The sequence below is a fragment of the Methylobrevis albus genome, assembly GCF_015904235.1.
Lineage (GTDB): Bacteria > Pseudomonadota > Alphaproteobacteria > Rhizobiales > Pleomorphomonadaceae > Methylobrevis_A > Methylobrevis_A albus.
In genome coordinates this window covers 1-57,671 of record NZ_JADZLT010000037.1, presented here as the reverse complement: position 1 = coordinate 57,671, position 57,671 = coordinate 1, and the positions used below count along the sequence as shown (strand labels likewise).

Annotated in this window: 44 protein-coding genes (1 of these 44 running past the window's edge); 19 read left to right on the top strand and 25 right to left on the bottom strand. The window is 71.3% G+C overall.

Annotated elements, in window-relative coordinates:
• The 4 genes from I5731_RS01450 to I5731_RS01435 all read right to left on the bottom strand — a co-directional run.
• Nucleotides 1-1,391, bottom strand: partial view of a tripartite tricarboxylate transporter permease gene (locus I5731_RS01450; RefSeq protein WP_197309579.1) — the 5' portion only. 109 nt of this gene lie to the left of the window's left edge; 1,391 of the gene's 1,500 nt are visible here — the first part of the coding sequence; it begins with the start codon at nucleotides 1,389-1,391; its stop codon lies beyond the left edge, outside the window.
• A gap of 1 nt (nucleotide 1,392) precedes the next feature.
• A complete protein-coding gene (locus I5731_RS01445) occupies nucleotides 1,393-1,908 on the bottom strand; it encodes a tripartite tricarboxylate transporter TctB family protein (RefSeq protein ID WP_197309578.1) in 516 nt (171 codons plus the stop codon).
• 125 nt (nucleotides 1,909-2,033) lie between these two features.
• Complete coding sequence (locus I5731_RS01440) at nucleotides 2,034-3,026, bottom strand: Bug family tripartite tricarboxylate transporter substrate binding protein (RefSeq protein ID WP_197309577.1); 993 nt, start codon at nucleotides 3,024-3,026, stop codon at nucleotides 2,034-2,036.
• A 116-nt stretch (nucleotides 3,027-3,142) separates the two neighbouring features.
• Nucleotides 3,143-4,069 (bottom strand): LysR family transcriptional regulator, encoded by a 927-nt coding sequence (locus tag I5731_RS01435; RefSeq protein ID WP_197309576.1) that lies wholly within the window; start codon nucleotides 4,067-4,069, stop codon nucleotides 3,143-3,145.
• Nucleotides 4,070-4,163: 94 nt separating this feature from the next.
• On the opposite strand from I5731_RS01435, the gene I5731_RS01430 reads away from it, so the two are divergent.
• From I5731_RS01430 to I5731_RS01420, 3 genes are read left to right on the top strand one after another with little or no spacing between them, the layout of a single operon-like run.
• The gene (locus I5731_RS01430) at nucleotides 4,164-4,949 is read left to right on the top strand and encodes an IclR family transcriptional regulator (RefSeq protein WP_197309575.1); all 786 of its coding nucleotides are present in this window, start codon (nucleotides 4,164-4,166) and stop codon (nucleotides 4,947-4,949) included.
• Nucleotides 4,946-6,643 carry an FAD-dependent oxidoreductase gene (locus I5731_RS01425; protein WP_197309574.1) on the top strand — a complete coding sequence of 566 codons (1,698 nt, stop codon included), beginning with the start codon at nucleotides 4,946-4,948 and terminating at the stop codon, nucleotides 6,641-6,643. Before I5731_RS01430 ends, I5731_RS01425 begins: the two co-directional genes overlap by 4 nt.
• Nucleotides 6,640-7,470, top strand: a complete 831-nt coding sequence (locus I5731_RS01420; protein ID WP_197309573.1) for a sugar phosphate isomerase/epimerase family protein — start codon at nucleotides 6,640-6,642, stop codon at nucleotides 7,468-7,470. Before I5731_RS01425 ends, I5731_RS01420 begins: the two co-directional genes overlap by 4 nt.
• Nucleotides 7,471-7,688: 218 nt before the next feature.
• Here I5731_RS01420 and I5731_RS01415 read toward each other — a convergent pair whose 3' ends face one another.
• The 5 genes from I5731_RS01415 to I5731_RS01395 form a co-directional block, all read right to left on the bottom strand.
• Nucleotides 7,689-8,063 (bottom strand): response regulator, encoded by a 375-nt coding sequence (locus tag I5731_RS01415; protein ID WP_197309572.1) that lies wholly within the window; start codon nucleotides 8,061-8,063, stop codon nucleotides 7,689-7,691.
• Between the two features lie 72 nt (nucleotides 8,064-8,135).
• Nucleotides 8,136-9,203 (bottom strand): sensor histidine kinase, encoded by a 1,068-nt coding sequence (locus tag I5731_RS01410; protein WP_197309571.1) that lies wholly within the window; start codon nucleotides 9,201-9,203, stop codon nucleotides 8,136-8,138.
• Between the two features lie 152 nt (nucleotides 9,204-9,355).
• Nucleotides 9,356-11,989, bottom strand: a complete 2,634-nt coding sequence (locus tag I5731_RS01405; protein ID WP_197309570.1) for an AAA family ATPase — start codon at nucleotides 11,987-11,989, stop codon at nucleotides 9,356-9,358.
• A complete protein-coding gene (locus tag I5731_RS01400; RefSeq protein WP_197309569.1) occupies nucleotides 11,986-13,110 on the bottom strand; it encodes a metallophosphoesterase family protein in 1,125 nt (374 codons plus the stop codon). The genes I5731_RS01405 and I5731_RS01400 overlap by 4 nt, the downstream gene beginning before the upstream one ends.
• Nucleotides 13,111-13,115: 5 nt before the next feature.
• Nucleotides 13,116-19,100 carry a DUF3320 domain-containing protein gene (locus I5731_RS01395; protein WP_197309568.1) on the bottom strand — a complete coding sequence of 1,995 codons (5,985 nt, stop codon included), beginning with the start codon at nucleotides 19,098-19,100 and terminating at the stop codon, nucleotides 13,116-13,118.
• Nucleotides 19,101-19,483: 383 nt separating this feature from the next.
• Between I5731_RS01395 and I5731_RS01390 the strand changes: the two genes are divergently transcribed.
• From I5731_RS01390 to I5731_RS01340, 12 genes are all read left to right on the top strand, one after another.
• A complete protein-coding gene (locus I5731_RS01390) occupies nucleotides 19,484-21,445 on the top strand; it encodes a TonB-dependent receptor plug domain-containing protein (RefSeq protein ID WP_197309567.1) in 1,962 nt (653 codons plus the stop codon).
• A 142-nt stretch (nucleotides 21,446-21,587) separates the two neighbouring features.
• On the top strand, nucleotides 21,588-21,875 hold the full coding sequence (locus I5731_RS01385; protein WP_197309566.1) for a DUF2218 domain-containing protein: 288 nt from the start codon (nucleotides 21,588-21,590) through the stop codon (nucleotides 21,873-21,875).
• 112 nt (nucleotides 21,876-21,987) lie between these two features.
• Entirely contained in the window at nucleotides 21,988-23,811 is a 1,824-nt protein-coding gene (locus tag I5731_RS01380) for an IucA/IucC family protein (RefSeq protein WP_328837908.1), read from the top strand.
• The gene (locus I5731_RS19650) at nucleotides 23,798-25,543 is read left to right on the top strand and encodes an IucA/IucC family protein (RefSeq protein WP_328837906.1); all 1,746 of its coding nucleotides are present in this window, start codon (nucleotides 23,798-23,800) and stop codon (nucleotides 25,541-25,543) included. Before I5731_RS01380 ends, I5731_RS19650 begins: the two co-directional genes overlap by 14 nt.
• Nucleotides 25,540-26,814, top strand: a complete 1,275-nt coding sequence (locus I5731_RS19645) for an AMP-binding protein (RefSeq protein ID WP_235981471.1) — start codon at nucleotides 25,540-25,542, stop codon at nucleotides 26,812-26,814. Before I5731_RS19650 ends, I5731_RS19645 begins: the two co-directional genes overlap by 4 nt.
• Nucleotides 26,811-28,118 carry a DUF6005 family protein gene (locus I5731_RS01370; protein ID WP_197309564.1) on the top strand — a complete coding sequence of 436 codons (1,308 nt, stop codon included), beginning with the start codon at nucleotides 26,811-26,813 and terminating at the stop codon, nucleotides 28,116-28,118. Before I5731_RS19645 ends, I5731_RS01370 begins: the two co-directional genes overlap by 4 nt.
• A complete protein-coding gene (locus I5731_RS01365) occupies nucleotides 28,115-28,951 on the top strand; it encodes a sugar phosphate isomerase/epimerase family protein (RefSeq protein ID WP_197309563.1) in 837 nt (278 codons plus the stop codon). Before I5731_RS01370 ends, I5731_RS01365 begins: the two co-directional genes overlap by 4 nt.
• A 260-nt stretch (nucleotides 28,952-29,211) precedes the next feature.
• A complete protein-coding gene (locus tag I5731_RS01360) occupies nucleotides 29,212-30,135 on the top strand; it encodes a siderophore ABC transporter substrate-binding protein (RefSeq protein WP_197309562.1) in 924 nt (307 codons plus the stop codon).
• The gene (locus I5731_RS01355) at nucleotides 30,132-31,073 is read left to right on the top strand and encodes an iron chelate uptake ABC transporter family permease subunit (protein ID WP_197309561.1); all 942 of its coding nucleotides are present in this window, start codon (nucleotides 30,132-30,134) and stop codon (nucleotides 31,071-31,073) included. The genes I5731_RS01360 and I5731_RS01355 overlap by 4 nt, the downstream gene beginning before the upstream one ends.
• A 76-nt stretch (nucleotides 31,074-31,149) precedes the next feature.
• Nucleotides 31,150-32,073: an iron chelate uptake ABC transporter family permease subunit gene (locus I5731_RS01350; protein ID WP_197309601.1), complete on the top strand. Its 924-nt coding sequence runs from the start codon at nucleotides 31,150-31,152 to the stop codon at nucleotides 32,071-32,073.
• Nucleotides 32,070-32,828: an iron ABC transporter ATP-binding protein gene (locus I5731_RS01345; RefSeq protein ID WP_197309560.1), complete on the top strand. Its 759-nt coding sequence runs from the start codon at nucleotides 32,070-32,072 to the stop codon at nucleotides 32,826-32,828. The genes I5731_RS01350 and I5731_RS01345 overlap by 4 nt, the downstream gene beginning before the upstream one ends.
• Before the next feature lie 37 nt (nucleotides 32,829-32,865).
• Complete coding sequence (locus I5731_RS01340; RefSeq protein ID WP_197309559.1) at nucleotides 32,866-33,423, top strand: hypothetical protein; 558 nt, start codon at nucleotides 32,866-32,868, stop codon at nucleotides 33,421-33,423.
• A 27-nt stretch (nucleotides 33,424-33,450) separates the two neighbouring features.
• Here the strand turns inward: I5731_RS01340 and I5731_RS01335 are convergent, their stop codons facing one another.
• The 16 genes from I5731_RS01335 to I5731_RS01260 all read right to left on the bottom strand — a co-directional run bounded on the left by I5731_RS01335 (nucleotide 33,451) and on the right by I5731_RS01260 (nucleotide 51,405).
• A complete protein-coding gene (locus tag I5731_RS01335) occupies nucleotides 33,451-34,335 on the bottom strand; it encodes a hypothetical protein (RefSeq protein ID WP_197309558.1) in 885 nt (294 codons plus the stop codon).
• Nucleotides 34,316-35,683: a hypothetical protein gene (locus I5731_RS01330; RefSeq protein WP_197309557.1), complete on the bottom strand. Its 1,368-nt coding sequence runs from the start codon at nucleotides 35,681-35,683 to the stop codon at nucleotides 34,316-34,318. The genes I5731_RS01335 and I5731_RS01330 overlap by 20 nt, the downstream gene beginning before the upstream one ends.
• Nucleotides 35,680-36,144 carry a hypothetical protein gene (locus I5731_RS01325; RefSeq protein ID WP_197309556.1) on the bottom strand — a complete coding sequence of 155 codons (465 nt, stop codon included), beginning with the start codon at nucleotides 36,142-36,144 and terminating at the stop codon, nucleotides 35,680-35,682. Before I5731_RS01325 ends, I5731_RS01330 begins: the two co-directional genes overlap by 4 nt.
• Before the next feature lie 95 nt (nucleotides 36,145-36,239).
• Nucleotides 36,240-37,301: a hypothetical protein gene (locus tag I5731_RS01320; protein WP_197309555.1), complete on the bottom strand. Its 1,062-nt coding sequence runs from the start codon at nucleotides 37,299-37,301 to the stop codon at nucleotides 36,240-36,242.
• Nucleotides 37,302-37,393: 92 nt separating this feature from the next.
• Nucleotides 37,394-37,873: a peptidoglycan-binding domain-containing protein gene (locus tag I5731_RS01315; protein ID WP_197309554.1), complete on the bottom strand. Its 480-nt coding sequence runs from the start codon at nucleotides 37,871-37,873 to the stop codon at nucleotides 37,394-37,396.
• 43 nt (nucleotides 37,874-37,916) lie between these two features.
• Nucleotides 37,917-38,825, bottom strand: a complete 909-nt coding sequence (locus tag I5731_RS01310) for a zinc metalloprotease (RefSeq protein WP_197309553.1) — start codon at nucleotides 38,823-38,825, stop codon at nucleotides 37,917-37,919.
• A 124-nt stretch (nucleotides 38,826-38,949) separates the two neighbouring features.
• Complete coding sequence (locus I5731_RS01305; protein WP_197309552.1) at nucleotides 38,950-39,420, bottom strand: DUF1036 domain-containing protein; 471 nt, start codon at nucleotides 39,418-39,420, stop codon at nucleotides 38,950-38,952.
• A 183-nt stretch (nucleotides 39,421-39,603) separates the two neighbouring features.
• Nucleotides 39,604-42,249 carry a type VI secretion system ATPase TssH gene (tssH, locus tag I5731_RS01300; RefSeq protein ID WP_197309551.1) on the bottom strand — a complete coding sequence of 882 codons (2,646 nt, stop codon included), beginning with the start codon at nucleotides 42,247-42,249 and terminating at the stop codon, nucleotides 39,604-39,606.
• Between the two features lie 2 nt (nucleotides 42,250-42,251).
• The gene (gene tssG / locus I5731_RS01295) at nucleotides 42,252-43,280 is read right to left on the bottom strand and encodes a type VI secretion system baseplate subunit TssG (RefSeq protein ID WP_328837900.1); all 1,029 of its coding nucleotides are present in this window, start codon (nucleotides 43,278-43,280) and stop codon (nucleotides 42,252-42,254) included.
• The gene (tssF, locus tag I5731_RS01290; RefSeq protein ID WP_197309550.1) at nucleotides 43,277-45,238 is read right to left on the bottom strand and encodes a type VI secretion system baseplate subunit TssF; all 1,962 of its coding nucleotides are present in this window, start codon (nucleotides 45,236-45,238) and stop codon (nucleotides 43,277-43,279) included. Before tssF ends, tssG begins: the two co-directional genes overlap by 4 nt.
• Before the next feature lie 10 nt (nucleotides 45,239-45,248).
• Nucleotides 45,249-45,797, bottom strand: a complete 549-nt coding sequence (gene tssE, locus I5731_RS01285; protein WP_197309549.1) for a type VI secretion system baseplate subunit TssE — start codon at nucleotides 45,795-45,797, stop codon at nucleotides 45,249-45,251.
• Between the two features lie 192 nt (nucleotides 45,798-45,989).
• Nucleotides 45,990-46,469, bottom strand: a complete 480-nt coding sequence (locus I5731_RS01280; RefSeq protein WP_328837897.1) for a type VI secretion system tube protein Hcp — start codon at nucleotides 46,467-46,469, stop codon at nucleotides 45,990-45,992.
• A gap of 172 nt (nucleotides 46,470-46,641) precedes the next feature.
• Entirely contained in the window at nucleotides 46,642-48,132 is a 1,491-nt protein-coding gene (gene tssC, locus I5731_RS01275; protein ID WP_197309547.1) for a type VI secretion system contractile sheath large subunit, read from the bottom strand.
• Nucleotides 48,133-48,145: 13 nt separating this feature from the next.
• Entirely contained in the window at nucleotides 48,146-48,667 is a 522-nt protein-coding gene (gene tssB, locus I5731_RS01270; RefSeq protein WP_197309546.1) for a type VI secretion system contractile sheath small subunit, read from the bottom strand.
• A 224-nt stretch (nucleotides 48,668-48,891) separates the two neighbouring features.
• A complete protein-coding gene (locus I5731_RS01265) occupies nucleotides 48,892-50,019 on the bottom strand; it encodes a peptidoglycan-binding domain-containing protein (protein WP_197309545.1) in 1,128 nt (375 codons plus the stop codon).
• Between the two features lie 81 nt (nucleotides 50,020-50,100).
• Nucleotides 50,101-51,405, bottom strand: coding sequence for a type VI secretion system protein TssA (locus tag I5731_RS01260; RefSeq protein WP_197309544.1), 1,305 nt, complete (start codon nucleotides 51,403-51,405; stop codon nucleotides 50,101-50,103).
• Between the two features lie 401 nt (nucleotides 51,406-51,806).
• Here I5731_RS01260 and I5731_RS01255 point away from each other — a divergent pair, with 401 nt between their 5' ends.
• The 4 genes from I5731_RS01255 to tssK all read left to right on the top strand — a co-directional run bounded on the left by I5731_RS01255 (nucleotide 51,807) and on the right by tssK (nucleotide 57,568).
• Nucleotides 51,807-53,663: a type VI secretion system Vgr family protein gene (locus tag I5731_RS01255; protein ID WP_197309543.1), complete on the top strand. Its 1,857-nt coding sequence runs from the start codon at nucleotides 51,807-51,809 to the stop codon at nucleotides 53,661-53,663.
• A gap of 85 nt (nucleotides 53,664-53,748) precedes the next feature.
• Nucleotides 53,749-54,312, top strand: coding sequence for a DUF6931 family protein (locus I5731_RS01250; RefSeq protein ID WP_197309542.1), 564 nt, complete (start codon nucleotides 53,749-53,751; stop codon nucleotides 54,310-54,312).
• Nucleotides 54,313-54,484: 172 nt separating this feature from the next.
• Nucleotides 54,485-56,107, top strand: coding sequence for a type VI secretion system-associated FHA domain protein TagH (tagH, locus tag I5731_RS01245; RefSeq protein ID WP_197309541.1), 1,623 nt, complete (start codon nucleotides 54,485-54,487; stop codon nucleotides 56,105-56,107).
• 123 nt (nucleotides 56,108-56,230) lie between these two features.
• Entirely contained in the window at nucleotides 56,231-57,568 is a 1,338-nt protein-coding gene (gene tssK, locus I5731_RS01240; RefSeq protein ID WP_197309540.1) for a type VI secretion system baseplate subunit TssK, read from the top strand.
• Nucleotides 57,569-57,671 lie beyond the last annotated feature (103 nt).

The following is a 57,671-nucleotide window of genomic DNA, read 5'->3' as shown; positions in this document are numbered from 1 at the left end:
CCCTTCAGCAGCATCCACAGGCTCTCCTGGTCCGAGATGATCGCCCGGCGCCAGTTGTCGTCGAGCAGGCGCGACAGGATCACGCCGAGGATGACGGGGCCGAGCGGGTAGCCGTAGAGCTTCATGAAGTAGCCGAACACGCCGAAGCCGAGCATCCAGTAGACGTCGGTCAGGCTGTTGTTGACCGCATAGGCGCCGACGATCGACAAGAGCAGGATCACCGGCAGCAGCACGGTGCGCGGCAGTTCCACGATCTTGACGAAGAGGCGGATGCCGGTGAGGCCGAAGATCAGCATGAAGCAGTTGGCGAGCATCAGCGAACTGACGATGAACCAGAACATGTCGGGCTGGCTGGTCATCAGCAGCGGGCCGGGATTGAGCCCGTGGATGAACAGCGCGCCGATCATGATCGCGGTGACGGCGTCGCCCGGAATGCCGAGGGTCAACATCGGGATGAACGCCCCGCCGACCGCCGCGTTGTTGGCGGTTTCCGGCGCGACCAGCCCCTCGATCGCGCCCTTGCCGAAGGGCACCTCGGGGTTCTTGGTCACGCGCTTGGCGTGGTCGTAGGCCATCAGCGCCGCGATATCGCCGCCGGTGCCCGGCAGCGCGCCGATCACCGTACCGATGCTCGAGGTCTGCAGGCCGAGCGGCAGGTGCTTGCGCACCTGGGCCCACGACGGGACGATCCGGCCGATGGTCTGCTTCACCGCGGCCGTATTGACCGTGTGGAGTTGCATCAGCCCTTCGGAGATGCCGAACATGCCGATCATCACCGCGACGAAGGACACGCCGGCGCGCAGGCCGGAGATCTCGAAGGTGAAGCGTTCGGTGAAGGTGAGCGGGTCCATGCCGACGGAGCCGATCGCGATGCCGAGTGCACCCGAGAAGATGCCCTTGACGAGGCTCTCGCCCGACAGCGACCCGACCAGCAGGATGCCGAGCACGCCGAGCAGGAAGTAGTCGCGCGGCTGGAACCGGATCGCGAAGTCGGCGAGCGACGGGGCGAACAGGGCGAGCGCGAAGATGCCGATGAAGCCGCCGATGAAGGAGACCACGGTGACGATGCCGATCGCCTCGCCCGCCTTGCCCTGCTGCGCCATCGGGAAGCCGTCGAGCGCGGTGGCGATCGCGGAGGGGGCGCCGGGAATGTTGAGCAGGATCGCGGTGCGCGAGCCGCCGTAGACCCCGCCCATGTAGATGCCGATCATCAGCGCGAGCGCCGGGTACACCTCCCAGGTGAAGGTGAACGAGATCAGGATCGACACCGCCATGGTGACGGAGAGGCCGGGGATGGCGCCGACGTATATGCCGGCGAAGGTGCCGAGGGCGATCAGACCGAGCAGTTGCAGGTCGAAGATCGGGATCAGCAGGGCGTTGACGGCGTCCATGTCAGGCCCCCCTTCCCGCGAACAGGCCGCGGAACCAGGCGAGGATCTCGGCCTCGGGCACGATGCCGGGCGGCATCAGCACCGTGAACACGATGCGGAAGATCAGGAAGATGATGAGGACGATCAGCGCCGACAGCAGCGCCGCGCGCAGCAGGCTGTAGCGGCCGAGGTAGTAGATCAGCCCGGTGAGGAACAGGAACGACGTCGGCAGGAAGCCGAGCGGCCGCAGCAGCAGCGCATAGGCGGCGACGGCGGCGATGGTGACGAGGATCGGCAGCGGCAGGATGTCCCGCGCCACCGTCTCGTCGGTGCTGGCGCCCTTGCGCAGGCTTTCCCGGAAGATCAGCACGGCGCACACGAGCATGGCTGCGGTCGTCACCATCGGCACGGCGCCGGGCGCGGACAGCGCCTCGAACCCCGAGATGCCATAGGCGGACCACAGCAGGAACAGGCTGCCCAGCACCATGGCGAGGTTGAACACCAGCTCGCCGGGTCGTCTCGGTTGCTTCGTCTGCATTGCTTTTCCTCCCAACGGGTCGGCCACGGCGTCCGCTCGGCTCCTCCCGGACCGGACGTCAGGCGTGAAGACGCCGCCCCGGCTGCGGGGCATGGGGCGGCGTCAGCTCTTCGCAGGTGGAAAGCTCAGGGCTTCGGGATGCCGAACTCTTCCGGCGAGGCCTTGGTGAGGCCGGCGTCGTGGATCAGCCACGAGGTCGTCGACTGCCAGCCGTTGAGGAAGGTCTCGGCCTCTTCGCCCGACAGCGACAGCATCTTGAAGCCGCGGCCGTCGATCAGCGACACGAAGTCCGGGTGCTTGGCGCCCTCGGCATAGGCCGCGGTCAGCTTCGCCACCACGTCGTCGGGCGTGCCCTCCTTGACGAAGACGCCGAAGAACGGGCCCCACGGCAGCACGTCGGCGAACTCGGGGTTGGTCGAGACGATGGTCGGAACGTCGGGCAGCTGCGGCGAGGCTTCGACGTCGAACAGGGCGATCGGCTTCATCGTGCCGCCCTTGATGCCCTCGATGGCGGCGCCGAGCACGGCCGGCATCACGTGGATGGCGCCGCCCTGCAGGGCGGTCAGCGCCGGGCCGTCGCCGTCATAGGGGATGAAGGTCACGTCAAGCGGCGTCTTCGCGTTGATCATCGCGGTGACCACCGACGGCAGGCCGCCCGGGCCGGTCGAGCCGAACTTCACCGCCTTGGGGTTGGCGTTGATGTAGGCGACCATCTCGGGGAAGGTGTTGAACGGCGCGTCGACGTTGGCGACCAGGATCGGCACGCCGCGGGCGATGATGTTGATCGGGATGAAGTCGCTGTAGTCCTTGTCGCCGAGCTTCATCACCTTGTAGAGCAGCGGGTTTTCCGCGCCGAACAAGACCGTGTAGCCGTCCGCGTCCGCGTCGGCGACCTGGTTGAGGCCGATGGCGCCGACGCCGCCGGTGACGTTCTGCATCACGATCTTGCCGCCGAGCACCGCTTCGGCGCGCGGGGTGATCGCCCGGGCGACGGTATCGGTCGAGCCGCCGGCGCCCCACTGGATGATGCCCTGGATTTCCTTCTCGGGATATTCGGCCAGCGCGGGCAGCGCGCTGAGGCTGAGCGCAACGACGGCGCCGATTACGGATTTCATCATCATGTCGGTTTCCTCCCTGACATATGGCCAGACGTCTCTCCCCGTCCGTAGCCGAACCATGTCGCAGCTTCGCTTTAACTGCAAATACCGATACTGCGGCGATCGTAACATGATGTTCATCCGGTAGGCTGGTCCCATCCCTCCTGTGACGTCGCCGTGACGAGTTCGTGCCGAAACCGCTCGATGGTATACTCCGCGAAACTCGACAGCTGGCGGCCGCGCTTCTGCACGACATAGGCCGTGATCGCGGCCTCCTCGCGCAGCGGCCGCCGGACCAGCCCCGGCAGGTAGACCTCCGCCACCGAGAACTCGTCGATCACCGCGACGCCGAGCCCGTGCCGGACGAGGCTGACGGTGGTCTGCGCGAAGCGCCCCCGCATCGTGTGCCGCGGCTCCAGCCCGGCGTCGCGGAACGGCCGGGCGAGGAGTTCGCCGTAGGGGTCGTCCGGATCGACACCGATGAAGGGAAACCGGATCAGATCGTGCACCGACACCGCGTCCTGCGCCGCGAGTTCGTGCCCCTCGGGCAGGATGGCGACGATCCGGCCCTCGACGAGCGGCGTCGATTCCACCGCGGAGTTCGCCACCGGCGACGACATGAACACCACCTCGCCCTGCTCCAGCAGCAGGTAGTTCAGCGTCTCCTCGATCTTGAGGATGTTGAGGTCGATCATCAGGTCGGGAAACCGCGCCCGGATCGAGCGGATCGCCCGCGCCGCGATGAACTGCGCGATCGACGGGGCGGAGGCGAAGGAGAGCGCGAAGTCCTGGCCCTTCTGCACCGACGAGACGGCCGTGTTGAGGTGCTCGACCTGCCGGTAGACCTGGTTGAGGATGGCGAAGATCGCGTGCGCCTCGGGCGCCGGCACGAAGATGCCGGCCCGGCGCTCGAACAGCCGGAAACCGAGGCTTTCCTCGGTGTGCTTGATCAGCCGGCTGATCCCGGGCGCGGACACGTTGAGCAGATTGGCGGCGCCCTGGATCGAGCCCGCGATCATCACCGCCCGCACCACTTCCATCTGTCGCAGCGTCAATTCCTTCATGCGCCGATCGTAGCAGAGCCGATGCGGCGGCAAAGCGGCTTGATTTTTGGAATGACATTCCATTATTGAATGCACTTCCAATCTGGGACTCGCCATGACCGCCGCCATCGATCGCATGCTGGGTGTCCTCGACCTTTTGTCGCAGCACCCGGACGGCCTCTCCGTCCAGCGCGTCGCGGCCCATATCGACGCGCCGCCGTCGGCCACCCATCGGCTGCTCAACGACCTCGTGCGCGCCGACTACGTCTGCCAGCATCCCGGCACCGGCACCTATGCGCTGACCATCCGCCTCGCAGCCCTCGGCCTCGGCTGGCTCGGCCGCACTGGGGTGACGGACGTGGCGCAGCCGGTGCTGGATCGGCTGGCCGCGGCGGCCGGCGAACTGGTCCGGCTCTCGGTGGCGGATGGCGACCGGCTGGTCTGGGTCGCCTTTGCGCAAGGGGCGACGGCGGGCCTGCGCTACGATCCCGCCCGCGAACAGGGCGCCGACGCCTCGCTCGCCTACAGCGCCAGCGGCCGGGCCTGGGCGGCGACGCTGGACGACGACCGGGCGCTGGCGCTGGTCGCGAAGCAGGGCCTCGCCCCGCCGGACGGCGCCGCCGAGGGCAGTCGCCTCGGCATGGACGAGGTGCTCGCCCTGCTCGCCCGCACCCGCGACCTCGGCCATGCCGAGGCGGTGGACTGCTTCCTCGCCGGCATGGCGGCGATCGCGGTGCCGCTGCCGGCCGACGGCCCTGCCCCGGGGAGCCTGTCGATCGCCGGCCCGGCGGCCCGCCTCACCGAAGCCCGCCGCGCCGCGCTGCTGCCCGCCCTGCACGCCGCGGCGGCCGACCTCGCCGGCATGATCCCGGCATCCGGTTTCTTCCGGGGGCGGTCATGACCCCGGCGGTGGCCAACGACTGCGATCTCCTCGTCATCGGCTCCGGTGCGGCCGGCCTCGCCGCGGCCGTGACCGCCGCGCACCACGGGCTGCGGGTGATCGTCGCCGAAAAGGATGCGGTGCTCGGCGGCACCACGGCCTGGTCCGGCGGCTGGATCTGGGCGCCGGGCAACCCGGTCTGCGCCCGCGCCGGCACCAGAGACACGACGGAAGCGGCCGAAACCTACCTGCGCGCCGTGCTCGGCAACCATTTCGACCCGCCGCGCGTGCGCGCGTTCCTCGACTTTGCCCCGCGCATGGTGGCCTTCTTCGAGACGCACACCGCGCTCGCCTTCGAGCCCGGCAGCCACATCCCCGACACTTACGGCCACCTGCCGGGTGCCGGCACCGGCGGGCGCTCGGTGATCGCGGCCCCCTATGACGGGCGCGGCCTCGGACCCCTGATCGCCCTGCTGCGCCGTCCCTTGCGCGAGACGAGCTTCTGGGGCCTCCCGATCCAGGCCGGCGCGGACCTGCGCGCCTTCATGACGATGACCCGCGACCCCCGCGCCGCCCTCCACGTCGGCCGCCGCATGACCCGCCACCTCTGGGATCTCGCGCGCCACGGCCGGGCGATGCAACTGCGCAACGGCAGCGCCCTCGTCGCCCGGCTGATCCGCTCGGCCGCCGATCTCGGCGTGGAGTTCCGCACCGCCAGCCCGGCGCTCAGGCTCGTCGAGGAGGGTGGCCGGATTACCGGCGCGGTGCTCGGGGCCGGAGGCGCGGAAGTCACCATCCACACCCGCCGCGGCGTGGTGCTCGCCTCGGGCGGCTTCCCGCACGACGGCGCCCGCCGCGCGGCAGAGTTTCCCGACAACGCCGTCCACCGCACCCTCGCCGTGCCCACCGCCACCGGCGACGGGCTGCGTATGGTCGAAGCCGTCGGCGGCCGCGAAGGCCGCGGCAACAGCCCCGGCGCCTGGTGTCCGGTCTCGGTCGTGCGCTGGCCGGACGGGCGCGAGGCGCCGTTTCCCCACATCATCGAGCGCGGCAAGCCGGGGATCATCGCCGTGCTGCCCGACGGCCGCCGCTTCTGCAACGAGGGGCTCGGCTATCATGATTTCGTCGAGGCGCTGCTGCGCAGCACGCCGCCCGGCCGGCCGCCCGAGGCCTGGCTGATCGCCACCCGCGCCTTCCAGCGCCGCTACGGCCTCGGCATCTCGCGCCCCTTCCCCGTGCCGCTCGGCCCCTGGCTGCGGCGCGGATATCTGAAATCCGGCGCGACGCCAGAGGCTCTGGCCACCGCCTGCGGCATCGATCCCGCCGGCCTCGGCGCGACGCTCGACGCCTGGAATCGCGACGCCGCGCGCGGCGAGGACCCCGCCTTCGGCCGCGGCACGACGCCCTACATGCGCCTGCAGGGCGACGCCGCGCACCGGCCCAACCCCTGCGTCGCGCCGATCGACCGCCCGCCCTATCTCGCGGTCCGCGTCGTCCCCGGCAGCTTCGGCACCTTCGCCGGCGTCGCGACCGACGCCGCGGCCCGCGTCATCGGTGACGACGGCCCGATCCCCGGCCTCTATGCGGCCGGCACCGACATGGCCTCCGTGATGGGCGGCTTCTACCCCGCCGGCGGCATCAACCTCGGCCCGGCCCTCACCTTCGGCCACATCGCGGGCCTCGCCGCCGCAGGCTTGCTGGAGGAGACCCCATGAGCCCGCTGTCCCCGACCGCGATATCGCTCGCCCATCTCACCGTGCTCGACCTGCCGCCGCCGGCGATGGTCCGGCTCGCCGCCGAACTCGGCTACGACCGGGTCGGCCTGCGCCTGATCCGCGTCACCGACACCACCCCCGGTTATCCGCTGCACGACGATCCCGCCGCCCTCCGCGCCACCCGCGACGCGCTCGACGCGACCGGCATCGCCGTCAACGACATCGAGTTCGTCCGCCTGACCCCGGAGTTCCGCGCCGAGGCCCTGCTGCCCTTCCTCGACGCCGGCGCCGTCCTCGGCGCGCGCCACGTCATCTGCGCCCCCTATGACCCCGACCTCGGCCGACTTTCGGACAATCTCGCGGCGCTGCACGCCTTCGCCCGTCCGCGCGGTCTCGCCTGCGTGCTGGAGTTCTTTCCCTGGACCAACGTGCCGGACCTCGCCGCCGCCGTCCGTGTCGTGGAGGCGACCGGCGCCGCCGACATCGGCATCCTGGTCGACACCCTGCACTTCGACCGCTCGGGCAGCCGCCTCGCCGACCTCGCCGCCCTGCCCGCCGGCCGGCTGCCGTTCCTGCACCTCTGCGACGCCCCCGTTCGCCCGCCCTATACGACTGAAGCCCTGCTGCACGCCGGCCGCGCCGAGCGCCTTCCCCCCGGCGACGGCGAGATCGACCTCGCCGCGATCCTCACCCACCTGCCACGGGACGTGCCGCTCGCGCTCGAGGTCCCGATGGCCGGCCTGCAGGCGCGAGACGGCAGCGCGCGCGTCGCCGCCCACGTTCTCGATCGCGCGCGCCGTTTTCTGCGGTCGACGGGACGGTTATGAGCCGGCTAATAGTTCAGCTTGGATGAGATTGCACCGGACGAGGTTCGTTGAACTCGCCACAAGCGCGATGGGACGGAGAGGATTGTTATCCGCCTCTCCCGGCGCGAGGCGGGAGCCTCGGAGGGCCCTATCGGCGAGGACGCACGCCCTCTTGGCCGATGCAACCAGGCGGTGCCCGGCGGGTGTGCGACACACTCACCCCCTTGCCCCCGTCCCCCCTACACCTCCTCCGCCAGCAACCGCGCCATCGCGTCGGTGATCGCGGTGCCGTCGTAGGGTTTGGCGAAGAAGCGGCTGCCGCCGGGGAGGCTGCTTTCGGCGAGGATGGCGGCGCCGGAGGCGACGATCAGTTTCACGGGAGGCCAGCGGTCGCGGATGTAGTGCGAGAGCTTGATGCCGTCCATCGTGCCCGGCATCTGCACGTCGGTGAAGACGAGGTCGATGTCGCCCCGGGATTCGAGAATGCGGATCGCCTCGTCGGCGTCGCACGCCTCCAGCGCCTCGTAGCCAGCCGACTGCACCAGATCGACGGCACTCATCCGGATCAGGGTGCTGTCCTCGACGACGAGGACGACGGGTTTGCCGTCACGCATGGGGGGCTCGATCCAGTCGGGCGGGGCGGTGGCCGGCGAAGATGGTCGGGGCGGGGTCGGGCAATCGACGTCCTATACGGCTGACGAGACGTCGGTCTCGAGATCGGGGGTCTCGAGGTCGGTGGTTTCCCGATGACGGATGGTGATGACGGTGCCGGGGGCGGCGTCTTTCACCTCGATCGTGCTCGCGAGGTTCTTGGTCAGCGCCTCGACGATGCCGGTGCCGAGACCGGCCTTCGGCGCGGCGTTCCCTTCCGGCATGCCGATGCCGTCGTCGGTGACGGACAGCGTCCAGTCCTTGCCCGCCGATCGATAGTCGATCGCGATCATGCCGTCGCGCTCGGCCGGAAAGGCGTGCTTCAGGGCGTTGATCGCGAGTTCGGTGACGATCAGCCCGAGGCTGACCGAGACGTCGGCCGGCACGACGCTGTCGTCGACCGTCACCTTGATCGACAGCCGGGCCGGATCGGCGATCATCGAGGCGCCGAGGCTCTGGGCGAGCTGGGTGAAATAGGTGCGCAGTTCAACCATGGTGCCGTCCGCCGACGCGAGCTGCCGCTGCAGGGCGGCGATCGACATCACCCGGTGATGGGCGTTGTGCAGGTGGCCGCGCGCTTCTTCCGACTGCACGCGCCGCGCGCTCTGCATCAGCACGCTGGCGATGATCTGCAGGCTGTTCGCCACCCGGTGCTGCACCTCCTGCAGCAGGATCGCCTTGTCGCGGACCAGATCGTCCTTCAGCCGCGCCGCGGCGCGCGCGTCGGTCACGTCGGTGACGGCGAGCAGCAGCCGGGCTGGGCCGACGACGCCGTCGTCGAGGGTGCGGGCGTTGACGACCAGCCGACGCGTCGCGCGGCCGGGGCGGCGCAGGTCGAGTTCATAGGCTTCGATCTGCGCGCTGCCCGCCGCGGTCGCGGTCAGCAACGAGGCGAGTTTGGGCAGCGCCCATTCACCGCCGCCGAGTTCACCCAAAGGAAGGCCGGAGACGGTCGCGGGATTGATCTCGAAGGCCCGGCAGAACGAGGCGCTCGCGGCGATGATCTTCTGGTCTTCCGTCAGGAAGAGCAGCGGTTCGTTCGACGACACGACGATGGCGAGGGTGCTCGCCGTCTCGAAATGTTCGGTCGGTGCGGTTGGCATTGGCTGGCCCCCAGAGGGCCGGAGACTCGCGGAGCGAGTCATTGCTCGGCAGGCACGCCCATCTGCTTGCGGAGCGTGCTCGGCGACGACACCCTATCATGAGTACCCCCCGGAGGCCGCATGCCAAATACCTGTCCGGGCATCCGGCGGTTTCACCCCCCTTGCGGCTGCCAGTCCGTCATCGAAAGGCTGTGGCCGCCGAGGCGCTGGAAGGCGCGCTGGCGGCAGGAGAACACGATGATCTGCTGGTCCTTCGACTGCCGGTGCAGCGCGTCGAACATCCGCTCGATGCGGTCGTCGTCGGAATAGACGAGGGCGTCGTCGAGGATCACCGGCGCCGGCCGGCCGTCGCGGGCGAGCAGCCGGGCAAACGCCAGCCGGGTCAGCACCGAGAGCTGCTCGCGCATGCCGCCGCTGAGCCGCTCGACGTCCTCCTCCTGGCCGTTGCGCAGGATCGTCTGCGGCAGCAGCGTCTTCTCGTCGAAGGTGATCGCGACGTCGTCGAACAGCAGCCCGAGCAGCGGCCGCAGCTCGGCCATCACCGGCTTCAGATAGAGTTCGCGCGCCTCCGACCGCGCCGTCTCCAGCGCCGTGGTGAGCCGGCGCAGCACAGCGGCCTCGGTTGCGAAGGCCTCGGCCCGCACCCGGGCGGCGGCGAGCGCGTCGGCGGTCTCGCGCCAGGCCTCCTCGACGGCCTCGTCGGACTTTGCGCGGATCTCGGCGTTGAGGCCGGCGATCGTCTCGCGCAGCGTGCCGGCCTCCTTCTCGGCGGCGTCGGCAACCGAGCGGGCCCGCTTCAGCGCCGCCTCGGCGCCATCGAGGTCGACCGCCGTGGCCCGGAGCCGTGCCGCCTGTGCCTCGGCATCGGCAAACGCCCGGTCGAGCGCGCCGAACGCCGCGGCGAGCGCCTGCTCGCGCGCCGCCCGCTCGTCGGCGGGGCCGAGCAGCGCGTCGACCTGCACGAGGTCGGCCTTCAGCCCGGCGAGCGCCGTTTCGGCGGCGACGAAGGCGTCGGCGGCCGCCGCCTGCAGCGGCTCGACCTCGCGCAGCGTCTGCCGCGCCGTCTTGCGCTGCGCCTCCGCCGCAGCGAGCGCGGCGCGGACCGCGACCGGATCCTCCTTCAGTTCGAGAAGGTCGGCGTCGATCGCTGCAGCGGCCTCGACCTCCTCGCGCAGCGCGCCGAGACCGTTCGGCGCGAGCTGTGCCAGCTGGCGCCGACGTTCGCGCAGTTCCCCGTCGATCTCCTGTGCCCGCACCTGCCGCGCCCGGGCGGCGGCAAGGTCGGCGACGGCCATCGAGGCGAGCAGCGCGCGCCGGCTGGCTTCGGCCTTTGCCAGCTTGTCGTCGCCGCGCGCCGGGCGGTTCGAGCGCAGCGTGATCGTGCCGATCCCCGGAACGCCGAGCTCCACCACCCCGTCGTAGCTGCGGGTCGCGCCGCCGGAGAGCGGCGTGCCGTTCAGCGTCACAAGGGTCGAAGTTCCCGGCAGATAGTCGACCGTGACCGAGGCGCGGGCGGCCTCCTCGACCGCGCGCAGCTTGGCGATCTCGATCTCGGTCGCCTGCAACTCGTCGATGGCGGCCGGCGGCAGCCTGACCAGCGGCAGCTCCGCCTCGCCGGCCTCGATCGCGGCCCGGGTGGCCGCAGCCGCCGCCAGCCGCGATTTCAGCTCGCCCTGCCGCGCGAGGGCCGCGCGGGCGCGCTCCGCCGCGTCGAGCCGGGCGAGCCGCGTGCGCGTTTCCTGTTCCAGTCCCTCCGCCGCCTCGGCGGCGGCGCGGGCCGTCTCGATCGCGCCCGCGGCCTCGCGGCGCCGGCCCAGCGCCTCGTGGCGCCGCCGCTCGGCCGCGCGCAAGCCATCGCGGGTCTGCTCGGCCCGCAGCAGCGCGGTGCGGTACTGCTTCAGGCTCTGTTCGGCGCCGGCCCGGCGCTCGGCCGCGAGGCGGAGTTCCGCTTCCGCGGTGCGCAGCGCCTCGCCCTGCGCGCGCGCCGCCTCGAAGCCGGCCTGTGCCTTTGCGACCGCCGCCTGCCGCGCCTGCCGCTCGACGGGTTCGTCGAGTTCCGCGAGCCGCTTCACCGCGCCGGCGCGCCGGTCCAGAGCCGTGCGCAGCGACGCGACGTCGGCGGCGAGCTTGGCCTCCTCGGCGGCGAGCCGGTCGCGCTCGGCGAGCGCCGCGGCATAGCGGCCGCCGGTCTTCGGCCGGCCGCCGGCGGTGACGAGGTCGCCGAGCGCCTCTTCCGCCGCGGCCATGATTTCGGCCATGCGCCGGCCGCCGGTGACCGCCTCGACCTCGCCCTGCACGGATTCCAGCAGGCTCGCCCGCACCTGCTTCTCGCTCTCTTCTTCCGCAGGCTTTCGCTTCTCTATGCCGGTGATGCCCTGGCGCACCCAGAGCAGGCCGGCCGGGCCGGCCGTGCCGCCCTTGATCAGCCCGGCGATGAAGTTCTCCGCCTCGTCGGCCTGCGCCACCAGCCGGCCGGTGGCAAGGTCGGTGACGCGGGCGAACTTGCCGCCGTAATACTGCTTGGTGATCCGGAAGCGGCCGTCGCCGGTCTCGATGTCGGCCTCGACCAGCGGGCTGCCGCCGCTGTAGGGGCGCAGGTTGCGCACGTCGGTCGGCGTGCCGGAATGGGGCTGGAAGAACAGCGCGTGCAGCGCCTCGAAGCTCGTCGACTTGCCGTGCTCGTTGACGGCGCACAGCACGTTGACGCCGTCGCCGATGCCCTCGATCGCGACGCCGCGGCCGCCGAAGCGCTTGACGTTGAAGAGGCGCAGCGCCGAGATCTTCATGCCGTCACCGCCTGCGCGTGGAAATAGAGCCGCGCCAGCGCCGCCCGCGCGATCGCGCGCTCGGTCGCCGGGCGGCTCTCGTCCTCCGCCTCGGCGAGCAGCGCGTTCGCCGCTTCCCGCAGCGCGCCGGCCCGGTCGATCCGGTCGAGGTCCTCCACGTCGCAGTCCACCGCGAGGCCGGCGAGGTCGAGGTCGAGCCACGCGAAATCCGGCGCGGCGTCCGCCACCGCGCGGACGAGCGCCGCGTGCTCGGCGAGCGCGCAGCGCCCGCTCGCCAGCACGCGCACCAGCGCATTGCGGCGCCCGCGCCCTTCCGGCAGCAGCGCCGCCAGCGCCGGCACCGGATCCTCGCCGCCGAAGAGATGCAGATCGAGCGTGCGCCAGGCGAAACGCGCCGTCTCGAACGGCGTCACCTCGGGGGGCGCCGACGGCCCGGCGAGATGGACCAGCAGCGCCGTGCCGGGGCGGTCGTGCTTGAAGCGGTCGGGCTCGGGCGTGCCGCTGTAGCGGGTGCGCGGATCGACCTCGATCGCGCCGTGCCAGTCGCCGAGCGCGAGATAGTCGAGTCCCGCCCGCCGCGCCCGGTCCGGCGCGATCACCTCGAGGCCGACGCCGTCTTCGGAAAAGCTCTGGATCGCCCCGTGCGCGAGGCCGAGGCGCAGCGTCCCCTCCGGCGTCGCCGCCGCGTCCATCCAGAGCGTGAGGTCGCGGCCGGGGCGCCGCGTCGTGCACGGCGCCGGCAGCAGCATCACGCCGGGGGCGAGTTCCATCGGGGCCGGCTCCACCGCCAGCACGACGTTGCCGGGCGCCTCCGCCGCAAGGCTGGCCCAGAGCTGCGTCGCCTGCAGCGAATCATGGTTGCCCGGCAGGATCACGAAGCGGATCGGCGCATGCGCGCGCATCTCGGCGAGCGCCTGCCGCCGCACGTCCGGCGCCGGGGTCTCGGTGTCGAATGTGTCGCCGGCGAGCAGGATCGTCTCCGCGCCCTCAGCCCGCGCATGATCCGCCAGCCGGCCGATCACCGCGTGCCGCGCCTCGCGCAAGCGGCTCGGCAGGTCGCCGGAGAAATTGCCGAAGCGCTTGCCGAGGTGCAGGTCGCTCGAATGGATGAAACGGAACATGCCTGTCAGGGTGCCTCGGTGGTTGCCGCGTGCCGGCGCGCCCGGTCGATCGCCTCGTCGAGCCGGGCCCGCGACACCGCCGCGAGCCGCTCGACGCCGAGCAGCCGCGCCAGTTCCCGCGCGGGGTCCGACTGATCGAGCAGGCCCGGATGGCTGAGCGCGACGGCGGCGAGTTCGGCCAGCGGGATGTCGGCGACCGGTCGGCGCGCCTCCTCGGTCGCCGGCGGTCTGTAGGCAGCGATATCCGAGACGCTGCCCGGCTTCCAGACGAATTCGCCGCTCGATTCCTGGGTCCGGTCGAGCGTCTTCAGATGGAGCTCGATCCGCTCGCGGATCCGCCCGCCGGTGCGCAGCCAGCCGTGCACCCGGGAGATGCGCTGGGCGAGCACGTCGGTGCGCAGCGGGCTTTCCGTTTCCATCACCGCGTCGATCATCGCCTGCAGGATGTTGCGGTAGCGCAGCTCGTGGAACGCGTCGGGATCGGCGGCAAAGCCGGAGAGGTCGGTGATCCGGTAGAGCTGCGCCGCGTCCTCGCCGACCGGCGCCGGGGCGGACGGGGCCGCCCTGAGTTGCGCCTCGGCCGGCGCGCCGGGCCCCTCGATCGCCACCCGTTCGGCCGCGGCGACGACGGCCGGCGGCGGAGCCTCCGCCACCGGCACGATGGCGTCCTCGTCGCGAATTTCGGGGATGTCCTCGACTTCGTGTCCCATGTCCCAATGCACCTCGATGTTGGTCTGTTCGGCGTCGCGGCGGGCCCGGCTTTCGGCGAGCAGCGCGTCGAGCCCGGCATGCAGCCGGGCCGCACAGCCGATGGCGTCGAACCACCAGTCGGTCGACCAGACGCGCAGGATGTTCCAGCCGAGCCCGCGCAGCACCTGCTCGCGCACCTTGTCGCGGTCCCGCGCCGTCGCCGAGCCGTGATAGGTGGCGCCGTCGCACTCGATACCGGCGAGATAGGCGCCGGGCAGGTCGGGGTGGCGGACGCCGAGGTCGACGCGGAAGCCGGAGATGCCGATCTGGGGCACGACGTCCCAGCCGCGTCGCGCGAGCTCCGCCGCGACCGCCTCCTCGAACGGCGATTCGAAGCCGCCGACCGAGCCTCGGTCCTCGGCGGGCAGCGCGATCGCGCCGCGCTCGGCATAGTCGAGGAACGTCTTCAGGTGCCGGACGGCGACGGCCTTGGTCCGCGACGGATCGATCAGGTCGGCGGTGATGCCGGAGAACACCAGCAGTTCCTGCCGCGCCCGCGTCACGGCGACGTTGAGCCGCCGCTCGCCGCCGCTGCGGTTGAGCGCGCCGAAATCCATTGCGAGCTTGCCGGCGGCGTCCTTCGCAAAGGTGATCGAGAACAGGATCACGTCGCGCTCGTCGCCCTGCACGTTCTCGAGGTTCTTGACGATCGCCGGCTCGATCCGCTCCTCGGCGAAGAACCATTCGAGCGCCGGATCGTCGCGCCGCGCCGCGTCGAGCAGGTCGAGGATCAGCGACTGCTGCTGGCTGTTGAAGGTGATGACCCCGAGCGTCGGCCGGCTCTTCTCGGGCAGCGCCAGCCAGCCCTTCATCCGCGTCACCGCCTCGCGCGCCACCGCCTCGGCCTCGATCCGGTTGGTGCGGCTCTTGCCGCGGTCGTAGACGCCGTTGGCCACCTTGCGCAGGAACACCGCCTTGTCGTCGACGGCCGGCGAGGGGAACGTCACCAGCCGGTTCTCGTAGTAGTGATGGTTCGAGAAGGCGATCAGCGACTCGCTGCGGCTGCGGTAGTGCCAGCGCAGGTCGCGCACCGGGATGCCCGAGGCTTTCGCCTCGTCGAGGATGCTCTCGAGGTCCTTCTCGTGGTCGGCGACCTCGTCGCCCTCCTCCTCGTTGCGGCCGAAGAAGTTGGTCGGCGGCAGCTGCTTCGGGTCGCCGACGATGATCGTCTGCCGCGCCCGCGCAATCGCCCCAACGGCATCCCACGTGGTGATCTGCGACGCCTCGTCGAAGATCACCACGTCGAACAGCGCCTGGTTGGACGGCAGGTACTGCGCGATCGACAGCGGCGACATCAGCATGCACGGCGCGAGCTTCGGGAAGCTCTGCGGCATCCGCCCGATCATGTCACGGATCGTCTGGCTCGGGCGCTGCAACTCCATCTGGTGGCGCAGCAACCCGAGTTCGGAGTTGCGCGGCACGCCCTGCACCGGCGGCAGCCCGTGCGCGATGGCGCTCAGCACCCGGCCGGTCGCATGGGTGCGCACCAGATCGTCGATCTCGCGAAAATCCTTGATCGCGTTCTCGTGCTGGAAGCGGCGGAAATCGCGCAACACCGGGTCGCCGTCGAGCACCTGCGGCAGCCACCAACGCGCGTAGCCGAGCCGGAACGCCGCGCGCGCCGCGTCCGGCCGGATCGTGCCGTCGCCAAGCGCGTCGACGAGGCCGCCGAGATGGCGCCCGAGCGCAGCGTTGCGCACGCGGCACCACGCCGTCCAGTCGCGCAAAAGCGCGCGCGCCGCGATCAGCTCGCCCAGCGTCTCGCCGAGCGCCGCGGCCTCCGCCCCCGTGGCGCAGGCGGCGACCTCGCGGCCGGCGAGATCGCCGAAGCCGCGGCTCGCCGCCTCGAAGCCACGCAGGCACGCGAGCAGCCGGTCGCCCGCCGCGCGAACCCGGTCGGGTTCTGCGCTCCCCGGCAGGCACGGCGCCACCGCCCGGATCACTGCGCCGACGCCTTCCTGCCCCCAGCCCGGCGCGCGCAGCGCAGTGCGGAGGCCCTCGGCGAGGGCGAGCAGCGCGGCGACCGCGGCGATGTCGGTATCGAGGCCACGGATCGGCAGCGGCTTGGTGCCGAGCGGGCTCGCGTCGATCGCGGCGAGGCAGTCCTTCATCCGCCGAAGCAGCGGCAGGTCGCGGTCCGGATCCACCTCGCCGCGCGCGGCCTCGGCCTGCAGCAGCTGGCGCGCCTTGCGCCGGGCGAAGATCGACATCGGCCAGAAGCTGTCGTTCGCCGCGCGCCATTCGGCCTCCAGCGCGTCGATGTCGAGCGCGCGGACGGCGGCGATCCCGTAGCCGGCGGCGAGCCCCCGCTCTGTGGCGCGGTAGACGCCGATCGAGCTCTCGAGTTCGGCGAGTTCGGCGGCGGAGGTGGCAAAGTCCCGGTTGAAGGCGACCGAGATATCGCGCCCGCGGGCCGCGGCGAGCGCCTCGGCAAGGCCGGCGAGCGCCGCAAGCGACACCGGTGCCGCCCGGTCCTGCGGCGTCAGGCCGAGCACGCCGAGCAGCCCCTCGGCCGCACCCGCGAGCAGGTCGGCCGCGTTCTTCAGCGACTGCGCCGCGCCGAGCAGCGCCTCCTGCCAGCTTGAGCTCCATTCCTCCTGGTCGACGAGGTCCAGCGCCGGCTGCCGGTCGACCGACGCGAAGACGAGGCCAAGTTCGGCGGCGAGATCCTCGAGTTCGCGCAAGGCCGCCTCGTCCGGCGCGCGCCCGTCCGGCCAGCCGAGCTGCGGCGCCGGCTGCCCGGCGTCCTTCAGCGCCCGCCCGAGCGCGAGATAGGGCGTCCAGCCGTTCGGATAGCGCCGGTGCAGCGCCTCGACATAGGCGTTGAGCTGGTCGCGGCGCAGCCGCAGCCGCTCGTTGACCGCAACCCAGGCCGACGCATCGCCCGTGCCGCCGTTTTCCCATGCCGCCTTCAGCTGGGCGAGGAAATGCTTCCGGTCGGCCTTGTTCGAATGCAGCTCGATGCACTGGTCGCCGAGACCGTGCTCGCGCAGCCGGCGGTTGACGACGTCGAGCGCGGCGGTCTTTTCGGCGACGAACAGCACCGTCTTGCCGACCCCGAGGCAGTTGGCGATCATATTGGCGATCGTCTGGCTCTTGCCGGTGCCCGGCGGGCCGACGATGACGAAGTCGCGCCCTTCCGCCGCGGCGAGGCTGGCGGCGGTCTGCGACGAATCCGACGGCAGCAGGCAGATGATGTCGGCCGGCGCATAGGCGCGGTCGATCTCGTACCCCTCGCGGAACGGCGCCGCGCCCTCGGGCCCCGCGAAGGCCTGCTCGGGCGTATCGATCAAATGGCGCACTACCCGGTTCTGCCGCAGCGCGTCGGTGCGCTCGACGAGGTCCTTCCACATCAGGAATTTGGCGAACGAGAACGTCGACAGCGCGGTCTCGTCGACCACCTCCATGCCGGGCACGTCGCGGATCGCCTGGCGCACCTGCCCGAGCAGCTTCGGCACGTCGACGCCGTTGTCGTCGGTCGGCAGTTCGCCGCCGAGCGAGGTGAGCTTCAGGTCGAACTCGCGGTCGAGGAACTGCAGCAGCGTCGCGTTGAAGCGCGGCTCGTCCTCGTGGAAGCGGATGGTGAAGCGCGAGCTCGCGCTGCGCCGTTCGAGCTTCACCGGCACGAGTAGCAGCGGCGCCCGGTAGCTGCGCTCGTCCGCCGGCTTCTTCTTCCAGCGCAGGAAGCCCACCGCGAGGAACAGCGTGTTCGCGCCGCCCTCGGCAAAATCGTTGCGCACCTGGCGGTGGAGCTCGACGAGTCGCGCCTCGAGCTGGCGCGGCTCCAGCGGCGAGGGCAGTTCGTCGCGTTGCAGCGCTTCGGCGACGAAGCCGCGCTGCAGGTCGCGGCCGTGCACGTCGCGGTAGAGCGCCGGGTCGCGCTCGCCGAGTGGGTTCTGCTCGGGCAGCGAGATCACCCGGATCGCCGCGCCCTTCGCCAGCCGGTCCTCGAGGAAGCCGACGTCGGTGCAGAGGAACGGGATCGACTTCTTCGAATCGGGGAAGTTGAGCAGCCGGTTGCGCAGCGTCAGGTCGAGCAGCTTCTTCTGCCAGCGGTCGATGCGGCCCGCCGCCGTGGTCGGCTTCACCTCGGCCGGCTCGGCCGGCAGGTCGTCGAAGCCGGGCGCGGCGGGCAGCGGCAGCTCGGCGACGGGCGCGGCGTCGTCGGTGGCGCCGCCCTGCGCGGGGGCGTGCGAGGCGAGCGGCGTGATGCCGCCGCTGCGCGCGCGCCGCACGTCGATCGCGGCGAGGAAGGCCCGGGCGTCGTCGTCACCGATGCGGCGGTCGAGCGCCTGCTGCGCCGCCTCCAGCGTCATCGCCGGGCGATGCGTCACACCCGTCGTCTCGAACACGATCAGCTCGCGCAGCGCCAGCGCCTTGCGCACCTCCATCGCGTCCGGCTCGATCGCACTCGGAAACGTGCGCTTCGCCAGCCAGACGCCGACGGCGGCGTGACCTTCGAACAGCAGCACCACCGGGTTGAGACCGGCGGCCTCCAGCGCGGCGGCGAACAGCAGCGTGGTGTCGAGGCAGGTCGCCAGCCGCTCGTCGAGGATCGTGCCCGGCCGGCGCACCTTCTGGCCGCGCCGCTCGAAGCTCGCCGGCGGCTCGGCATAGTGCAGTCCGAGGCCGGCGATCGCCGAGTAGACGGCGGCTGCGATCAGGAACGCGCGCTGCGGGCTGCCTGACTGGTAGCCGTCGAGGGCGCTCTGGTGCCCGTGCGCGGCGAGCCGGTCGGCGGCCGCGCGCAGGATCGCGGCGACGGCGGGATCGTTCGGCATCACGAAGGCCGGCAGCAGTTGCGCCATGTCGGCGACGCCGCCCCATTCGTCGCGGGCGACCAGCCGCACCGCGATGCGCTGCTCGTGCAGCACCTCGCCGGCCGTGACCAGGCGCAGCGTAATCTCGCCGCGCTCCGCCTCGTTGAGGCCCGCGAGATAGCCGGCGTCGAGTTCGACCTTGCGGTCGCTCAACGTGAGGCTGTCGCCGGGCGCCAGCCGGTCGATGGTCCAGGTCTTGGGCCGCAGGAAGGCCGGCGAAGATGTCAGCTCGAGCCTGCAGGTCTCGATCGTCAGACCGGAGCTGTTTTCGACGAGGATCGAACGGATCACCGGGATCGCATTCTGGTAGGACGCATAGGTAAAGCCGGCGGCGACATCGGCGACGACCACCAGACCTTCTGTCCTGTTACCGGCTGCGATCGTCTCGTCTTGCGGAACGTCTCCCTCGGCCATCTGCATCGTCAATGCCCCTCCGTCGCCGAGTCTAGCAACGATTCCGATGGTTAAGAAGACCCCTTGCCGCCCGGGCGCACGACTTTCCGACGCACATCCACCCAGGATTGAAACCGTCGACACCGCATCGGCCGGCGCGGCGGCGCGCCCGCAGCCCGACGATCGCCGACCTTCCGGGCCGCGGCACCCGACGTCGCACTCCGCATTGCCCCCGAAATTTCGGGGGGTTTTAAAAGTGGTATTTTATAGTCAAGATTATTGCGGGGCCGCTGCGCATCGGTTATGAGTGCGTCGCAATTGCGGCGACGGACCTCTGCCGAGTGATCGATCGATCTTCGACAGCAACACGTCGCCGCGCGTTCAGGACCCCTGTCGCGGAACCGTAATCCATGAGTCTTTCGATAGATTTCCGCACCACGGCGGCATCGATCGCCATCCTGTCTGCCTTCACCATGGCCGCGAAAGCGCAGGACGTGCAGCAGGAAACCATCGAGCTCGCGCCGATTACGGTGGAAGCAGGTGGAACCGACGACAAGCATGCCGGCGCGGCGGACCGCGCCAACTCGATCACCATCGACGGCGAGACGGTCGAGGACAACGCGCTCGGCGACCTGAAGAGCCTGTTCGCCGGCGACGCCTCGGTCACCGTCGGCGGCGCGATCCCGCTCGCCCAGAAGATCTTCGTCAACGGCATCGACATCCTCAACCTCGCCGTCACCATCGACGGCGTGCCGCAGAACAACCGCGCCTTCCACCACACCTCGGCCAACGCGATCGATCCCGGCCTGCTGAAGGCGGTGCGCGTCGACCCGACCGTCGCCCCCGCCGACGCCGGCCCGGGGGCGCTCGCCGGCTCGGTCCTGTTTGAGACCGTCGACGTCGGCGACCTGCTCGACGAGGGTGACGACTTCGGCGCCTATGGCGTGCTCGGCTACGACAGCAACGGGCGCACCTTTTCGCAGATCCTCAGTGCCTATGGCCGCCACGGCGGCTTCGAGGGCCTCGGCTACGTCAAGAACGCCAAGGGCGACAACTACGAGGACGGCAACGGCGACACCATCCGTGGCACCGCCGCCGACCTGCAGAGCTTCCTGCTCAAGGGCGCCTACGAGGCCGACGGCCACCGGGTCGAGCTCTCCGGCGAGCGCATGATCGACGACGCGCTGCGTCGCTACCGCGCCAACTTCGGCGGCGTCATCGGCGGCCGCCCGGTGCCGGAACTGCGCGTCTACGACACCGACCGCCAGAGCTATTCGTTCCGCTACGAGGCGACCGAGCCGGAAGGCTTCTGGGATCCGACCGTCGTCATCGGCTACAGCCGCAACGACGTCCGCATTCCGGATCCGGACGACAGCCGCGGCCTCTCCGACACCTTCTCGGCCAAGGTCGAGAACACCTTCAACTTCAGCGACACCCATGCGCTGACCGCCGGCGTCGACCTCACCGACCGCACCGGCACCTACACCGGCCTGTCGGCGCCGGACGGGCTCGAGGAGACGTCGCTCAACCTCGGCGTCTACCTGCAGGACCGCATCGAGGTCACCGAGCGCTTCGACGTCTCCTTCGGCGGCCGTTTCGACTGGCAGCGCTTCGAGGGCATCGGCGGCTTCGAGGACGATTTCTCCGGCTTCAGCGGCAACATCTCCGGCCGCTACGAAGTGGTCGACGACCTGTTCCTGAAGGCCGGCTATTCCAACGTGTTCGGCGGCGTCGCCGTCGAGGACAACTACATCTTCCTGCCGAGCTGGACCTACGACGAGCTCGATTCGGTGCGCGCCGGCAACGTCGTCGTCGGCTTCGAATACCGGCCGGATCGCTGGCTGCTCGAGGCGTCGGTGTTCCGCTCCGACTTCGACGACGCCCGCAGCGGCCAGCGCACCGCCGACTTCGTCAGCCAGGGCTTCAACATCGGCGCCGGCTTCAACTGGGACGGCGGCTCGATCAAGGCGACCTATTCGAACACCCGCATCGAGGTGAACGGCGGCGCCACCGGCAGCTACGAGGCGCTCGACTTCGGCGCGCCGCTCGGCCAGGTCATCGCGCTCACCGCCCAGCACACCTATGCGCCGTGGAACCTCACCTTCGGCGCCAGCCTCGACATGGCGCTCGACTACGACGGCCCGATCGGCGCCGACGACGCCACCAAGGAGCTGAAGGGCTACGAGGTGGTCAGCCTGTTCCTCGAATACGAGCCGGAGATCGTCGAGGGCCTGACGCTGCGCCTCGAGGCCAACAACATCTTCGACACCGCCTATGCCGACCGCGGCACCTACGGCGGCGAGTACGACTCGCTGAACCAGCTGCTCGAACCCGGCCGCAGCTTCTTCGTCTCGGCGAAGAAGGTCTTCTGAGGCCGGCCTGCCGGGGGGTGATGCCCCGCCCCCCGGCATCACCGGGCCCGGTGCGCCGGGCACGACGACCGGGGCAGACGGCCGGACGCTGAGGGGGGCGGCCGGCGACAACACCGACACACCGCAACGCGAGGGATCCGGCATGCCCCAATCGACCGCCCGTTTCGCGACCACCGACGGCCGCAGCTACCTGACGCGCCTCTGCAAGCACTTCGGCCACCGCATCGAGGTCGAGCACGGTGACGACAACGGCGTCTGCCGCTTCGCCGAGTTCACCGTGACGCTCGCCGCCGATGACGCCGGCCTCGACATCACGGTTGCCGCCGCCGACCCCGACGCCCTCGGCCAGGGCGAAGAGGTGCTGGAATCGCACCTGATGCGCTTTGCCTTCCGCGAGCCCAAACCGCTCGCCTGGGCCAAAGCCGCCTGACGCGGCCGCGTTTCCGAACCGATCCGACTTCGCCGCAACGCCTGCCGACGACCGCTGCGCCCGGACCTTTCTCCGGCGGCGCGCCCGTTCGTCCATGCCGAGGGCTGCCCCCGTGTCCGAGTCCGCCCTGCCGCCAGACCCCGTTGCCAGCGCCACGGCGATCGCCGAAGGCGCCACCTTCCGCAGCTTCGCCAACTGCTACCTGCGCGAGGTCGACGCCGGCCGCCGGGTGATGCACGCGCTGGACGGCGGCGCGATCGCCCCGGCGATCGAGTGGAGCGCTGCCCGTTCGCACCTGGTGCTGCGCGCCGAACTCATCGGCTGGTCCGCCTGCGGCCCGCTCCGCTTCGGCCGCATCTGGGCGAAAGCCCCGGACGCCGCCGAGTGGCGGCCGGTCGAGCCGGTGACCGCCGTGCTCGCGCTCGCGCACGAACTCTACGGTGCGGCCGGTGCCGGCGACCGGGCGACCGAACTCGACCTCGTCGCCCGGCTGATCGACAGCTGCCGCGCCATGGCGCGGGCGCTCGGCCGCTGCCCGGCGCCGTGCGACGACGCGCCGTTCATCGCCGCCGAGCAGGCGCTCGCCTTCGGCCACTTCATGCACCCGGCGCCGAAGAGCCGCGACGGGCTCAGCTTCTGGCAGGAGAAGGTCTACGCCCCCGAGGGCGGCGGCCGGTTCCAGCTCGCCTGGTTCGCCGTCGACCGGGCGCTGATCCGCGAGGAGTCCGCCGCCAACCGCCCCGCGACCGCCCTGCTCGCCGACCTGCTCGGCGACGCGGCCGGCAGCCTCGGCGCGGGACCGGCCGAGATCCTGCTGCCGGCGCACCCGCTGCAGGCCGAGGCGCTGCGGCTCGATCCCGAGGTCGCAGCGCGCCTCGCCGCCGGCCGCATCCGCGCCCTCGGCCCCGCCGGCCCGGCCTTCACCGCCACCTCCTCGGTGCGCACCGTCTACAGCGCCGAGCAGCGGCTGATGCTGAAGTTCTCGCTGCCGGTGCGGATCACCAATTCGCTGCGCGTCAGCCGCCGACACGAATTGGCCGCCGGCGTCGCGATGGCGCGGCTGTTCCGCTCCGCCGGCATCGCCGCCGACCTGCCGAATTTCACCGTGATCCACGACATCGCCTTCGCGACCGTCGAGCTCGGCGACCGGCCGGAGAGCGGCTTCGAGGTCATCCTGCGCGAAAACCCGTTCACCGGCGGCGCCGAGCACGGCATCGCCATGGTCGCCGCCCTCACCGCCGAGCCGCTGCCCGGCGAGCGCTCCCGGCTCGCCGCCTGCGTCGAGCGCGCCGCGCTGCGCGCCGGCATCCACCGCGACCGCGCGGCGCTTGCCTGGTTCGACGCCTATCTCGGCGTCACCCTCGATCCGCTGGTCCGGCTCTATGACCGGCACGGCATCGCGCTCGAGGCGCACCAGCAGAACACGCTGGTCGACATCTCGGCCGGCTTCCCGAGCCGCGGCTTCTACCGCGACAACCAGGGCTTCTACCTCTCCGCCGAGCGGCGCGGCGCGCTGTGCCGGCTGCTGCCGGATCTCGCCGCCATCGACGGCCTGTTCTTCGACGACGCCGAGATCGCCCGGCGATTCTCCTACTACCTCGTCGTCAACCAGCTCTTCGCCGTGGTCAGCCGCATGGCGGCCGACGGTCTCGCCGACGAACCGGCTTTGCTCGCCCGGCTCGGCCGCCGCCTCGAGGCGCTGGCGAGCACGTTGCGCGGCCCCGGCCGCAGCTTCGTCCGGCTGCTGCTCGACAGCCCGGTGATCGCCGTCAAGGCGAACCTCGGCCTGCGCGCCCGCGGCGTCGACGAACTGGAAACCCGCGACGGCGCCGGCGTCTACGTCACCATGCCGAGCCCGCTCTACGGCGCCGCCACCCGCGCCGACCCGTCCCGGATCGCCGACGCCTTTCCGGGAGGTGCCCGTGCCATTGCCTGACGACATCGGCCCGGGCGGGCGCATCGCGCCCCCCGATCAGCGCGTCATCCGCCAGCTCGCGGCCGCCCTCGTCTTCGAGGGCCTGCTGCCGGTCGTCGCCGAGGACGGCGGCCGCATAGTCGCCGCCGGTACCGACGGCAGCCGCATCCTGCTCACCGGCCGGCGCGGCCCGTTCGGCCGGCTGCGTCTCCCCGGCGGCGACATCCGCATCGAGCGGGCCGGCCGCACCAAGCCGGCCGACGTTGCGTCGCTGCTCGCCGCGACCGGCGCCGACGCAGCCGATCGCGACCGGCTCGCCGAGGAACTCGCGCGCACCGCCGGCTTCTGCCGCTGGAACGCGGCGCATCTCGCCGCGATCTCGGACCGCCGCGCCCTTTTTGGCGCCGACCTCGACCAACTGATCGACGAGGGCCACCCCTACCACCCGAGCTTCAAGGCCCGCACTGGCTTCGGCATCGACGACCACCGCCGTTTCGGCCCGGAGGCCGGCAACGCCTTCCGGCTCGAGTTCGTCGCCATCGCCCGCACCCGCGTGCACCAGCAACTGCCCGGGGCCGAGGCGGCGTTCCTCGATGAGGTGCTCGGCCCGGACACCGCCGCCGAATTGCGATCCCACACCGCCGCCCGCGGCCTCGACCCGGCCCGCTTCACCCTGATGCCGGTCCACCCGTGGCAGCTCGCGCATCTCTCCGCCGAGGGCCGCCTCGCCCCGTGGCTTGGCGACGGCAGCCTGCACCTGCTCGGGCCCGCCGGCGACCGCTACCGCGCCACCCAGTCGGTGCGAACGCTCGCCAGTGCGGATCGTCCGGCCGCCCCGCACGTCAAGCTGCCGCTGCACATGGCCACCACCTCGGCGCTGCGCACGCTGGAGCCGCATTCCGTGCTGCCCGCCCCGGCCCTGTCGCGCTGGCTCGGCGACGTGATCGCCGATGACCCGCTGTTCGCGGCGCGCTATCCGCTGACGATCCTGCCCGAATTCGCCGGGGCGATCGCCGATCGCGACGGCCCGCTCGCCGGTGAACTCGCCGTGCTCTGGCGCCGGAGCCCCGAGGCCGAGTTGCGGTCCGGCGAGGCTTACGTGCCGTTCAACGCCCTGGCGCTGGTCGAGACCGACGGCCGCTCCTTCATCGCGCCCTGGCTCGGCCGCTACGGCCGCGACGCCTGGCTCGGCCGCCTCCTCGAGGTCGCCGTGCTGCCGGTCTGGCACCTCTTCCTCGCCCACGGCATCGGCACCGAGGCGCACGCGCAGAACATGCTGCTCGTCCATCGCGACGGCTGGCCCGAGCGGCTGATGCTGCGCGATTTCCACGAGAGCGTCGAATACAGCCGGCCGTTCCTCGCCCGGCCGGAGCTCGAACCGGATTTCCTCGCCTTCGACCCGGCCTTCGCCCGCGCGGCGCCCGACCAGTTCTACTGGACCGAGACGACCGAACCCGTGCGCGACCTCGTCACCGACTGCCTGTTCACCTTCAACCTCACCGACCTCTCGGCGTTGCTCGAGCGCTGCCACGGCCTGCCTGAGCCGGCCTTCTGGCACCGCCTCGCCGCCCGCCTCGCCGGCCACGCCGCGGAGCACGGGCTGGAGGCGCGCGCCCGCGTCGCCGATCTCGGCGCGCCGGTGCTGATGGCCGAGCAGCTCGTCGCCCGCAAACTCTTCCCCGGCCGCGCCGACCACCGCCATCCCGTCCCGAACGCCCTTGCGCCGAGAGCCGCCCGAAGGAGTGCCGCATGATTGCCGTCGACGACCGGATCCTGACCGCGGACGCGCTCGCGGCCCTCGGCGAGAGCGTCGCCCGCGACGCCGGCCTCGCAATCGGCCCCGGCACCCGCATCGCCGTCTGCCTCGCCGATCCCGCCGCCTGGCTCGCGCTTTTCTTCCGCCTGCGCGACGCCAAGGCCACCGTGATGCCGATCCACCCGGCGACGCCCTATCCGGCCGCCCGCCGGCTGGCGCTTGCCGCCGGCTGCACCGAACTCCTGTTTGAAGGCGCAGCGGTTGAGCGCCTTAACCCGGCGCGGCCCGCCGCCGCCGGCCGGCTGCTGCAGATGAGCTCGGGCACCACCGGCGCGCCGAAGTGCATCGCCCGGAGCTGGGCCGACATCGCCCGTGAACTCGCCGCCTATGTCGCGGCCTTCACCGAGACGGCCGAGATGACCCCGGTCGTCGCCTGCCCGACCACTCACAGCTATGGCCTGATCTGCGGCCTGCTCGCCGGCCTCGAGCGCGGCCGCCGGCCCGTCGTCGTCGGCGCCGCCAATCCGAAATATCTCCTGAAGCGTCTGCGCGAGATCGAGCGCCCCGTGCTCTACGCCTCGCCGCTGCTGCTCCACACCCTCGCCCGCCTCACCCCGGCGGACGAGCGCCTCAACGCCGTGATGACCTCCGGCACGCTGCTGCCGGCGCCGTGGTTCGAGACGATCCGCGCCCGGTCACGCCGCGTGTTCCAGCAATACGGCTGCTCGGAAACCGGCTGCATCGCGGTCAACCCGGAATTGGAACGGCCCGAGGACATGGGCCTGCCGCTGCCGCACCACCGCGTCACCGCCGGCGACGGCCCGGATGCGCCGAGCGAGATCCTCGTCCACACCGCGGGCGGCACCGTCGCCACCCGCGACCTCGGCCATCTCGGCGCGGGCGGCATGCTGGTGTTCCGCGCCCGGCTCGACGACACCATCAACGTCGCCGGGCTCAACGTCTATCCGCGCGAGGTCGAGGACGCGGCCATGCGCCTTGCCGGCGTCACCGACGCCGTCGCCTTCCGCCGCCCCGACCCGCTCGCCGGCGAACGCGTCGCCCTCGTCTTCACCGCCGGCCCGGAAGTGACCGAGGCGGCGCTCCGGGCGCACCTCGCCGGCGAACTCGCGCCCCACCAGCGCCCCACGGAACTCAGCCGCATCGCCGCGATGCCGCGCGAGGCGAACGGCAAGGTCAGACGCCGCAGCCTCGCCGCTGCCGTCGCGGATGCAGAGCTGCGGGACGCCGCCGCGGGAGCCCGGCCATGAGCACCACCCTCGATGCCGCCATCGCGGCGATCCGCGGCGTCCTCGCCGGCGCGATGGCCCACCCGCACCTCGCCGCCTTCGGCCCGGATGCCCGGATGGAAGACGACCTCCGCCTCGACAGCGTGCTGCGCCTGCAGCTGCTGCTCGAACTCGAGCTGCAGGCCGGCCTCGCCGCCCCCGAAGCGGCGATCTCGTCCACCGAGATCGAGACGGTCGCCGACCTCGCCCGCCTGCTCGTCGGCGAGGCCGCGCCCGCCGCGCCCGCTCCTTCCGAGGATGACGACTATGTCGGCGTGCACGGCGAACTCGATTACGACATCAAGATCCACTGCGTGGTGAGCTGCCTCTGCGATGCGCTGAAGCAGGCCGGCGTCGACCACCGCCCGTTCCACCTCGCCGTCCCCGACGCCGCCTTCGCCGTCACGTCCGCCTGGCGCCTCGCCTATCACGCGGCCGCGGTGGACCACGCGCCGCTGTTCCACTGGTTCACCCGCCTGCACGGCGTTCAAGTCGAGGACTGGTACGACCGCGCAGCCTCCAAAGCAGAAAACATCGCCCGGCTCGACGCCGTGCTGGCGCTTCGGTCGCCGACGACGTCGGTGATGGTGATGCTCGACATGTTCCACCTGCCTGAGCGCGAGAACAAGTTCAACCAGGACCCCTTCCCGCACTACTTGTTGCTGGAGACCACCGCCGACCCTGCGTTCTGGCTGGTGCGCGACGTCGACTATCGCTGGGAGGGGCCGATCGCCCGCGACCGGCTGGTGCACGCGATCAGCCGCCCGACCGTCGCCGGCGGCTACCGCTTCGACCGCGCCACCGCCCGCGACCCCAATCCCGAAGACCTCGCCGCCTTCGTGCGCGCGGTCGTCCCCTTCGGCGTCAATCCGCTGGTCGAGGCGCTGAAGCTCATCGTCGAGGCGCATCTCGCCGGCCGCGACGGTGTCCGCCTCGAAGACCTCGAGTCGGCGCTCGCCGAACTGCCGATCCTGATCATCCGCAAATACGGCTACGAGCACGGCCTCGCCTGGTTCTGGCGGGCGCTGAAGCTGCCGGCGCGCGAGTTCGACCGCTGGTGCGACGAGATCGAGGCGCTGGTCGCCGGCCTCAAAGGCTTCCACTTCGCGGCCCTGAAGCTCGCCCGCGGCGCAACCCCGGAGGTCGTTGCCGACATCCGCACCCGGCTCGCCGACCTCGACGCGCGCGAGCACGCCATCAAGCGCCGGCTCGGCGAGGTGTTCGAACTCTGGGCCGCGGCGACCCTGCCGGGGGCCGAGGTCATCCGTTTCAGGAGGGCGTCGTGAGAACTTTCCTCTGCACCATCACCTTCCGCCACCATCTCGTCTCGATCGACGAACTCGCCGTCTTCGCGCGGACGAACGGCTTCGACGGCCTCGAACTCTGGGGCGCGCACGCGCGCAACCTCGGCCAACGCGGCCGCGGCGTCGCCGACCGGCTCGACGGGCTCGGCCTCGCCGTGCCGATGATCAGCGACTACCTGCCGCTCGGCGGCGACGCCGCCGATCTCGAGGCCGCGACCCTCGACCTCTGCCGCCTCGCCGCGATCTGGCGCGCCGGGCGCATCCGCACCTTCGCCGGCGACAGGGCGAGCGCCGCGACCACGCTGCCCGAGCGCCGCCGCATCACCGAGCGCCTGCGCTCGGTCTGCCGCATCGCCGGCGACCATGGCGTCCAGCTGCTCGTCGAGACGCACCCGGACACCCTCGCCGACTGCGGCGCCTCGATCCGCGCCCTGCTCGCCGACGTCGACCATCCGGCGCTGAAGCTCAACTTCGACACGCTGCACGTCTGGGAAGGCGGCGACGACCCGGCCGAGCTGCACGCCGCGCTCCGCCCGCACATCGCCCACTACCACCTGAAGAACGTCCGCGCCCGCGCCGACCTCGGCGTCTTCGCCGCCGCCAACGTCTACGCCGCGAGCGGCCGGCGCGACGGCATGGTGCCTCTCTTCGAGGGCGCCTTCGACTACCCGCGCTTTCTCGCCTCCACCCTGCCGGCCGACGCCGACGTCTCGCTCGAATGGTTCGGCGGCCAGTGCTTCGCCGTGCTGAAAGCCGACCGCCAGCGCCTCACCGCCTTCGGCGCCCGCCCCGTCGAACACGCGCGGTCGGCCTGATGGCGAAGGCCGGTTCTCCACCCCCTCCCCGCCTCATCCTGAGGAGCATCGCGGAGCGATGCGTCTCGAAGGACGAGGCGGCCCGGGGGGTGCCACGCGAAACGGGGGGCCGCCCCCGCCCTTCGAGACGGCCCTTCGGGCCTCCTCAGGGTGAGGGCGGGGAGAGTTGGGCAAAGGGTTGCGCGACACCCGCCCGCGATAAAACGCCGACCAACGAGCCCGCACGCCAGAGCAGTCGAGCCCGAGGAAATCCGAGCAGCATGATCCTTGACCATCTTCACACGATCCGTCCCCGCCTCGCCGCCCTCGGCGCCGCCTTGCTCCTCCTCGCCGCCCCCGCCGGCGCCGCCGAGATCGCCACCGCCATCGGCTCCGCCGAGGTGCCCGACGCGCCGCAGACCCTCGCCGTCTTCGACATCGCGGCGATCGACACGCTGACCGCGCTCGGCGTCACGATAGCCGGCGTGCCCGACAAGCTCTACCTGCCCGGGCTCGGCGAAAAGCTCGGCGAGGCGGAGGTGGTCGGCACGCTGTTCGAGCCGGACCTCGAGGCGCTGAGCGCGCTCGGCCCCGATCTCGTCGTCGTCGGCGGCCGCTCCTCGCCGCAGCTCGAGGCCGTGCGCCAGGTCGCCCCCGCCATCGACATGACCATCGGCGACGCGACCCTGCTCGCCGAGGCGAAAGCCCGCATCGCGTCCTACGGCGCCCTCTTCGGCAAGGCCGACGCCGCCGCCGCGCTCACCGCCCGCCTCGACGACGCCCTCGCGCACGCAAGAGCCGCGATCGCCGGCAAGGGCACCGGGCTGATCGTGATGACCAACGGCCCGAAGGTCACCGCCTACGGCGCCGGCTCGCGCTTCGGCTGGATCCACGACGACCTCGCCCTGCCCGCGGCCGCCACCTCGGTCACCGCCGCGAACCACGGCGAGGCGATCTCCTTCGAGTTCATCGCCGAGGCGAACCCGGACTGGCTGATCGTCGTCGACCGCGCCGCTGCGATCGGCACCGCCGAGCAGAACGCCCGCGCGACGCTCGACAACGAGCTCGTCCACGCCACCACGGCCTGGCGCAAGGGACAGGTGATCTACCTGCCCGCCGCCGAGGCCTACATCGCCGGCGGCGGCGCGACCTCGCTGCTGCACGTGCTGGAGGTGATCACGGCCGCCTTCGCCGGCGCCGCATGACATCCGCGGCGCTGGTCTCCCCGCGGCTCTACGGCGTCTTCGCCGCTTCGGTGCTCGCGCTGTTCGCGGCGAGCCTTGTCGTCGGCGCCGGCAGCGGCACCGCTGCGCTGCTGCTGCCGAGCCGGTTGCCGCGCAGCCTCGCCGCCCTGCTCGCCGGCGCCGGCCTCGCCATCGCCGGCCTCGTCATGCAGACCATCGCGCGCAACCGCTTCGTCGAGCCCTCCACCGTCGGCGCCACCCAGAGCGCCGGCCTCGGCATCCTCGCCGCCGCCGTGTTCATGCCCGAGGCGCCGATCGTGCTGAAGATGGCGGCCGCGACGCTCACGGCGCTCGCCGGCACCGCGCTGTTCCTCGGGCTCGCCCGCCGGCTGCCGCCGACGCAGCCGCTGCTGTTGCCGCTGTTCGGCATCGTCTACAGCAGCGTCGTCGGCGCGGCGCTCACCTTCCTCGCCTGGCAGGCCGACCTCTTGCAGTTCGTCGAGATCTGGATGAACGGCGAGTTCTCCGGCGTGGTGCGCGGCCGCTATGAACTGCTGTTCGCCGCCGCCCTGATGGTGGCGCTCGCCTGGTGGGCGGCCGACCGGCTCACGGTGGCCGCCCTCGGCCCCGCCGTCGCCACCGGCCTCGGCCTCGACCTCGCCGCGACGCGCCGGCTCGGCGTCGTCATCGTCGCGGTGGTCTCGGCGCTCACCGTCGTCGTGGTCGGCGCGCTGCCCTTCGTCGGCCTCGTCGTGCCGGCGATGGTGTCGCGCCTCGTCGGCGACAACCTCCGCGCCAGCCTGCCCCTCGTCGCCCTCGGCGGCGCCGGGCTGGTGCTCGCCGCCGACATCGCCGGCCGCCTCGTCCGCTACCCCTACGAGATCCCGGTCGGCACCATCCTCGGCGTCGTCGGCGCGCTGGTGTTCCTGTGGCTGCTCTGGCGGGGCCAGCATGGCTGACCGCACCACCGTGTCCGGCTCGGACGCCGCCGGCACCAGCGCGACCCGCCCAGTTGAGGCCGTGTTCGACCGGCGCATGGCGCTGCTCCTGCTGGTCGCCCTCGCGCTCTCCGCCGCCTACATGACCGTCAGCCTGCGCGGCAACATCGCCTTCGCGCTGGAACTCCGCGCCATCCGCCTCGTCGCACTCTGGCAGGTGGCGGTGGCGGTCGCGGTCTCCACCGTGCTGTTCCAGACGCTGACGCAGAACCGTATCCTGACGCCGGCGATCATGGGCATGGACGCGCTCTACTTGCTCGGCCAGACCGCCCTCGTCTTCCTGCTCGGCGGCCTCGGCTATGCCGGGCTCGACCCGGCCCTGAAATTCGCCGCCGAAAGCCTGATCATGACGACGATGGCAGCAACGCTGTTTGCGCCGATGCTGAAGGGGCGCACCGACATGACGCTGATGCTGCTCACCGGCGTCGTGCTCGGCATCCTGTTCCGCAGCCTCGCCGCCCTGCTCGCCCGGCTGATCGACCCGAACGCCTTCGCCGTGGTGCAGTCGGTCTCGTTCGCCGATTTCAACACGCTGCGCCGCGACCTCGTCTGGCCGGCGCTCGCCGTCACCGCCCTCGGCACCGCGGTCGCCTGGCGCGCCCGCCACCTGCTCGACGTCGCCGCCCTCGGCCGCGCCCGCGCCGTCGGCCTCGGCCTCGACTGGACCCGCACCGTGCCGGCGCTGCTCGTGCTGGTCGCGCTGCTCGTCGCGGTGTCGACCGCCCTCGTCGGGCCGGTGGCGCTGCTCGGGCTGATCGTGGTCGCCGGCGCCGAACGGCTGATCGGCAGCCGCCGCCATGCCCGGCTGCTGCCTGCCGCCTGCCTCGTCGGCATCTCGATCCTCGTCGGCGGCCAGCTCGTGCTGCAGCACGGCCTCGGCGGCGCCTCGGCGCTCGGCATCGTCGTCGATTTCGCCGGCGGGCTGCTGTTCCTCGCCCTGCTCGCCGGAGGCCGGCGATGATCGTCGTCAGCAACGTCTCGCACCGCATCGGCCGCGCGCCGATCCTCACCGACATCTCGCTGACGCTTGAAAAGGGCGGCGTCACCGCCCTGATCGGCCCGAACGGCGCCGGCAAGTCGACGCTGCTGTCGCTGATCGCGCGTCTCACCCCGCTGCAGGCCGGCACGATCACCGTCGACGGGCTCGCCGTCGCGACCACACCGGGCCGCACCCTCGCCCGCCGCCTCGCCGTGTTGCCGCAGGATTCCGCGATCGACGCGCGGCTGACGGTGACCGAACTCGTCGGCTTCGGCCGCTTTCCGCACGGCGCCGGGCGGTTGACCGACGCCGACCGGGCGATCGTCGCCGCCTCGCTGCAGCGCTTCGACCTCGGCGACCTCGCGGGGCGCTTCATCGACACGCTGTCGGGCGGCCAGCGCCAGCGCGCCCTCGTCGCGATGGCGCATGCGCAGGCGACCGATTACCTGCTGCTCGACGAACCGCTGAACAACCTCGACATGCAGCACGCCCGCGCGCTGATGCGCACCCTGCGCGAGCTCGCCGACACCGAGCGGCGCACGGTCCTCGTCGTGCTGCACGACATCAACCACGCCATGGCGCACGCCGACCGTGTCGTCGCGCTGAAAGACGGCCGCATTGCCGCCGACGGCCCGCCGGCGGCAGTCGCCGTGCCGGACGTGCTGGAGCGGATCTTCGGATATGCCATGCGCGTGGTCGACGTCGACGGCGATCCCGTGGTGCTGCACCACCGCTAGGCTGGCACGGCGGCGCCGCCTCGGCTATGGGTGCGACATGGATGCCTTTCGCTGGATCGCCGTCGTCCTCTCCACCGTACTCGGTCTCGGCATCGCCCGGATCCTGACCGGTTATGCGACGGCGTTCAAACTGCGCCACCGCACCACCGCCGACTGGCTGCCGCTGCTGCTCTCGGCCGTCATTCTCGGCGAGATGCTGCAGTTCTGGTGGGCGATCGCCGAACTCGGCGGCCGCACCGGCTGGACGCTGCCGGATTTTACCCTGCTTCTCGCCCTGGTGGTCCAGCTCTTCCTCGCCGCCGCCCTCGTCGCCCCGACCGAAGCCGACCTCGCCGAAGGCGACAGCGCCTTCGCGCGCGACGGTCGCTGGGCCTTTGCGATCATCGCGGCCTTTCACCTGACGGCGATCGTCGCCAATGCCTGGTTCTGGGAGGAGCCGCTGCTCTCCCTCGCCTCCGCCGGGGTGGTCGCCCTCGCCGCGATCAGCACGATCGGGGCCCTCGTCAACCGGCGCCGCGTCCAGATCGCCGTCCTCGCCTGCTATGCCCCCCTCACCATCGCCGACGTGCTGCTGCAGTCGCCGGCGAGCTACTGATCACGGCCGTTGCGCAAAACCGCCGCCTCAGCCCGCCCCCGGGACCAGCGCGTAGGTGCAGGTCTGCGCCAGCGCGGCGCCGTCGGGGGCGGCGGGTTCGCGCTTGCTCACCACCATCGCCGGGTCGACGATCTGGATGTTGGCGCCGATGCCGCGCGGCCGGCCGAAGCCCGAGCCGAGCGCCGCGGCGCGGCCGAGGTCGCGGCGGCTGCCGCCGGCCCCGGCGAGTTTCTCGCGGATGCCTTCGAGCACCGGCAACTGCCGGCGCGCTTCCACCAGCGTGATCTGCTCGGGCCCCTCGGCGACGTCGACCGGGATGTCGATCTCGCCGACGTCGGCGAGATTGCGGATATGGCCGGGCCGGGTCTCGCCGAAGGCATAGACCGAGGCCTGCAGGAAGCTGCGCCCGTCGATCCGGAGGCTCGCCGACCCCGATACCGGCATGGTGTCGCCGTTGACGAGGGCGACGCCGAGCGGCCGCCCGTCGGCGGTCGGCAACTCGGGATCGGTGACGACGACGCGCCAGCGGCACTGGTCCTGCGGTTCGGCCTCGCCGACCGTCTCCGCCCAGGCGACGACCGCGCCGCCGAGGCCGGACGCCGGGCCGAGGCTCGGCGCGTCGGTGGTCGTCATCGCCTCGACGCGCAGGCGGTCGGAGAGCCGCCCCGCGGCCGGGCCGAGTTCGGCGCGCACGGCGGCGACCAGCCGGTTGGCCGCCCGCTGCGTCGGCGCCGCGATCACCCAGCGCACGCCGCTCGTCAGCGCGAAGGTCTTCACCCGCTTGGCGAACGCTTCGACGTCGGCCTCCGTGGTGATCCGCAGCGGTTCCGCCACGGCCGCCGCCCCGCCGCCGGCGAAAGCCGCAGCGAGCATCAGGCCGCCGAGGATCAGGTCACGGGCAGGTCGCGGCATCGGTCGTCACCTTGAACTGGTAGTCGATCTGGCCATCGAAGCGATCCTGCAGGAAGGTCGCGGTGGTCGACAAGACCGCCGGCCCGGCGACCCCGTCGAGCTGCGCCCGAAGCTCGGCGAGCACGTCCGAGAGCACGATCCCCGCGTTGCGCGTCGCCACCACGAACAGCCGCACCTCGTCGTCCTGCGGCTCGATCGGGATCGCGGTGACGCCCGAGCCCTGCACCAGTTCACCGGTCGCCGACGGCTGCAGCTGGAACAGGCCGGCGTCGAGGATCACCGGATCGGCGCCGCGCGAGACCGAGGCGACGAAGAGGCGCGGCGGGCGGACGCGGCTCGCGTGCGGCAGCCCGTCCTCGGCGCTGACGCGGAACAGCAGCGTTTCGCCGCCGACCACCACCGGCTGGCGCTGGCCGTCGAAGCAGGCGGGGAGCAGCTCGAGCGTGTCGGTCGCGCCGTCATAGCGCGCGCGGCGCGGGCCGGGATCCTCCGCCGGGGCATCGAGGGGCGCGTCGGCCGCCGTGACCGTGGCCCAGCCGAGCCGCACCGGCGCGGTCGCGAGCAGGGCGAGCGCCGTGCCGGCGACGGCGGCCACGATGAGCAGCGCGGCGAGCCCCGCGGCCCGGCGCGGCGTCACGATCTCGGCGAAGGCGAGCGGCCCGAAGGCGTCCTCGAGATCGTCGAGGCTGCGCGCGAACACCAGCCTGAGCTTCGCTCCCGCGGCTTTGGCTTCCGCGCCGAGCCGGTCGAGGATGCGCGCCTCGGCGGCCTCCAGCGGCCGCCCGTCGACGGTTTCAGCCGGCAGCAGCACGACGACGTCGCTGCCGGAAAGCACGGCGCGGTGCTGCACCAGGTAGTCGCCGATCAGGCCGAGCTTGCCGCGGATGCCGTCGACCGCGCCGACGGCGATCGCCGGCGATCCGGGCGTGTTCGGCAGCACGATCTCGCCGGTGGCGAAGACGACGCTGCCCCGCTCGTCGGCCGCCCCGCCGCCCGCGCGCCCGAAGGCTTCGAGCAGCGCGGCGGCGGCGAGCCCGAGCCCGGCCGAGCGGGCGTTCTCGTCGGAGAGCCGCCCGACCTGCAGGTCGGAGATGCGCAGGAACCACGGCCGTGCCCGCGCGTTGCGCCGGCCGAGCCAGACCCGGCCGCGCCTCGCGTCGACGAAGCGGACCACGGCCTCGCGCACGGTCTGGCCGATGCGGTAGAGGCCGAAGTCGAACAGTTCGGCGATCTGCGGCACGAGCTTGGCCGGATGCGGCTCCGGCGCGTCCTCGCCCGCGATCGCCTCGAAGAGCTGGGCGCCCCGCCCGTCCGCGCCGACGAGGGGCACGAAGACGCGGGCGGTCATGACCGGTCGTCGCCCTCGTCGCCGTCGGCCGCGTCGGCGGGGCCGATCGTGAACGCCGAAAGATCGGTCTCGTCGAGGCCGAGGCCGGCGAGGTCGAGCACCAGCCGCCCGTCACGGTCGAAGCGGCCGCCCGCCTCGATCAGCCCGAGCATCACCACGATCGCCGCGCCAGCGTAGGCCTCGAGCCCGGCGGAGCCCTGCGCCTGCAGCACGAGCCGCACCGGTTCCCCGGCGGCATCCCGCTCGACGTCCGCGGCGACGAGGCCGTCGCCGGAGAGGATGCCCGCCTCGGGAAAACGGAAGTCGCCGGCGCCCTTGGCGGCCAGCGCCATGAAGCTCGCCGAGCTGCGCGCCGCGGCGCGGCCGCGGCCGAGGTCGTATTCGGCGAGCGCCGTATTGGTCACGACCCGAAGCGTGCGCAGCAGGCGTCGGGCGGAACGGGGGTCGATGCTGTCGTTCATTCTCGTTCACTCCGGGCGCGGCGCCAAAGGCGGCGATGGGGTCGATGGTGCCGCGCGCTGCTGCTTACGGTCTGCCGTCGGGCGTGTCCGGCGCCTCAGCCGGCCGCGCTGCGCATGAAGGCGGCGACCCGTCCCGAAAGATCGGCGACATAGGCCTCGAGGTCGTTGTCGAAGCGCTGCTTCAGCCGGCGGCGCAGGCCGAGGTCGCTGCGCATCGCCTCGGCGAGCGGGCGCCCGTCGAGGATCGCGGCGAGCAGCGCCTTCTCGTCCGCCTCGACCACGCCGGCCCGCACCGCCTGCTCGAGCAGCGGTAGCGCCTCCTCGGCGTCCATCAGCGGTGCGTCGTCCTCGTCCGGCACGCTGTCCGCGATCGTCGCCTCGATGTCGTCGAACGAGACGAAGAAGGTGTGGTCCTGCCCCGCGAGCCGCGACAGCACCGCGCCGCCGAACGGCGTTGCCGCGAAGGCGTTCGCATCGGCGCAGCCGGGGATCGGCGCGGCGGCAAACGCCGCGGCGAGCTGCTCCGGGCTCGGCCGGCGGCCGTATTCCCCGCCCATCGCGGCTTTGAGGTGCTTCAGGAACGCATTCGTCGCCTTCAGCGTGTTGACCGGCACCGTCTCGTCGCCGACCAGCCAGTCGCGTGGGCAGAGCCCAAGCCGCAGCACCTCGGCATAGGGCCGGTTCGAGGCGTCGAGGCACTTCAGGATCAGGTTCGAAAGCCCGTAGAGCTGCTGGCGCTCGGTGAACCGGCGGATGCGGGCCGGGCCGCCGGTGAGCGCCTTCCAGGTCGACAGCGCCTCGCCCGGCTCGGACGCCGCGACCGGCCCGGCGGCGCGGTCGGCGACGGCGGCGCGCAAATTGTCGGCCGACGACGGCTTGTCGCCGCGCCGCCCGATCGGCCGGTCGAGCACGATGTCGAAATAATGCTCCGCCGCCTGCTCCACGTCGGCCGGCGCCGGATAGGCCCAGACGCCGACCAGCCCCTCGGCATATTGCCGGTTCCCGGTCAGCAGCCGCTGCACCTTCTCGTAGAGGCGGAAGGCGCGCACGTCGGCGTGCGGCTCGCCGTCGCCGAGGTGGTCGTTGCCGTTGACGAGGTTCGCGAGGTGGCCCGCGAAATAGGCGACCAGATCCCGCCCGCTCTTTGCCGCCGCCATGCCGCCCCCGTCTCGCCAGGCCAGGCTGCGCCCGGAGCAAGGTCCGGAGCGCGGCCGAAGTCGTTCTTTCCTAGCATGCCGCCGGGCACCCGCTACACGCGCGCGATGGTCACCTTGGAAAAATCCGCGATCTTCTCGGCGCCCTGGCCGAAGCCGGGCGGCAGGCGGCCGCGGCCGGGCGGCAGCTTCAGGCCGCGGCCGGCATGCACCTGGCAGTTGATGCCGCAGCGCTCCGGCCGGCGCGCGCTCGTCTGCTCCTGCCGCGCCTCGAGCTCGTCGTCGATCGCCTTGATCGTCATCTTGCCGACGATGTTGTCGGCCGTGGTCTGGTAGGCCGGGTTGATGATCGAGCGGCTGCGCTTGTAGGCGAGCACGGCGGCCGTGGTGGACGGGCCGTAGCTCTCCGTCGCGAGCTCGCTCTCGGCGATCGTCGCGCCGTCGAGGATGATCATCGCGGTCTGGATCCGGCCGACGTGCGGGCCGCGCGCGCCCGGCACGACGTGCGCCGGATCGCTGACGAGGCAGGCCTGCAGGGCGGGATCGTCTTTCAGAAAGCGGGAAACGAGCGGCACGGCGTCCTCCTTTCGGTCTCTGTCTCGGCATGAGGGCGAGGCATCACGGCGCCGGGTTCAGCACCTCGATCTCGTCGGCGGCGACGAAGTTCGACGTCGACGCATCGGTCGGGAACATCAGCCCGCGGTTGCTGTGGTGCAGGTGCAGGGCGTGGCCGATTTCGTGCGCGATGACGTGCACGTAGCGGTCGAAGCCGCCGGCGAGCAGCTCGATGAACACCACCGGCTGGGTGCCGTCGTCGATGGTCAGGCCGAGCGTGCCGGAGCCGCCGCTGTTGCGCTCGACGCTCCAGCACGGATAGACCGCGAAATCGACGAGATCGAGCAACTCCTTGCCGGTGGCGAAGCGGATCGCGTCCTCGACGTCCATGTTGCCGCGGACCTTCTTCGACGGCACGATCGGGTTGCCGATATCGTGCGGCACCATGACGTCGCGCATGTGGCCGAACTCCTCGAGCTCGACATTCGCCTGCTTCTCGAAGATCGGCCGCACCTTGTCCATGATGAACCGCGGCTCGATCCGCCCGCGCACGTCTTTCCGCAACGGATCGGACAGGAAGGCGAAGAAGAACTTGTAGCGCTTCACTTCCTTGACGCTGATCGTGAAGCTCCCCTCCGTCGGCAGCGAGCCGCCCTCGTCCTTGAAGGTGAGGAAGGTGAAGCCGGGGCTGCTGCCGAACACGGTGAAGCGGATCTCCGAGCGCGGCGGCAGCCGGGCCGCGCGCCCGAGCGAGCCGAGGTCGCTCACCTGCAACGGCGCGCCGGTCGACTGGGCGCGGAAATTGCCGATCCGCGCCTTGTTCGCATCGTTGACGACGATCAGCCCCGTCACATCGTCGGTCTTCGCGACGAGGTCGCGCGCGCCGTTATGCGCCGGCACCATCTGGTAGCCGGTGAACGGGTCGAAGCCGTCGAGCGAGAAGCCGAGCTTGTACTTGTCCATGATCTCCATGCGACGTCCCCTCGAAACGGTCCGGCACCGCCGGACCCGCCCCACTCAGAGCCCCTCCGCCGCAACGGCGAAGGCTTTTGAACCGGACCGCTGCCGCTGGCCGCGGCCGGTCCCATGCCCGTCCTTACGGGACGGCCGGCGCCGGCGCGGGCTTTGCGCTGCCGTCGCCTTCCTCGAGGTAGATCGTCCAGTCGCTGGCGAGCCCGGTGTCGATCTCGGCGAACTCCGCCGCCCGGTAGCCGCGGCGCCAGCAGTCGGTGATGCCGGTGATGGCGAACTTCCGCTTCTCGACGCACATCGAAACGCCGCCGGCGAGCACCTCGTTGTCGCGGATGTCGATGGCGTAGACGTAGACGAAGCGGCTCGTCATCGCCTCGCGCACCGGCGTCATGCAGCTCTTCGCCGCGATCGACCACCAGCCCTCGGTGCGGAAATCGCCGTTCGCCGGCAGGCCGAGCGCGACGTTGAGCAGGTAGCCGGTGCGGTTGCAGACCTTGAGCTCGGCGTTCGCGGAGGCGGGCAGGATCGCTGCGGCAAGGACGGCGAGCGGCAGGGTGCGGCGGAGGATCCGGCGCGCGGCGGGCAATTGGTGCATCGGTCGTCCTCCTTGTCTCTGAAGTGGTTGCCGGCGCCGCAGGGCCCCCTCATCCGCCCTTCGGGCACCTTCTCCCGCGAGGGGAGAAGGGATTTCTCGAGACCCCGCCAATCTTCCCTTCTCCCCTTGCGGGAGAAGGTGGCCGAAGGCCGGATGAGGGGTAGCGGCCTCTCCCCCCGCCCCTCAGTCCAGCGCGTAGGTGAACGCCCCATCCGCCACGTCCACCGCCACCGTGCTCAGCGGCGTCCGGTCGATCGAGCGCTTCAGGAACGCGCGCGACAGCGCCGGCAGCATGGTGCCGGTGATGATGTTGTCGATCATGCGGCCGCCGGAATCCGGGTCGTTGCACTGCGCCACGATGTGGTCGACCACCGCGTCCGAGAAGGTGAAGCGGGCGTCGTGGTTGTCGCGGATGCGCGCGCCGATGCGGCCGAGTTGCAGCCGCACGATGCCGGCGAGCATGTCGGGCGACAGCGGGAAATACGGCACCACGACGAGGCGACCGATCAGCGCCGGCGGGAACACGTCGAGCAGGTCCGGCCGCAGTGCGGCGGCGAGCTCGTCGGGATCCGGCCGCGCCGCCGGGTCGCGCGCCATGTGCATGATGCGCTCGGTGCCGACGTTCGAGGTGAGGATGATCAGCGTGTTCTTGAAGTCGATGCGCCGGCCGGTGCCGTCTTCCATCACGCCCTTGTCGAACACCTGGAAGAAGATCTCGTGCACGTCCGGGTGCGCCTTCTCGACCTCGTCGAGCAGCACCACCGAATAGGGCTTGCGCCGCACCGCTTCCGTCAGCCGCCCGCCCTCGCCGTAGCCGACGTAGCCGGGAGGTGCGCCCTTCAGCGTCGAGACGGTATGCGCCTCCTGGAACTCACTCATGTTGATGGTGATGACGTTCTGCTCGCCGCCGTAGAGCGCCTCGGCGAGCGCCAGCGCCGTCTCGGTCTTGCCGACGCCGGAGGGGCCGGCGAGCAGGAAGACGCCGATCGGCTTGTTCGGGTTGTCGAGCCGGGCGCGGCTGGTCTCGATGCGCTTGGCGATGGTCGCAAGGCCATGGCCCTGGCCGACGACGCGCTTGCCGAGGATGTCGGCGAGGTTGAGCACCGTCTCGATCTCGTCCTTCACCATCCGGCCGACCGGAATGCCGGTCCAGTCGGAGACGACGGAGGCGACCGCCTGCTCGTCGACATGGGCGTAGACCATGCGCTTCTCGGCCTCGATGCCGTCGAGCGCCGTGACCTTCTCGCGCAGCGTGGTGCGGTCGTCCGCCGCCTCGTCGCCCTTGCCGTCGACGGCGGCGCGCAAGGCCGCGATCTCGTCGACGATCGCCTTCTCGGCGGTGAACTCGCCCTCGAGGGTCGCCAGCGTCTCGCGCTCGGCGGCGACGAGGCCGTCGATCTCGGCGATGCGCTCCTCGTCGGCCGCGCCGAGGTCGCGCTCGCGCGTCAGTGCCGCCTGCTCCTGCTCCAGCGCCGCGATGCGCACGCGGCTGTCCTCGATCGCGGCCGGCACCGCGCTCTGGCTGATCGCGACGCGGGCACAGGCGGTGTCGAGCAGGCTCACCGCCTTGTCCGGCAGCTGCCGGGCGGGAATGTAGCGGTGCGAGAGGTTGACGGCGGCGACGATCGCCGCGTCCGAGATGCGCACCTTGTGATGCTTCTCCATCGGCGCGATCAGGCCGCGCAACATGATCGAGGCGCGGCCGACGTCGGGCTCGTCGATCTGCACCGGCTGGAAGCGCCGGGTCAGCGCCGGGTCCTTCTCGAAGTAGAGCCGGTACTCGGCGAAGGTGGTGGCGGCGATGGTGCGCAGCGTGCCGCGGGCGAGCGCGGGCTTCAGGAGGTTCGCCGCGTCGCCGGTGCCCGCCTGGCCGCCGGCGCCGATCAGCGTGTGCGCCTCGTCGATGAACAGGATCACCGGCGTCGGCGACGCCTGCACCTCGTCGATCACCGAGCGCAGCCGCTGCTCGAACTCGCCCTTCATCGAGGCGCCGGCCTGCATCAGGCCGATGTCGAGCGCGCAGAGGCGCACGTCGCGCAGCGGCGGCGGCACGTCGCCGCTAGCGATGCGCTGGGCGAAGCCCTCGACGACGGCGGTCTTGCCGACGCCGGCCTCGCCGGTGAGGATCGGGTTGTTCTGCCGCCGCCGCATCAGCACGTCGATGATCTGGCGGATCTCTTCGTCGCGGCCGAGGATCGGGTCCATCGTGCCGGATTTCGCCTTGGCGGTGAGGTCGATCGAGAAGCGGTCGAGTGCCGTCGTGCCCTTGGCGCCCGGCGCAGTCGCCGAGCCGCCCGCGCCGTCGGTGCCGGCGGCGGCGAGGCCCGAGCCGTCCATCGGGCGCAGGTTGTCCTCGTCCGAGTTCGACCAGGCGGCGCGGTGGTCGCTCGCGAGCTGGTCGACCGGGATCCGGCCGAACTCCTTGGAGAGGCCGGTCAGCACCCGGCGCAGCTCGGTCGACTTCAGCGCGCCGACCAGCACGTGGCCGGAGCGGATCTGCGTCTCGCCGAAGAACAGCGTCGCATAGTGCCAGCCGCGGTCGAGCGCATCGGCGATGTGGTTGGAGATGCCGGGCATCTCGGTCTCGTTGCGCCGGAAGCCGGTCACCGCCTCGGCGACGTCGGAGGCGAGCCGCGCCCGGTCGAGGCCGTAGTGGTCGACGGTGAGCACGAGGTCGCTGCGGTCCTTCTGCAGGAGGTGCAACACCCAGTGCGCCAGTTCGACGTTGCGGTTGCCCTGGCTCTTCGCGTGCCGGAGCGCCTGGAAGAACGCCTCGTAGCCGAGACGGTTGAGTTTGCCGGTGACGGCCTCGAGGCTGATGTCGGCCATGGTCAGTTGTCCTCCCCCTCGGGCGCTCGTCGGCGCGCCGCCAGCCTCTCGGCCAGATGAAACCGCGTGTCGGTTCTCATTTCACGGTCTGTCTCGGCCCAGTTCGGGGCCATCCAGCTGGTCCAGCCGAGCCGTCCGGCCTGCCCGAGCCGCACCGGCGCGACCTTGCCGGCCGGTATCGCGAGCTCGACGTCCCAGTCGAGCTCGTCGCCGAGAAACAGGTAGACCGCGTCGGCGATCTGCTCGGCGACCGTCCCGGTCGGCAGGAAGCGCTCGTAGTCGTCGAGGTCGCGCGTGAAGATGCGGATGCGGATCTTGTCCTCGACGCTGAACACCGAGCCGCCGAGCAGCGTGTCGACGCCGAGCCCGCACTGGCGCTGGCCGAGCCGGCTGCGGTCGGCGGGGTCGAGCACCAGCCAGGAGCCGACGAACTCGTCGATCTCGCAGGGTACGTCGAACAGCCCGGAGATCAGCCGCTTCAGCCGCGAGGCGCTCTTCACCTGCGGCGCGATCAGGCCGGCGAACTCGAGTTTCGCGAGGTCCGGCACGCTGTCCGCGCCGCGCGTGCCCGGCGAGGCGACGCCGATCGTGGCGCCGATGTAGCCGACGAAGCGGTCGGCGTCCGGCCGGTCGTGCTGCGCGATCGGCCGCGCATCGGCCCAGGCCCGGAAGAACAGCTGCAGGAAGCGGTGCTGGAACACGTCGGCGAAGCGCGGGAAGGCGTCGTCGCGGGCGAGCAGCCAGCCGTAGGTCTCCTCGGTGGTGGTGAGCGGCAGCGCGCCCTGCGGCCCGAACAGGCCGAGGAAACGCACCCCGAGCCGCATCCGGCCGGCGGCGTCGCGGCTGGCGCTGTCGAGGGTCGAGGCGGAAAAGTCGAGGAACGGATCCTGCGACAGCCGCACGAAATCCTCGGCGAGCGCGGCGCTGTCGCCGATGCGCGGCCGCTCCGGATGGCTGCGCTCGAGCCGGCGCATGATGGCGAAGAAGTCGTGCCGCCACGGCTCGGCGAGGAGGGAGTCGGCTACGCTCACAGCTCGCCCCGCGATCCGGTGCGCGCCGGCCAGCGCATGGTCTCGCCGCGCTCGGTGGTGCGGATCACCGTCTGGGTGAAATGATTGACGCCGACATATTCGGCGAAGAACCGCTCCAGCACCGCCCCCAGCAGGAAGGTGCCGGTGCCCTCGAACGCCTTCTCGTCGAGCAGCACGGTGACCTCGATGCCGCGTGCCGCGCCCGTGCCGGCGCGCTGGCGCAGCCGGCGCACGATCGGCCGGCTGTCGACGCTGCGCACGCCGCGGATGCGGCGCTCGGTGGCGCTGTCGGCGACGTCGGCAAAGAGGCCGAGCACCTCGCGCAGCGACTGGCCGGAGCGCCCGCCGGCGCGCTCGACGAGGCCGAGGTGGTTGAGGCTGAGCATGTTGATCAGCCGCCAGGCGACCTCGCCGCTGGTCGCCCGGTCGGTCTTGCCGGCGAGCGCGGTCGCCACCGGCTCGCGCGGCCGCGTCGGGCCGGCGATGCAGGACACCACCAGCGACACGTCGTCGAGGAAGCGGAAATCGGCGCCGCCGTCGCCGACCGGCAAATGCTCGGTGAGATGCCGGTTGGTGCAGAGCGCGCGCACGCTGAGTTCGGCGACGCCGTCGTCGTCGATCCCGTCCGGCTCGCCCAGCGACAGGAACATGTCGGTGCCGACGTAGTCCGAGGCGACGCCGTATTTCCGCTCCTCCGCCGAGCGCCGCCGCGGCAGCCGCCGCACGGTGTAGGCATAGGCCGACTGCATCCCCTTGAGGCCGCGCGGCGCCGAATAGAGCGGCGGCACCGGCACCTTGGTCGCCTGGCCGGCGATGTGCGCATAGACGTCGAGCACCCGGTTAGGCTCGAAGTCGAGCATCCGGCTGCGGTCGGGCACGACGTGGTACTCGTGCTGGTTGGCGCGCACCGGAATGCGGTCGAGCGTCTTCTCGAAGAGGTTCACCGCCGGCGCCGCCCCGAGCGCGAAGCTCTCGCGCCGGACGGCGGCGGAGAGCCGCGGGTTGACCTCGTCGAACACGAAGATCAGCTCGACCTGCTTGGAGGCGAGCTTCGGCATGACGGTCTCGAGCCCGATGAGGTCGAAGCCGAGGAACTTGCGCGGGAACATGAAATATTCGCGCAGGAGGTCGAAGCCGCGGAAGAGCCGCATGTCGTTCGGGAGCAGGGACTCCTCTTCCGCAAAACCGACCTGCCGCAGCGCCGCCTCGGGCACCCGCACCGCGACCGGATCGCCGAAACCGTCGAGGTGGCGGAACCAGATGCTCTGGCAATGCGCGAACAGCTGCTCGTAGAGCGCGACCGCGTCGGCCTCGGCGCCGGTGAGATGGACGCGCAGCTTGCGGGTCCGGCAGCCGGCGAAATGCATCTCCGGCTTGTCGCGCGCCGCCGCCTCGGCCGGCTCGTCCTCGGGGCGCTCCTGGGTGCGGTGGGTCAGCGTCAGGCGCAGGCCGGCGGCCGCCTGCGGCCCGACCGGCAGGCCGAGCGCCTGCAGCGGCCCCGGGGCGGCGAGATATTCCGCCGCCATGATCTCGAACGGCCAGAGTTCGATGTCGGAGCTGAGCCGGAAGCGGCAGGCGACACGGCGGTCGCGCTCGCGGTAGGTCGCGTCGAGATAGGCGCCCCGCTTCAGCGTCATGCCGTCGCGCAGCGCCGGATCGCCGAACGGCGGCGTGACGCGGGCGAGCAGCACCGAGGGCGTCGGCGCCAGATACTGCGGCACGAGCTGTTCGATCAGGCTGTGGGTGAATTCCGAGAACTCGTGCTTCAGCTTCAGCTGCACCCGGGCGGCGAGGAAGGCGGCGCCTTCGAGCAGGCCCCCGATCATCGGGTCCATCCGGTCGGCCATCAGCCCGCCGAGCCGCTCGGCAACCCCGGGATATTCCTCGGCGAACTCGCGCGCCTGCTCGTTGAGCAGCGCCAGTTCACGGTTGTAGAGGTCGAGGAATTCGCGGTTCATGGACGCCCCTTCAGAGCCTGTCGACCTTGATCAGCCCGGTGTCGAGCTCGACGTCGGCGATGAACTCGACCGCGGCGTTGACCGGATCGGAGACGAGGTCGGCCCGCACCAGGAAGCGGATCTTGAGATCGGGGATGTCGGGCGAGAGGTCGCGCCGCGCATCGATCGAGGCGGGCGCGAGGCGGGGCTCGAAGTCGGTCAGCGCCCGTTCGATTTCCGCCGCGATCTGGCCGACGTCGCCCTCGTCGAGGGTGCGGTGGACGAGATCGGGAAAGCCGAAGTTGAGGATCGAGCGGCGCACCTCGGGGAACGCCTCGAGGTCGACCGCCGAATCGAGATTGGTGGTGTTCATCAGCGCCGCGATGTCGCGCCCGACCTCGCGGCGGAGCAGTGCCTCGGTGATCGCGAAGCGGCTCGTCGTGCGCCGCGCCGCGATCACGCGCTCGCCGCCCTCGTCGCGCGCGTCGACCCGCTTGCGCGCATCGCGCGCTTCGAACGAGGCGCGGAACGCGTGCATCAGCGGCGGGGCGAGGCGGTCGGAACGGAGGGAGCGCGCCATCGGGATCTGGACACTTCACTGGTTTGCCGCCTGTCGGCCGGCGGGGCTGGTTGCCGCCTGTCGGCGACGGGGCTGGTTTGCCGCCCGGAGCCGGGGCGAAGGCGCACACAAAAATCCACCCACCCGAAAGGGCCGGACGGCCGCCCCTCGCGGAGCGGCCGTCCTGCAGGCGTCGGGTCGCAGGGCGCCGGATCAGGAGACCAGGTTGCCCGGGATGTCGACGGTGACCGGGATCGCCTCGCCGGCGGTGCCGTCCGCGTTCTGGATCGTGTAGGTCAGGGTGAACTCGGCGAAGTTCAGCGTGACGTTCTCGGTGAGGCGGTCTTCGCCGCCCGACCCGCCGGTCGAGCACGAGGTGATCATGATGTCCGTGAGCTCGATGACGACGTATTCGAGCGGGTTCTCGCCGGCCTTGCGCAGCGTGAGCTTGCCGTCGGCGATGTGCTTGCCGTTGGCGCAGAACTTCCAGAGCGTCGGGCTCGAGCGGTCGACGTACTTCGTCAGCGAGATGTCCTGCACCGAGAGCTTGCCCGCGCCCGAGCCGCCGCCCATGTGGGTCGTGCCGCTCTGCGAGACGCCCCAGGACCAGGCCAGCACGTCGATCTCGTCGACGTGGCCCTGCGCGTCCTGCGCTTCGCCGGTAACGTCCGCGAGCTTAAGAAACATATCCATAGCCATGATAAAGTCCCTCCATCAATGATTTGGACCGGCTTGGTCCCCGGCTTGCCGTCATTCCGTGGGGACCACCCCCGGCCGGTCTCTTCGGTGCCGTCGCTTCGGTCTTACGGTCTGCCGGATCGCCCTTTTCTGTCGGTCCGGGCGATCCGGCGGGGTGTCTTGAAAATTATTTCTCGGCCGGCAGGCGCGAGACGAGGCTGATGCCGACGTCCATGCCTTCGAGCTGGAAATGCGGGCGGAGATAGAAGCGGGCGGAATAATAGCCCGGGTTCTCCTCGTTCTCCTCGACGATCACCTTGGCCTCGGCGAGCGGCTTGCGCGCCTTGGTCTGCTCCGACGAGTTCTTCGGGTCGCCGTCGACGTAGCGGGTGATCCAGGTCTGGAGCCACTTGCGCAGCTCTTCCTTTTCCTTGGTCGAGCCGACCTTGTCGCGCACCATGCACTTCAGGTAATGCGCGAAACGCGACACCGCGAACATGTACGGCAGGCGCGCCGACAGGTTGTCCGAGGCGGTGGCCTCGGGCTTGTCGTAGAGCTTGGGCTTGTACAGCGACTGCGCGCCGATGAAGGCCGCCTTGTCGGTGTTCTTGCGGTGGATGAGCGGGATCAGGCCGGCCTTAGCCAGCTCCGCCTCGCGCCGGTCGCTGATCGCGATCTCGGTCGGGCACTTGAGGTCGACGCCGCCGTCGTCGGTCGGGAAGGTGTGCGTCGGCAGGTTGATCACCTCGCCGCCCGACTGCACGCCGCGGATGCGCACCGTCCAGCCGTGCTCCTTGTAGGCCCGGTTGATGTTGGTCGCCATCGCGTAGGCGGCGTTCATCCAGGCGTACTTCTCGCCCTTGTGGCCGTCCGTCTCCTCCTCGAAGGCGAACTCTTCCACCGGCTCCGACTTCGCGCCATAGGGCACGCGCGCCAGCACCCGCGGCAGGCAGAGGCCGACGTAGCGGGAATCCGCCGCGTCGCGCAGGCCCTTCCAGGCCGCGTAGTCGGGCGTGTCGAACACCTTGCCGAGGTCGCGCGGATTGGCGAGCTCGGTCCAGGCGTCCATGCCCATCAGCGCCGGGTCGGCGCCGGTGAAGAACGGCGCGTGCGCGGCGCTCGCCACCTTGCCGAGGTCGCGCAAGAGCTGCACGTCGACCGGGTTCTGGCTGAAGTAGTAGTCGCCGATCAGGCAGCCGTAGGGCTCGCCGCCGAGCTGGCCGAACTCGTGCTCGTAGATCCGCTTGAACAGCGGGCTCTGGTCCCAGCGCGCGCCGGGATAGAGCTTCAGCATGCGCGACAGCTCGTTCTTCGAGATGTTGAGCACGCGGATCTTCAGCGAGGCGTCGGTCTCGGAGTTGTAGACGAGATAATGCAGCCCGCGCCACGTGCTCTCGATCTGCTGGAACTCGGGCGCGTGGATGATCTCGTTCATCTGCGCCGAGAGCTGCTCGTCGAGACGGGCGATCATCTCCTCGATGGTGTCGAGCACGTCGTCCTTCACGACGCTGGAATCGGCGAGCGCCTGGCTCACCAGCGTCTGCACGGCGTTCTCGACCTCGGTCGCCGCACGCTCGCTGCGCGGCTTGAAGCTCTGCTTGAGGAGGGACGCGAAATCGTCGAGCTCCTCGACGGCGGCGACGGGTGCGCCGGCCTGGCGTTCGGTTTCTGCAGCCATGATGCTTCCCCCCTTATGCTTCGGTCGGGCCGGACTTGTCGGCCATGCGCGCCTTCAGCGCCGCCATGAGCTGCGGGTCGGCGAGGAGCTGCTTCAGCTTGTCCTCGGCCTGCACCTTGCCGTCCATGTAGCGGAGCAGGTTCTGCAGCTGTTCGCGCGCTTCCAAGAGCTTGGCGAGCGCCGGCACCTGGCGGGCGACCGCGGCCGGGCTGAAGTCGTCCATCTTCTTGAACTTCAGCTCGACGCCGAGCTGTTCGCCGCTGCCCTCGCCGAGCTTGTTCGGCACGCGCATGCGCACGCCCGGCTCGATCGAGGCCATGCGCTTGTCGAAGTTGTCCATGTCGAACTCGGTGAAGCCGCGGTCGGCGACCTCGGGCTTCTCGACCCCCGACGCCGGGCCGGACAGGTCCGACATGACGCCCATCACGAAGGGAAGCTCGACGAGCTTCTCGGCGTTGTAGGGATCCTCGTAGGTAATGTGGACGCGCGGCGCCCGGTTCCGCTTGATGAATTTCTGGCCGCTGTCGGATGCCATGATCGTTGCTCCCCTCGATTGAATGACTGGCGTCGAAATCCGGCCGGACATGGGGGGTGGGCCCACCGCGAGGCCCGCCGGCTCTCACCGGTCGCCTTACGGTCTGCCCACACCCCGTCTCCGGCCCTGCTTCCGCAACTTTCCGTCCCGGCGTTTCTCGCCCGGACCGTTCCTCCCCGGCCCGCTTCCCGCGGGCACCTCCCGGCCGGCCGGCCGGCTTGCGATCACTCGGTCAGCATCTTCACGATCTTCTGCTGCACCCGGCCATGCCCGTCGCGCACCGCGGCGGCATGCAGCGTGTCGAACAGCGCGAAGCCGGCCCGCATCTTCAGCGCCTTCACCGAGCGGCCACTGCGCAGGAATTCGGCCAGCTGCCGCTCGTAGGAGCCCGATTTCGCGAGATCCGTGTCGGTGGTGCCCTGGATCCAGGCGTGATGCTCCAGCCCGGCGAAATCCGGGTCGTCGCGCAGCTTGTTCGACGCGCTCTGGTAGATGCTGTCGCCGCCCGTCGCCCCCGCCGACCCGCGCAGCTCGGGATCGGCCGGGTTGTCGAACGCGGCATCGATCAGGCCGACGTAGCCGGCTTTCAGCGCCGTGCCGTCGGCGAGCTTGCGCCCCGCGATCGCCCGGGTCACCGTGAGCGCGTTGCGCCCGCCGATGCTGTAGCCGTAGACGACGATCATCCCCATGTCGGCGCCGGCCTTCAGCGCCGCCTCGAGCTCGGCGACCACCTTGTCGGTCGCCTTCGTCGTCGGGTCGCTGCCGGGGTTCGCCCGGCCGCCGCCGCCGTTGAAGTTGATGATCACCACCGGCTTGTGGCCCTTGAGGTAGGCCGGCGTGTCGATCATCTTCCGCAGCGCCTCGACGTCCGGCACGTTGATCGCCGGCGCGCCGTCGGTCGATTCCTGGCCGGCCTTGGCGTCGCGCGGGTCGAAGCCGAGCATGCGCACGACGATGTCCTGGAACACCGGATCGCCGGTCGGCACCGGGCCGGGCCGCGGGTGCGCCGCTTCCCACTTGCGCATCTCGCGCTCGAGCTGCGCCATCGTCTTCTTGCCGACGATCCCGTCGGGCCGGACCTGGCCCGGGCCGAGGATGTTGCGCGGCGGCCCCTTGAACTTCAGCACCGCCTCGACGGTCTTGTCGCCGTAGAAGCCCGGGCCGGATTCGGCCGTCGGGAGAAAGTCGGCCGGGATCACCTCGAGCAGCACCAGCGCATCCTGGATCTGCTGCACGAAGGTGCCGCGGTCGCCGCGCTGGACGTGGAACGGGTCCTGGTGCAGTGCCTTCTGCAGCCGGTCCTCGTGCCGGAACTGCGCCGAGGTAAGGGTCGTGATCACATCGTCAGCCATGGGGGCCTCCTGCCGGAACGCTGGTGAGACCCGGCCTTACGGTCCGCTGCGGTGCTCTCCAGGACACGACGGACATGGCGATCAGCCCCCCGCCTTCATCGTCTTCAGCGCCGCCTCGGGCAGGATGTCCTTGAGCAGGCCCGCGAAATCGCGCGACGACAGCAGCTTCGCCCGGTCGATCAGCAGCGGGATCGGGCTCGACGGCTCGGCCGCCCGGTAGTAGCCCGCGACCTGGTCGAGCAGGCCGACCGCGGCCTGCCGCGTCTCGATCGGCGGCAGGGCGGCGGCGACGTCGAGCGGCGGCGAGGCGGCCGCGAGCCGGCTGACCGCCACCGTGAACGCCGGCTCGCCGCCGACGTGGATGCGCGCCGCCTCGGCGTGGCCCGGCACCAGGATCTGCATCACCTCGAAGAGGTTCTTGCCGATGAGCTGGCTCGCCTGCCGCACAAGCAGGATCGCCGGGCTCGACGGCTCGAAGCGCTCGAAATAGCCGAGCGCCGCGGCGAGCGCGGCGGCGGCCTCGCCCTGGCTGTTGATGCGGCCGGCCGGTCGCGCCGCCGGGGCCGCGGAAGCCGGCGTGTCGTCGCCCTCCTCCGGCGCGTCCGGTTCGGCCTCGCCCGCGACCGGCGCCCCCAGCGCCGCGCCGGGATCGCGCCGCCCGACGGCGTCGTCGAGCAGCGCCAGCATGCGGTCGACCAGCGGCGGCAGCCGCTCGAGCCGCACCGCCTGTTCGAAGCCCGCCATCGCCACCGCGACCGAGCGCAGGCCCGCGAGCCCGCCCTGCAGCGCCGCCAGCGCGTCCCGCGTGGCGATCAGCGCGCCGAGGTCGGCTTCGAGCAGGATGCGCTCGATGGTGCCGGCGTCGGGCATCTGCTCGCCGTCGCGCGCCTTGACTTCGCCCGACGCCACGAGATGCGCCCGGAAACTCAGCGTGCCGAGCCGCCCGGCCTCGACCAGCGGCGCGTATTGCAGCGGCAGCAGCACCGGCGCCATGTCGTCGAGCGTATAGAGCGGCGCCATTCGCATCAGGAAGTCGCCGTCCTCGCCGCGCGGGTTGATCTCCTCCCAGTGGTCGGTCATCAGCCGGGCGGCGGCGGCGACACAGGCCGAGAAGCCGGCGACATCGCGCTTCAGCAGCGCGAGCTTGCCGAGCAGCAGCAGCAGCCGGACGTCCTTGGTGCGGTCGACGAGGCCGAGCCCGGTGGCGATCGCCCCGCCGAGATCGACGGCGCTCGGATCGAAGGAAAAGAACGACGCCGGCAGCATGCCTTCGGCCGTCGCCGCGAAGCCGAGGAAATCGGCATCGCCGGCGGCGTCGAGGTCGGGACCGCACGCGGACCCGGCCGAGACCGGCTCCACCAGACTGTCGAACGCGAGAGTAGCCATGGGGCTTGCTGAGCCGATCCTTGCGCGCCTTGACCGCAGCCGCGGCCAGAACTGGAATGATACCCGGCGACCGTCGCCGCCGCGCCGCTGCCCGGACAGGCCGCGACCACCGCCGGCCCGGATGGACCCGCTCGTCCGCCTCACCCGGCATCGCCGCGCTCTATGAACTGATGCGACCGTTCGCCCCGAGGCGGAGCGCCACCACCCTTCGAAAAACCCGCAGCCGGCAGACCGTAATGTCCGAGGCGAGACCCATCGCCGATGGCCGGCGAAAGTTCGTCAATGGCCTCGACTATGCCCGTTCAAATGTGTATCGTCAAGTATATTTACTTGTAGATACAGCTTTCCACAGTGGTGCTCCGATGGCTGCCAAGTTGAGGCAAGATTACAGAACGGCTTCCATGACGAGTCCGTTCGGCGAGAACGAGGTCGTCATCGAATCTTTTCGGGGCACTGAGGGTTTGAGCGAGATCTTCGATTTCAGGATCGAGGCATTGAGCGAGACGGAGAACCTCAACTTCGACAAAGCAATTGGAGAAAAATTCAGCGTCACGATCAATGCCGCGGGCGGCGAGGACCGTCTGTTCAACGGCCTATTGGTGGAGGCGAACTGGGGCGGCGTCAAGGGCGGCCTGCACCGCTACGAACTGGTGCTGCGGCCCTGGCTGTGGCTGCTGTCGTTCAGCACCGACTGCCGCATCTTCGCCGAGAAGAACGTCCCCGACATCATCCGGGAGATCTTCCGCGACAGCGGCTTCACCGACTTCCGCCTCACCCTGACCGAGTCCTACCCGACGCTCGAATATTGCGTCCAGTACCGCGAGACGTCGCTCGATTTCGTGCTCCGCCTGATGGAAGAGAACGGCATCTACTATTTCTTCGAGCATACCAAGGAGAAGCACACGCTGGTGCTGGCCGATGCGCGATCGTCGCACAAGCCGTGCCCGGGCCTCGCCAAGGTGCCGTTCTGGCCGCTCGAGGGCGACTCCCGCCGCGACCGCCAGACGCTGGAAGACTGGCGCGCCCATCGCCGGCTGCGCACCGGCACCTTCTCGCTCACCGATTACGATCCGCTGCAGCCGAACGCCGAGCTCGACGCCGACGCCGAGGGCGACGGCCCGAAGCCGAAGCCGCTGGAGAAGTACGACTATCCCGGCCGCTACATCGACCGCGAGGAAGGCCGCCGGCTGGCGCGGGTCTGGATGCAGGCCGAGCACGCCGAGGACCGCCGCCGCCAGGCGCGCGGCACCGCCGTCTCGCTGCTGCCCGGCGGGCTCGTCACCCTCGAGAAGCATCCGACCGCGGCCGAGAACGCCGAGTATCTCGTCGTGCGCTGCCAGCACCGCTACGAAGCCTCGCGCTTTCGCAGCACCGGCGGGGCGATTGCCGGCGGCGGCGACCCGGAATACGCCGGCATCTTCGACCTGCAGCCGTCGTCGCGGCCCTATCGCCCGCCGGAGGTGACCCCGAAGCCGCGCATCTCCGGGCCGCAGACGGCGAAGGTGATCTGCGGCGACGGCGAGGAGATCGACGTCGACAAGCATGGCCGCATCACCGTGCGCTTCCACTGGGACCGCAAGAACAACCTCTCGCGCCGGGTGCGCGTCGCGCAGGTCTGGGCCGGCAAGGGCTGGGGCGGCGTGTTCATTCCGCGCAAGGACCAGGAGGTCGTGGTCGAGTTCCTCGAGGGCGACCCCGACCAGCCCCTCGTCGTCGGCGCGGTCTACAACGGCGAGAACACCCCGCCCTACGACCTGCCCGGCGACAAGAACATCGCCGGCTGGAAGACTCAGTCGACCAAGGGCGGCGGCGGCAACAACGAGTTCACCTTCGACGACACCGCCGGCAACGAGGTGATCCACACCTTCGCCGAAAAGGACCTGAAGACCGAGGTGAGCAACGTCGCCTCCTACAGCTACGGCGCCGAGCTCAGCCAGCCGCGCAGCGGCGCCGCGCTGTTCACCGAGGTCGAGAAGGGCGACGAGAAGCGCGTCATCAAGCAGGGCGATCGCAAGACCAATCTCGAGATGGGCTCCGATATCCTCGACGCCGCCCAGAAGATCACGATGACGGCGAATGTCGAGATCAAGCTGCAGGTCGGCGCCAGCAAGATCACCATCGACCAGAAGGGCATCAAGCTCGACGCCCCGATGATCGAGATCAACGGCGCCGCCCTCGTCAAGGTCAACGCGCCGATGACCAAGGTCGACGGCTCGGCGACGCTGATGCTGACCGGCGGCATCGTGAAGATCAACTGACTTCCCCCCACGGCGTGCCGCGGGGCATGACACCAGGACTGCCGGCCGCTCGGGCCGGCGCAGCGTCGCCAGCGGCGGAGCAGGCATGTCGTCGAGGATCCGTTTCACCACCGCCCGCCAGGTCTTCGAGGCCTTCGCCAGCGCGAACCGCGACATCGTCGCGCCGCCGTCGGACGACGCGCCGCTCGATTTCCTGCGCGGCCTCGCCGGCTCGCCGACGCCGGAGGACGCGATCTCGTTCTGCGCCTACCTGTTGCCGCGCCGCGAGGCGGTGTGGTGGGTGTGCCAGTGCCTGCGCGCCATGGGCGCGGCCGGCAGCCCCGCCGACGAACGCAGCATCGCCGCCGCCGAAGCCTGGGTGCGCGAGCCCGAGGAAGCCGCCCGGCAGGTGGCGCTCGCCATCGGCGAGGCGGCCGATCCGGCGAGCCCCGCCACCTGGGCGGCCTTCGCCGCGGCGTGGTCCGGCGGCAGCCTGTCGGCACCGGACCTGCCCGTGGTGCCGCCGCCGGCGCAGCTCACCGCACAGGCGGCGCGGGCGGCGCTCCTCACCGGCATCGCCCGCGTCGGCGTCGACCGCCGCGCCTACTGGCTGAAGGCCTGCGTCGATGCCTGCATCCGCTTTGCCGGCGGCGGCGAGGCGCGGCCGTGACGGCGCACAGCCTCGCCCCGCATCGAATCAGCCACTTGGAGAGGCCGGGGGCCCCGGTCTATGATCGTTTGAGGGGGCAGGTTCGGATGACGCGACCGACGACGCGGACGAGGGGCGCCGGGCGATGCCGGCAACCGGCCGCCGTCCCGACGTACCGCGAGCGGATGGCCCGATGACGCTGCGCCTCACCATCGAAAATCAGGACCGGCTGCCGGACGGCGGCCCGATGCAGGTCGAGATCGACGGCCGCGGCCTCGACGTCGGCCGCGACCAGCACCTCGACTGGACCCTGCCCGACCCGAGCCGCTACATCTCCGGCAAGCACTGCGAGATCCGCTTCCGCGACGGCGGCTACTGGCTGTCGGACGTCTCCACCAACGGCACCTTCCTCAACGGCGCCGACTTCCGCATGCAGTCGCCCTACCGGCTGCGCAGCGGCGACCGGCTGACGATCGGCCAGTACATCGTCCGCGTCGACATCCCCGGCGAGGTGGCGGCGCAGCCGGCCGGCGGCTTTGGCGCCGGACCAGCCGCCCCCGGCGCCCCCGGCGGCGACCTCTGGGGCTGGGCGGGCACCGCGGCGCCGCCGGTCGCGCGCGCCGCGGTGATGGCGCCGCGCGCCGCCGCCCCGCCGCCGCCCGATTTCCTCGACTGGGCCGCCGCCCTCGACCCGATGACCGCACCGTTCCCCGGCGTCGGCGCCCCGCCGCCGATCGGACACGCCCCGCCGCCGCCGGGACTGCCCCCGCTCGCGCCCCCACCGGCCCCCGCCGGCTTCGGGGCCGGCTTCGACCGCCTGCCGCCGCTCGCCCCGCCCGCGGCCCCTGTCACCGGCGATCTCTGGGGCGCCCCGGCGCCCGCCGCCGCCCCGGTCGACTGGGGCGCGCCGCCGTCCTCCTCGCCGATGTTCCCCGACGCTGCGGCGCTGGACGAGGCGTCGATCCCGCGCCCGCGCCGTCCGGCCCCGGTGGACGAGACGCCGCTGGCCCCGCTCGCGCCGCCCCGGCCCGCCGCCGAACCGCCACCTGCCGCCGCCGGCTTTGCCGCGCTGCCGCTCGTCGACCCCTACGCCCAGCCACCGCTCGCCGAGGCGCCCGCCCCGCTGGCCGCGCCGCCCGGCCCCCCGCCCGCCGCCGCGCCCGCGCCCGCGTTCGAAGCATCGTTCGATGCCCCGTTCGATCCCGCGCCGGCAGCAGCCCCCGGCGTCGGCGATGCCGCGCTGCTCGCCCGCATCGCCCGCGCCGCCGGCCTGCCGCCCGACGCCTTCGCCCGCCGCGACCCCGGCGCCGTCGCCGACGAGATCGGCGCCCTGATCCGGCTCTCGGCCGACGAACTGCGCCAGATGCTCGCCGCGCGTGCCGAGACCAAGAGCCTCGTGCGCTCCTCGTCGCGCACCATGGTGCAGGCCTTCGACAACAACCCGCTAAAGTTCAGCCCGACCACCGAAGACGCGCTGAAGATCATGTTCGGGCCGCGCACGCGCAGCTATCTCGACGGGCCGGGCGCCGTGCGCGAGGGCTTCGCGGATCTGAAAGCGCACCAGCTCCAGACCTACGGCGCCATGCAGGGCGCGATCGAGGCTCTGTTCGAGGATCTCAGCCCCGACCGCATCGACGGCGACGCCGGCACGGAGCGCGGCTTCGGCGGGCTGGTAGGATCCCGTAAGGCACGCCTGTGGGACGTCTACGTCGAGCGGTGGAAGGCGAAGGCACAGCGACATGACGGTCGCCTTGTCGATGCTTTCATGCTTCTCTTCGCCGAATGCTACGATCGGCTGCAGCGCAAGGATCGCTGACGGGGCCGCCGGTCGGACATCCGCCGCAAGGCGGCGTTTCATAGTTGAATTTTTTGTCGCGGCGCGGTCGCCCGAGGGGCCGTCCGCAGTCGTCCGTTTTGAATTTGAGGGTCCGCTCCGGCCATGCCGTGGTACAGCAAAGTCGTCTGGTCCGAGGGCCTGTTCCTCCGGCCGCACCATTTCCAGCAGAACGACCGCTATCTCGAACATCTGGTCGAGAGCCGGGTCCGCCACGTCTCGCCCTATCCGTGGGGCTTCGCCGCGGTGGAGATCGACCGCGACCTCGCGCAGCAGAGCCGCTTCGCGCTGCGCCGCGCCGCCGGCATCATGCCCGACGGCATGCCCTTCGACCTGCCCGCCGACAGCCCGCTGCCCGCACCGATCGAGGTGCCGGAGGCCGCAGCCGGCCACCTCGTCTGGCTGTCGCTGCCGGCCGCGATCCCCGGCAGCCGCGAGATCGACCCCGAGCCGGTGGAGAGCGCCGCGCGCTGGGTGACCGGCACCGACCCGATCATCGACAGCGCCGCCCAGCTCCGCATCGAGGAGGAGATCGACGTCGCGCATCCGCGCTTCAGCTACGAGATCCGCAAGACCGCGAAGCCCGGCTACGTCGCGCTGCCGATCGCCCGCATCGTCGAGGTGCACGACCGCACCATCGTCTTCGACGAGAAGTTCGCCCCGCCGGTGCTCTTCACCGCCGCGCATCCGACCGTCGACGGCTGGCTCGACCGCGTCATCGGCTGGATCGGCAACAAGCTCGACGAACTCGCCCGCTACGCCGCCGACCCCTCCGCCGGCGGTGGCCTGCAGAGCGCCGATTACCTGATGCTGCAGATGCTGAACCGGGAGATCCCGGTGCTGAAGCATTTCCGGCGCAGCCGCGCGGTGCATCCCGAGCGGCTCTTTGAGGAATTCCTGCGCATCGCCGGCGAACTCGCCACCTTCACCACGCCCGAGCGCCGCGCCCGCGACTATCCCGACTACGACCAGAACGACCTCGAGGCGACGTTCGGCCCGCTGGTGCGCGACATCCAGGAGTTCCTGAGCGCCCGCATGGATCGCCGCGCGATCCGGCTCGAGCTGATCGAGCGGGCGGCCAACGCCTATGTCTCGACGGTGAAGGACCGCTCGCTGTTCCGCAACGCGACGCTGGTGCTGGAAGTCTCCGCCCGGCGGCCGCTGACCGAGATCCAGCAGCAGTTCCCGCACATCTTCAAGGTCGGCCCCAACACCAAGATGAACGAGATCGTCAATGCCCACCTGCCGGGCATTCCCCTCGTCCACCTGCCAACGCCGCCGCCGCAGATCCGCGCGATCTCCGACCACGTCTATTTCTATCTCGACCGCACCTCGCCGCTCTGGCCGGAATTCAGCACCGCGAGTGCGATCGGCATGCATTTCGCCGGTGACTGGCCCGAGCTCGCGCTCGAACTCTGGGCGATCAGGGAAGACCGTCGATGAGCGACGAACCGTTCGATCCCTTCGGGCGGCGCGACCGCACCATCATCCGGCCGAACCCCGGCGGCCGCCGGCCCGCCGCCCCCGGCGACGCGCAGGGCGCGCC

Coding starts and splice junctions, on each gene's coding strand:
- I5731_RS01445 (WP_197309578.1), bottom strand. CDS start 1,908: ATGCAGACGAAGCAACCGAGACGACCCGGCGAGCTGGTGTTCAACCTC.
- I5731_RS01440 (WP_197309577.1), bottom strand. CDS start 3,026: ATGATGAAATCCGTAATCGGCGCCGTCGTTGCGCTCAGCCTCAGCGCG.
- I5731_RS01435 (WP_197309576.1), bottom strand. CDS start 4,069: ATGAAGGAATTGACGCTGCGACAGATGGAAGTGGTGCGGGCGGTGATG.
- I5731_RS01430 (WP_197309575.1), top strand. CDS start 4,164: ATGACCGCCGCCATCGATCGCATGCTGGGTGTCCTCGACCTTTTGTCG.
- I5731_RS01425 (WP_197309574.1), top strand. CDS start 4,946: ATGACCCCGGCGGTGGCCAACGACTGCGATCTCCTCGTCATCGGCTCC.
- I5731_RS01420 (WP_197309573.1), top strand. CDS start 6,640: ATGAGCCCGCTGTCCCCGACCGCGATATCGCTCGCCCATCTCACCGTG.
- I5731_RS01415 (WP_197309572.1), bottom strand. CDS start 8,063: ATGCGTGACGGCAAACCCGTCGTCCTCGTCGTCGAGGACAGCACCCTG.
- I5731_RS01410 (WP_197309571.1), bottom strand. CDS start 9,203: ATGCCAACCGCACCGACCGAACATTTCGAGACGGCGAGCACCCTCGCC.
- I5731_RS01405 (WP_197309570.1), bottom strand. CDS start 11,989: ATGAAGATCTCGGCGCTGCGCCTCTTCAACGTCAAGCGCTTCGGCGGC.
- I5731_RS01400 (WP_197309569.1), bottom strand. CDS start 13,110: ATGTTCCGTTTCATCCATTCGAGCGACCTGCACCTCGGCAAGCGCTTC.
- I5731_RS01395 (WP_197309568.1), bottom strand. CDS start 19,100: ATGCAGATGGCCGAGGGAGACGTTCCGCAAGACGAGACGATCGCAGCC.
- I5731_RS01390 (WP_197309567.1), top strand. CDS start 19,484: ATGAGTCTTTCGATAGATTTCCGCACCACGGCGGCATCGATCGCCATC.
- I5731_RS01385 (WP_197309566.1), top strand. CDS start 21,588: ATGCCCCAATCGACCGCCCGTTTCGCGACCACCGACGGCCGCAGCTAC.
- I5731_RS19645 (WP_235981471.1), top strand. CDS start 25,540: ATGATTGCCGTCGACGACCGGATCCTGACCGCGGACGCGCTCGCGGCC.
- I5731_RS01370 (WP_197309564.1), top strand. CDS start 26,811: ATGAGCACCACCCTCGATGCCGCCATCGCGGCGATCCGCGGCGTCCTC.
- I5731_RS01360 (WP_197309562.1), top strand. CDS start 29,212: ATGATCCTTGACCATCTTCACACGATCCGTCCCCGCCTCGCCGCCCTC.
- I5731_RS01355 (WP_197309561.1), top strand. CDS start 30,132: ATGACATCCGCGGCGCTGGTCTCCCCGCGGCTCTACGGCGTCTTCGCC.
- I5731_RS01350 (WP_197309601.1), top strand. CDS start 31,150: ATGGCGCTGCTCCTGCTGGTCGCCCTCGCGCTCTCCGCCGCCTACATG.
- I5731_RS01345 (WP_197309560.1), top strand. CDS start 32,070: ATGATCGTCGTCAGCAACGTCTCGCACCGCATCGGCCGCGCGCCGATC.
- I5731_RS01340 (WP_197309559.1), top strand. CDS start 32,866: ATGGATGCCTTTCGCTGGATCGCCGTCGTCCTCTCCACCGTACTCGGT.
- I5731_RS01335 (WP_197309558.1), bottom strand. CDS start 34,335: ATGCCGCGACCTGCCCGTGACCTGATCCTCGGCGGCCTGATGCTCGCT.
- I5731_RS01330 (WP_197309557.1), bottom strand. CDS start 35,683: ATGACCGCCCGCGTCTTCGTGCCCCTCGTCGGCGCGGACGGGCGGGGC.
- I5731_RS01325 (WP_197309556.1), bottom strand. CDS start 36,144: ATGAACGACAGCATCGACCCCCGTTCCGCCCGACGCCTGCTGCGCACG.
- I5731_RS01320 (WP_197309555.1), bottom strand. CDS start 37,301: ATGGCGGCGGCAAAGAGCGGGCGGGATCTGGTCGCCTATTTCGCGGGC.
- I5731_RS01310 (WP_197309553.1), bottom strand. CDS start 38,825: ATGGAGATCATGGACAAGTACAAGCTCGGCTTCTCGCTCGACGGCTTC.
- I5731_RS01305 (WP_197309552.1), bottom strand. CDS start 39,420: ATGCACCAATTGCCCGCCGCGCGCCGGATCCTCCGCCGCACCCTGCCG.
- tssH (WP_197309551.1), bottom strand. CDS start 42,249: ATGGCCGACATCAGCCTCGAGGCCGTCACCGGCAAACTCAACCGTCTC.
- tssF (WP_197309550.1), bottom strand. CDS start 45,238: ATGAACCGCGAATTCCTCGACCTCTACAACCGTGAACTGGCGCTGCTC.
- tssE (WP_197309549.1), bottom strand. CDS start 45,797: ATGGCGCGCTCCCTCCGTTCCGACCGCCTCGCCCCGCCGCTGATGCAC.
- I5731_RS01280 (WP_328837897.1), bottom strand. CDS start 46,469: ATGGATATGTTTCTTAAGCTCGCGGACGTTACCGGCGAAGCGCAGGAC.
- tssC (WP_197309547.1), bottom strand. CDS start 48,132: ATGGCTGCAGAAACCGAACGCCAGGCCGGCGCACCCGTCGCCGCCGTC.
- tssB (WP_197309546.1), bottom strand. CDS start 48,667: ATGGCATCCGACAGCGGCCAGAAATTCATCAAGCGGAACCGGGCGCCG.
- I5731_RS01265 (WP_197309545.1), bottom strand. CDS start 50,019: ATGGCTGACGATGTGATCACGACCCTTACCTCGGCGCAGTTCCGGCAC.
- I5731_RS01260 (WP_197309544.1), bottom strand. CDS start 51,405: ATGGCTACTCTCGCGTTCGACAGTCTGGTGGAGCCGGTCTCGGCCGGG.
- I5731_RS01255 (WP_197309543.1), top strand. CDS start 51,807: ATGACGAGTCCGTTCGGCGAGAACGAGGTCGTCATCGAATCTTTTCGG.
- I5731_RS01250 (WP_197309542.1), top strand. CDS start 53,749: ATGTCGTCGAGGATCCGTTTCACCACCGCCCGCCAGGTCTTCGAGGCC.
- tagH (WP_197309541.1), top strand. CDS start 54,485: ATGACGCTGCGCCTCACCATCGAAAATCAGGACCGGCTGCCGGACGGC.
- tssK (WP_197309540.1), top strand. CDS start 56,231: ATGCCGTGGTACAGCAAAGTCGTCTGGTCCGAGGGCCTGTTCCTCCGG.